This window comes from Shewanella sp. TB7-MNA-CIBAN-0143 (genome assembly GCF_040310065.1).
In the GTDB taxonomy this organism is placed as follows: domain Bacteria; phylum Pseudomonadota; class Gammaproteobacteria; order Enterobacterales; family Shewanellaceae; genus Shewanella.
This window is the reverse complement of record NZ_JBEOPL010000001.1, coordinates 115344-173014: the sequence shown is the minus strand read 5'-3', so window position 1 is coordinate 173014 and position 57671 is coordinate 115344. Positions and strand designations below refer to the sequence as shown.

Genomic DNA, 57671 nt, shown 5'->3' with positions numbered 1-57671 from the left:
CTCAACACTACCCCAAAATGAATGGTTAATATTACCTACAACGCATAAAGACGTCACATTGGCAATAGGATAAGCCTCTAAACCATGAGCATCTTGAGTTTCAAAGCCAATACCAAAATCGAGTTCGCCATTGTAAATCAACTCTTCCGTGTCAGCTTGCCAACTGTGAAGTTTAACTTTGCCGATAACATCACGCGGAAGCTTACTTAACGCAATGGCTACACTGGTAATAATGCTCGGCGATACTGCAATATGTAAAATCGGTGTTTGATGGTGATTTAAGCGGTCGTCTGCCACTCGCTCAATTTGGCTCACCATGTCACACAATTGGCATACAGGCTGGTACAAACGTTCAGCTAATGGGGTCGGTTTTAGCCCTTGTTGGCGACGAAAAAATAATTCGTCATTAAAAATAGCCCTTAATGATGTTAAACATCGACTAATTTTTGGCGCGGATACAGCAAGCTCTTTGGCTGCAAAATTAGCAAAGCCAGTTTCGTAAATGAGCTTAAACACCAACAAACTAAATACATCTAATTCGCTGACTTTTTTCAGTGCTTGAATATCCACATATCACCTAATCTGCTGTAATGAGGCGATTAAATTAACATGTATCCAAATAAAAAAAATTGATCTAGTGCTGAAAAATGCTATCAACTTCAGCTTTTGTTAATGAACGAAATTCACCCAACGCTAACTGGCTATCAAGCACGATTTCACCAATAGATTCACGATGTAGCGCCACCACCGGATTTCTAAAACGACCAAACATTCGCTTAATTTGATGGTACTTACCTTCACGCAACACCACCCGAGCTTGATGACTTGATAATACCGTGAGTTGTGCCGGTAATGTGGTGATGTCTTCAAATTCAAAATACATCCCTTTAGCGAATGCCTCTACATACCCTTGCTCTAGCGGATTAGCTAAGGTTACCAGATACTGTTTGTCGACTTTATGCTGCGGCGACATTAATGCTTCGGACCATTTAGCGTCGTTGGTTAATAATAATAACCCGGTAGAATGTAAATCTAATCTACCAGCAATATGTAACATATCAGTGTTGACGCCAGTTATTAATCCTAATGCCGTAGCGTGTTTATCATCAATGGTTGCACTTACTACCCCATCAGGTTTATTAAGCATATAGTACTGTTTTTGATATTGACGCAGCACCACACCATTACATTCAATATGAGTAAACTCATCAATTTGTAAGTCTGGTGACTTAGCAAACTGGCCATCGACAAGCACTTTATTGGTGACTAACAATAGCCGAACCGCTTTTTTGGGGATTTGTAACGTACCAGCAATAAATTGGTCCAGTCGACCTCGTTTAGACACCATAAAACTTCACCAATATAGAATGATACCAATTTGTTTAAGAATACCTTATTCTGTTAAAAGGCAAAAACATTAAGGAGTAACATGCTTTCGCAACCTGCTAGTACAGATTTGCGCCCAGATATGACCAGCGCTGAATTAAAACAGGCGATTAAGTCACTGGATCAATATTTACAAGATAACATTTTTCAAAGTGCAATTAATGACACCTTGAATAAGCGATCACATTTTTTCGATGCGCTATTATGCCAACTTTGGCAACCCTTCGAATTAGATCCCGCGCGTATCTCGCTCAATGCAGTTGGGGGTTACGGCCGGCAAACCTTACATCCTTTCTCTGATATCGACATCTGCGTTATTCACGATGGTCCATTAACGCCTACGGAAGCCGCTTCTGTAAGCCAATTTCTGACTCAACTTTGGGATCTTAATCTCGATTTAGGTCACGCTGTACGCAGTTTAACTGACACATTCCAAGCGTGTAAGGATGACGTAACCATTGCAACCAGTTTACTGGAAATTCGTCATTTATTCGGTAATAGTCAGCACCAACAGCAAGTGTTGAATGCACTGTACGGCCAGGATTTATGGCAAAGCCAAGCATTTTTTAATGCCAAACTCAGCGAACAACAAGAGCGTCATGCCAAAGCGCAAGGCACCTCATACAGTATTGAACCCAATCTTAAAACCAGCCCAGGTGGTATGCGTGATATTCAAACCCTTACCTGGGTTGCTCGCAAACATTTCGGCGTTGCCAATATGCAATCACTACGTCGCTTTGGTTTTTTAACTAATGACGAATATGCTGAATTAATGGAGTGCCAACACTTTTTATTTAGAGTGCGCTTTGCCTTACATCAAGCAGCCCAACGTTCTGAAAATCGTTTATTACTGCAATACCAAGCTGAAGTGGCTAAATTAATGGGTTTTGGTGATGGTATGCCCATCGGTGAAAGCGGCAATATTGCTATTGAAAAAATGATGCGCCAATTATTTCGCGCCATGAAGCGCATCAGCGAGTTAAACAAAATTTTAATGGCGTATTTCCAACGAGAAATTATTCCAGAGCTCAATCCACAAATAATCGCGATTAACGATAATTTTGAAATTGTTGATAAGTACATTCACGTTCGCGACGAAACCGTATTTATCGATCGCACCCAAATTATGGCGTTATTTGAGTTTATCGCGATTCATCACGACAAAATAATCGGTATTACCGCAGAAACCTTACGATCTTTACGCCAAGTAAGACGTCGTTTAATGGGTGATTTACAAGATTTTCAGCGTTGTCGAGAGCAATTTAAAGCGATATTTGTTCACCCTCAAGGCATGGGACTCGCCATCACCTTGATGCATCAACACGGTATTTTAGCCTCTTATTTACCGCAATGGCGTGAAGTTGTTGGCCAGATGCAGTTTGACTTATTCCATGCCTATACAGTCGATGAGCACACCCACAAGGTGCTTAAAAATATATATATCTACGGAAACGACATCAAAACGTTGGATAAAGATCTGGCATTAGCCGCTGATATTTATCAAAAAATGTCTAATAAGTCGACGCTGTTATTTGCTGCATTGTTTCATGATTTAGCCAAAGGCCGTGGCGGTGACCATAGTAAACTCGGTGCTGTTGATGCCAATTTATTTGCTAAGTTTCATGGCTTAAAAGTGTCACAAGAGAAACTGATTTGCTGGCTAGTAGAAAATCATTTGTTAATGTCTATTACCTCACAACGCATGGATATTTATGATCCTGATGTCGTGAATGCTTTTGCCAAAAAAGTAGGTACCTTAACCCGTTTAGACGCCCTGTACTGCCTGACCATTGCCGACATTCAGGCAACCAATGATGATCTGTGGAATGACTGGAAAGCGTCACTATTAAAAGATTTGTATTTTGTTACTCGTAAAGCACTGCGCAATGGTTTTGAAAATATTCTGCAACTGCGTACTTTGGTACGGGAACACAAACAAGAAGCACTGAATTTATTAGCCACAGATGACGATAGCAGTAACGATATCAAAAAATTATGGCGTCGTTTACCTATCGCCTTTTTCAGTAATGCCGAAGCGGATGATATCGCCAGATACACCCAAGCGATGATTAACCACGATCTTACGCCTGTAACAGACAATCAATACAACACGCTAATTTTACTCGACGATGTCGTGGTAAAAGGTTGCAGTGACGTGTTTGTTTACACCAAAGACAGACACGGATTGTTTGTAAAATTATTCAATACATTAGCGACATTACGTATTTCGGTGAAACAGGCACAAATAGCCCGAACTAAAGACGGTTATGTGGTTGAGTCATTTAAAGTACTCGATTTTGATGAAAAGCCAATTACCAGTGCACAGCGTCGTGAACAAGTCATCAACAAGTTACATCAAGTGCTGGATAAAGGTATTAATTTACCGAAAAAACGCCAGTCTAGACGGCATCAGAGTTTCGATAATCAGCCCAATATCGAATTTTTGCATTCACGAAAGTCGACCCGTAGCTTAGTCAATGTGTCAGCATTAGACACCAGTGAGTTTATGGAACAAATTGCCAGTGCATTCAGGGAATTGGATTTGAATATTCATTCGGCCACCATCAGTACGGTCGGCGAACGCGCAGACAATGTATTTTTATTATCCAATAAAGACGATCAGCAGTTAACCCCTGAACAACAGCAGCAATTGTCGGCAGCATTAATGCAAGCTATCACCACAGACGAATAACGACCTTAATCAGCCAGTGTTGTTGATACAAATGAGCCATGTGTGAATGAATCACCATGGCGCTTTTATTTCACCACTAAGCAGGCTTTGAGCAAACTGATGACTATGCGATAATCATGCCCATCAACTGCCGTAAATTAGGTCATCATGTCACAAGCCTTTAGTTATACTGCTGAATATGTACTAGACAAGTCGTACTTTGAAGAATGCTATCTGCAATCAATTCATCCCAGCACATCACCAAAACGTTTTATTAAAACCGCCATTTTTGCACTGGTTGGTTTGGCTATTTTAATGCTCGACACACTAAGCCCAACATCAATGAGCACCAAAGAAACCTACTATTTAGGTTACTTTTTTATTGGCTTAGCCGTGGTAGAGTTTTTGAGTATTCGTTTTAATAAAACCTGGTGGTTATGGCGTCAAATGATGAGTAAAGCGGCAGGTGAGCATGTCAATCTTACAATAGATGATAATGGTATCAATAGTCAGTCGCTGCATGTTAATCAACAGATTTTGTGGACCGATATTTATCGAATTACTGAAACCGATGCGGGCTTGTTAATTAAACTGCAAAAAACCACGACTTATTTGTCTAAACGCTGCTTAGATAAAAGTGCTATCGACTTTATCAATCAAAAACAATAACTTAAAAACAACTGAGTACTAGTTCAAGACAGTATTTAAATATAGTAGTTCAAGACAGTAGTTAAATACAGTAGATCAAAAAACACCACGTTTAGGCTAACGCATTCGCAATGCGTGGACGAATGTCGCTAAGTAACTCATCTTCAAACCATGGATTACGACTAAGCCAAATATTATTGCGCGGACTGGGGTGTGGGATTGGGATATAACGAGGCCCAAACCTGCGCCATTGCTGCACTGTTTCGGTTAATGTTTTTGGCTTATCGGTTAAATAATACTGTTGTGCATATTGCCCCACCAGCAAGACCAACTTGACGTTAACTAACTGCTGCAGCAATAAACCATGCCATTTAGGCGCGCATTCTGGCCGAGGAGGTAAGTCGCCAGATTTTCCTTTACCAGAACCGGCATAACTGCCCGGATAACAAAAGCCCATCGGCATAATAGCAATCTGTTTGGCATCGTAAAAAACGTCTCTCGTTACCCCTAACCACAGACGCAATCGGTCGCCACTGGCGTCATCAAATGGAATACCCGACAAATGTACTTTACGTCCAGGGGCCTGACCGATGATCAACACTTTTGCTTGCGGATCAATTTGCACTACTGGACGTACACCATCTACCAGGCTTGATACGCAAAGTTGACAACTTTTTACTTGAGTGAGCAACGAAACCATATTCAATACCTTACTTTTTGTATATAAAATCATAAAAAGCGCGTTAATCGCTATATCTAACGGAACTAAGCTGCAGTAGTATTTGTCAAAATAACAAAGTTCTCCCAAGAAGGAACAACCATGCAACATTCACGTCATTCACGTTTAGCCCTTACGACTTTAGCTGCTATGTTAATTAGCGGTACAGCGATGAGTTTTAGTGCTGCTGCACTTCCCCAAGCACCCGTTAGCGATGTAGTTTCATTAAAAGAAGCCTGCCAGCAAATTGCACTTGAAGACCAACTGCCAGAAAGTGAAGTCGGCGCATTTTTGCTTGATTGCGTTAACGACCAATTAACCGAAATGGGCTACGAACGTGTTGCGAGTCTAGATTAAGCCAATACTAAACCCAATGCGAAGCCAATACTAAACCAATACTAAGCCTAGACTACCCTCATGATGACGAGTATCAACTGACTCCCATAAAAAAACGCCATTAAGGCGTTTTTTTATGGGAGTCACCGTTGTTTGAGTAACATAAGCTTAAAACGCTTGGCAAAATATTCCAATCGATGCACCGATGGCAACAAACCAAGACAATGAACGTAATGTGCCAAAATTCAATAAATACAGCGCATGGTAAACCAGCCGTGCGACCACATGTACTATGGCTAAAAGCGCAACAATATCGGTGACATTATTGGTCAGTAATGCTGTTAATACTGCAATCCCAAATACGATTACCGATTCAAATGCATTTTGATGCCCTGCTAATGCTCGCGCCCCAAAACCGGTTAATTGAGCTTGCTGGGCTCTTGGATGGTCATTGTCATATCGGCCTAATTTAGCCATTGCCATCGCTAATGGAACTTTTGCCGCATACGGCAACAGCATGGCAATCAATAAACATATCAGTATCGTCTGCATAATCTATCCTTAGTTATTAATATTCTTATTATGTGTAGCTGTGTTTTAGTTGTATTCGTTGTATTCGTTACGATTGAACGCGTTGTGTTAACCACTAGTGTAATCAGAACAAAATAACATAATCTACCGGCCTTAATAACAACCTAATTCATATAATGCTTAAGCACTCATCTGCAAAATCGTAAATTATTGTTTCACCTTATAAATCAATCACAAGTTAACACATCAACAACATTTTAGTGACTAGTCTACACTTTAACTTGAAAGATCTTTCGCAGCACCACGGTCATTACTAATACCTCCTAACAAGAATAATGGCTGTACCCAGTCAATCTTGTCATGGGTAAACATGAATAGCAGTAAACATAATAACCACAAATGCAAGGAATACATCATGAATATGAAAGCACAAAGCAGCTTAACCGGCGCAGCATTAGCACTCGCAATGGCAAGCTTATCAGGTCAGGCTATGGCCGCTGAAACAAGCACGGCACCTTTGGCAGCAGGCGAAACAGATTTAGTCCATTGTTACGGCGTTAACACCTGCAAAGGCCATAACGATTGTAAAACAGCCGACAATGCCTGTGGCGGTCAAGCAAGTTGTAAAGGCACTGGTTTTGTTGGCATGCCTTCAAAAGCCTGTGCTGATGTAGGCGGCACGCAAAAAGATGATTGGGTTGGTAAAGTCACTAAAGCCGATTTAGTACATTGTTACGGTGTTAACGTCTGTAAAGGCCATAACGATTGTAAAGGTGCTGATAACGCTTGTGGCGGTATGGCAAGTTGTAAAGGCACTGGTTTTGTTAGCACTACAGCAAAATCTTGTGCTGATATTGGCGGTAAAACAAGCTAATTAAGCTTCGTTTGATGACGCTGTCACCTACTATTGTGACAGGGTCATCAGCTTACTATCTCAATTATTAACGCAAGTTTTGCCTAAATCAAGCTAGAAAATTTGCATTAAAATAGGATTCACCATGCCAGATACGCGCATTACAGAAGACTTTCTCGGATTTGGCTTGGGCTTACGAACCGACCATTTTGAATACATTTTGCAACACCAGCCAGATATTGACTGGTTTGAAGTGCTATCTGAAAACTACTTAGTCGCTGGTGGTAAACCCCGATATTATTTAGAAGCCATTGCCGAACAATATCCTGTAGTGATGCATGGCGTATCAATGTCGATAGGCAGTACCGATCCTTTAGACATGGATTACTTAAAAGCCCTTAAAAAGCTCAGTAACGACATTCAACCTAAATGGATATCTGATCATATTTGCTGGACCTCAATTCACGGCGTCAATAGCCATGACTTACTGCCACTGCCTTATACCGAAGAAACCGTTAATCATGTAGCGCAGCGAGTTCGGCAAGTACAAGACGTACTCGGTCGTCGAATTTTACTGGAAAACGTCTCAAGCTATTTGTCTTACCAAGACTCGACCATGGATGAATGGGATTTTTTAAGCCAAGTAGCAGAAGCCGCAGATTGCTTAATATTACTCGACATCAATAATATTTATGTCAGCGCCCGTAATCATCATTTTAATCCACTCGATTACCTTAAAAAAATCGACCCACGCCGGGTACAACAGTTTCACTTAGCTGGCCACAGCGATTTTGGTGATTATGTCATTGATACCCACGACCACGATATTCCGCCGTCAGTGTGGACCTTATACCAAGCGGCACTAGAGCGCTTTGGCGCGGTTAGCACCATGATTGAGCGCGACGCTAATATTCCCGAGTTCCCAGCGTTATACCAAGAATTACTCGAAGCGAAAAACATTGCTCAGTTAACCTTGCCCGACGACCCTGCCCTAGCACGCTCACAGTTTGGCACTCGTTCACTTGATGACGTCAGCAAATTCATCAGCGCTAATCATGCTTCATCGCAAAAAGTCAGGGCATAAACATGAGTCGTTTAGCTGAAATTCAACAACAATTTATGCAATATTTACTGTCTGATGGTTCGGATACACAGTACGGACAGATTCAGTCGGTGATGAAAGCAAACGTGTCTGAACAAGCGGGGATCAGCGCCGATGATCGCCTACAAATTTATGCAAATGCTTACCGAATTCGATTAAAAGAAACCATTGAAACCGACCACCAGCTGCTAGGTTTGTATTTGGGTGACGATTTATTCGATAAAATGGCAGCCGACTATACTCGTCAATATCCATCAAGTAATAAATCACTGCGCCAGTTTTGTGATGGTTTACCGGATTTTTTACAGCAAGATGCGTTTTTTAAACAGCATCCCATTATTGCCGATTTAGCGCGATTCGAACGCCGTTTACTCAATGCATTTGATGCAGCCGATTGTGCCCGTACAAGCTTTAGCGACTTACAGGCCATATCACCAAAATTGTGGCCCAATTGCTGTTTACGCTTTCATCCTAGCGTACAAATATTCACTTGTAACAGTAATGCAGTCGAAGCTTGGCAAGCCTTGAAAATAGATACCGCACCACCGACGCCAGACTATGAGTCGCCTAGAGCGTGGTTATTATGGCGGGGAGAGTCTCGCTTAACCGAGTTTGTGTCGTTATCGACAGAGCAACATGCGTTGTTACTTGGGTTTATTCAGGGCAACAACTTTGCCGACCAGTGCGAACAAATGCTGCAATGGCACGACGAGCAATCTGCGCCAATGATGGTACTGCAAACCATGCAAACCTGGTTTCAACGCGGCTTAATTCGAGCAGTTGTGAGTAAGTAGCTAATTTACGTTAACGCATTTCAGGACAAAGCTTGATAACTACTTTCTCGTCGTCCCGGCAGTGCTTTTGAGACGGGAAGACGATTAAATTACCCTGAGTAAGTTGACAACTTACTCAGGGTAATTTAATCTGGTGTGGGCGAAGCGCCACGACGTTAGTGGCCGTAGGCCATATTTGAAAAACGCTTTAAGGCTTCAACTCTCTTTTGGAAAATATAACTCGAAACAATCAGACTTTATTCATCATTAGTCAGTGTTAACTCTGCTGTGAAGGCAACCATACTTTAACGCTTAAGCCGCCTTCTGGGCGGTTTTGCATGCTAATTCGGCCACCGTGGGCTTCAATAATTTCACGGCATAATGGCAAGCCAATGCCAGTACCAGATTGTTTAGTTGAGTAAAACGGTAACAAGGCTTGCGACAATACCTCGCTAGACATCCCGCAACCTTGGTCATCTACTTTGATTAATAACCCGTTAATTGGATGAGTCACTTCCTCAAACGTTATCGACACAGTGTCTGCCTCCGCGCCAGACTCGTGAGCGTTTTTAAGCAGATTGATAAAGACTTGTTCTAATTGCACTGCATCGAGCTTGATTGGATTAACTGGTAAAGGTGATAACAGGTTAAATGGGTATTGCTGCGCTAATTGCTGGGTCATCTTAGCCCAATCAATTGAGGCTTTTTGTGGCAGTGGTAACTTAGCAAACTGAGCATAATGGGAAATAAATTGGCTCAGGTGTGTGGTGCGATTTTCGATGGTATCAAAAATCAATTGCAGCTTACTGTTGTCTAAGTGCTGGGTTAAAAACTTACCGGAGTTGACCATAGAAGCAATGGGCGCGACCGAGTTATTAAGCTCGTGGCTAATAATTCGAATCACCTTTTTCCACACAGCCACTTCTTGGCGGTTAAGTTCTTTGGTGAGCTGTTTAAGCAAAATTAAATGGTGCTGCTGATTGTTTTGAGTGAAGCGGCCACGAGAGATATGCCAGGTTTCAACGTCGCTACTGTCAGCATCAGTATTAGAATGACTATCAACACCATCGGCCCCGCTACCGCCCATCGAAAACAGTCCTTCTTGCTCACTGCTTAACGCCGCTTTAAGCGTGTCGGGTAACATCACCACAAGATCAGGTAACAACATGCCTTCTACTTTGACACCCTGATTAAACAAATGTCTTGCTGCGCCATTGGCGTAAATGACTCGCTGGGAATTATCGATTAATAGCATGACATTAGGTGAGTTCTGAATCACTTTATCGAGCATTAACTCGCGCTGATAAATAAACTGTCGCTCACTACGCAATTTTGCCGATGCTTGGTTATATAAGCTCACTAGCGCATCTAATTGTGGTTCGCCGTAGGGATGCAGCGACACACTAAAATCATTATCTTTAAAGTTAAGTAGACCGATTTCCAATGCTTGCAGACTTTCACTTAATCGTCTTGTTAGCCACATACTGCAAAAATAACACACCGCCAGCATCACAATAATAGCCAACCATAAGGTGTCATCACCCAATGTAAGCCACACTAAAGCGCCTGACATCGCTCCCAAAAGGCAGCTCAACATGTTACTGATCAGCAATTTAGTGCGCAGTGATAACATCATTATCTAGTCACCCTAAGGCCATATTTCTCCATACGGCGATAAAGGGCTTGTCTACTTAAGCCAAACGATTTTGCTACTCTGGCAATGACGCCATTATATTGCGCTAAAGCGTCTTCTAGCTGTTGCTTATCGGGTTCGCAAATCGACTGAGTTTCATCAATGCCCTGATCTTGTTGGCCAAGATGATGCTCAACAACAAGCACATGCTGGGTAGCCGGGCCGCCATTAGCTATCGCCATCAAGCCAAAGTCATCAATCGTTAATTGTGGTGACTTAGCTAATAGCGCCGCCCTTTTACAGGCGTTTTCTAATTCACGCACATTACCCGACCAACTGTGATTAATTAACGCCTGTTGGGTCGACTTATCAAGGCTAAAATTGACACCAATAAAGTGTTTCACTAACGGTAAAATATCGTCCTGGCGTTGATTCAATGGTGATATGGCTAGCTCAATGACATTTAAACGGTAAAACAAATCTTCACGAAAACGCCCATGAGCAATGTCGTCGGCTAAATCCGCGTTGGTAGCACTAATCACCCGCACATTCACTTTGCGGGTTTGATGACTGCCTAAACGTTCAAACTCACCGGTTTGTAACACACGCAATAGTTTCACTTGGCCAGATAATGGCAAATTACCAATTTCATCTAAAAATAATGTGCCACCATCGGCAGCTTCAAAACGGCCCATACGGGTTTTATTGGCGCCCGTAAAAGCGCCCGCTTCTGCGCCAAACAATTCGGCCTCTAATAAATCCATTGGTAAAGCACCAATGTTGACCTTAATAAACGGTTTGTCTTTTAATGGCGAGTTGGCCTGTAAAATATCGGCTATTTTGTCTTTGCCCGCACCATTTGGGCCAGTGATCATCACCGACACATCGGATCGCGCAACTTGCAATGCCAAATCAACACAGCGCTGCATGGCGCCACTACCAAAAATTAAGCCACATAAATCGGCGCCATTAATGGCCGACATGCGTTCACTGTCTATCCGGGTTAATTGGCTATTTTGCTGAGACAGTCGATAAATTGATAATAGGTTGCTAATACTATTAAGCAGCTTAGCGTCATCCCACGGTTTCCCCATGTAATCGGCCGCACCGGCTTTAACCAATTCGACAGCGGTTTCTAATTGGGTCCACGCGGTCATTAAAATAATCGGTAAATTAGGCTGTAACTGACGCAATGCGTAAAACAGTTGCTTGCCTTCTTCACCCGAGGTGGTATCACGGCTAAAGTTCATGTCTTGAATGACTAAGCTGATCTCTTTATTAGTCACAATCTCAATAGCCGCTTCTGGTGAATGACAAAAAATTGCCTGATAGCCATGCAGTTCAATCATTAACGCAAGCGCTTGGCAAATGGCGTGATTGTCATCAACAATTAAAATATTATCCATTACGATGATGTTGTTCTCATTGAGTTATATCCAAATATCTGTATTTATTAGTCACGTTTATAAGCCTAGCACGCTAGGGCAAAATTCAATACATTAGCAATGACTGTCTCGCATAGAGTCTCAAGCTGAGTACCAAGCTGAGTACCAAGCTGAGCCTCTAATGGTATGCGGTCTACACACTGCGCGTTGCCATGGCGGGTGAAATATTAGCCGCCTTAGCTGCGGGCACTATTACCGCTAGCGTAGTTACAACCAGCAAACCAATAACAGAGATAATCGGATAAATCACCGGTACCATAGGTAAGCTATACAGTGACATTAATTGCTGCCCAAGTACCAACGATAGCATGCCACCGATGACCCCACCGACAATACAAATTAGGTAATTTTCCACCATAAAGTATTCAATAATGTCACGTTTACGTGCACCCAGCGCGCGGCGAGTGCCTATTTGTTTGGTGCGGCGTTGAATATTAAACATCACCATACCGGTTAATCCCAACGCTGTAATTAATAACAATAACACCACCATAATACTTAACACTGTCGCCATTAAACGGTGGTTACTGTAAGTTAAATTTTTAATCGTGGTGAGTGTTTGGAAGTTTTCCACTACACGGTTTGGGTTTTCTGCATACAAGGCTTTACTAATGGCTTCTTCTAACGCTGGAATATGTTCAGGTAATGCCCGCACCATGTATGATTTATTACTACTACTGCCACCAAAATCGATATTCTGGATCACGCTGTATTCAAAGTTTTCGTGGTCAACCCAAGCACCTTGCAGCTTATCAACTACGCCTATAATGGTCACGGCTTGCTCACCTTGATACATGGTTTTACCTAAAGGTGACTCATCGCCCCAAAAGGCTTTGGCTAACGGTTGCGACACTAACGCCATCATGCCGCTGTCATCTAAGCTGGTATTAATTTCATCGGCGGTAAAATTTCGCCCGGCAATTAACTTCGCTCCCATCACATTGAGTAAGTGCTCATTACCCAAATAAAAGGCAAACCCAGGGGTGCTTTTAGCGGTATCGGCATCTGGGCCGTCAACATAGCGATCCATCCATCCGCTGCCGCTTAACGGCAACATATTGCTGTAACTGGCATCAATTACATTGGGCAGCGAACGCAAAATTTGTTGGTCAACTTGGTTTTGTTTCATGTTGTCGATAGCAGGATCGAAATTATACAGGTTAAAGGTCAGGATCTGATCTTCGGCATAGCCAGATTCTCGCTGCATTAGCGACAAACGTTCGTTAATAATAAAGCTCGCATTGGCGACTATCGCAACTGACAAAATAATCTGCAATAGCAATAAAACCGGCGCACTTTTACTGCGCATTAAACTGGATAAAATCGGTTTGATATGTAACATGGTGATGTCCTTTCTTAAGCTTAACTGGAGTTATTGGGCTTTTAAATACACACTGGGTTTAGTGCGGCACACCACCCAAGCAGGGTAAACCCCAGCCAATACCGCGGTAGAAATAGCAATTAATGGCGTGATAATCCACATACTGGCATCAAGTCCAGTAACACTTTGGTCCATTGAAAAATAGCTATGCAGCGCCGTTAACGACCCCCAAGCCCATAACAAACCCACTACGCCACCGATAAAACCAATCATACCCACTTCGACCATATACTGACTAAAAATCTGTCCACGACTGGCACCAATAGCACGACGAACACCCACCTCTGGCGCACGCTTTAAAAACTTGGTTAGCAACAGCCCGAGAATATTCACCAAGCAAACGCTTAAAAACAGCAAGCTTAAACCGACGAGTATTTTGTTATCTTTGGGCACCACATCGTTATCTTCAAGCCATTTCGCGATGTCGCTAATTTGCACTGATTCGCTAGGGATTTTAGCGGTATCAGTAAAGCGGCCGAGCGCTCTTTGCTGCTCAACATAACGCGTTAACCAGCCTAAAAAGCTTTGTTTCTGCTCATCGGTGTTCAGTTCAGTCCAAAATTGAATCCATACTTTTTCTGACGCTAAGCGGTCGCTGTATGTGATCATGGGTTCGAACTTCCAACCGCTGGTGTTACCCCATACATCAAATTCTTCTTGGCCTGTTAACGAAAACGGAATGAATATCTCTTCAGCATCATTAAAGGCACCATTAAGTGGATCGTAGTATTTAGGTTGCGGATTCCAGTCATCAATCACCCCAACAATTTGATAAGGTTTACGGTCTAAAAAGAGTGTTTTGCCTACGCTATTTTTACCTTCAAAAAAGCGTAAATTTAATTTTTGACTAATCACCACTTGGTAAGCTGGGCGTAAATCAACACTGGTATCCCAGTAACTGCCATAAATAAAGGGTACCGAAAAAATCCGAAAAAAGTCTCTGTCGGTTAACCGAACGCTGTTCAACACGGGTTCAATTTTAGGATTGTCAGATTGCAATGCTAAGCCAGTTCGATAAGTCGCTGCTTTGAGGCTTAATTCTTTGTTATTGCGTAAGTTCATCGCATCCATATAGGTGATGCTTGGAATAAACTCATCCCAGGTATCCAAGCCTTGGCTCCACAACTGCACTGAATTAATCACCTCACTGCGATCGCCCGCCGGATTATAAGACATAGTTTTATAGACATTGAGCGTAGTGATAGTAATGCCGATACCAATCGAAATCGCTAATACCATCAACATCGATAACATCGGCGTTTTACGGATACTTCGCCACGCTAAATCACAATAGTAAAAAAACATAGTGTTCCCCTTAGCGAGTGCCGGTAGCAGCTGGTTGGTACATCGAAAAATCACATACTTGACCATCAACAATTTGAATATTGCGCTGGGCACGACGCGCAAGCTCTGAGTCATGTGTCACCATAATAATGGTGGTGCCTTGTTGATTGATATTTTCAAGTAATTCCATCACCTGGCGCGCCATTAAGCTGTCTAAATTACCGGTTGGTTCATCGGCTAATAAAAACCGTGGTTCGCCTGCTAATGCACGCGCAATGGCGACACGTTGTTGTTGTCCGCCAGACAATTGCGTCGGTAAGTGTTTCATCCGCGCACCTAAGCCTACTTGTTCTAATGCTGATTCTACTCGGCGCTTACGCTCACTGGCATTCATACCGCGATAACGCAATGGCACTTCGACGTTTTCGGCCAGGTTAAGGTCAGGAATAAGGTTGAACCCCTGAAAGATAAAGCCAATTTTTTCATTACGGACTTTAGCGCTTTTGTTGTCACTTAAATTCGACACATTAACGCCATCAAGGCTGAACTCGCCAGAAGTGAAGCCTTCGAGCAAACCCGCAATATTCAAAAAGGTGGTTTTACCTGAACCAGACGGGCCTGTCACCGCAACAAACTCACCTTCTTTCACTTCAAGGTTAAAGTCGCGTAGCGCATGGGTTTCAACTAAGTCAGTTTTGAATACTTTACTGATATTTTTCATGGATAACATAATGGCTTCCTTGGTTAATTCGGTTGTCGCATCCCAGCGCCTAGGGCTGATAATGTCAATCTTGCAAATCTGAATACGGCTTTGTTAAATACTTTTGTTTTTAATGTTATTGGCGTCAGTGCCGTTAGTATCAGTCATGGCTAAAACAGCAGCTTAATCTTGACCATGTCGCTAATATCAATATGCAAACTAACGGTAGGACTAATATCTCTTAATCGATTCGAAACCTGGCTACTCATGTCAATTAATTGCAAACTAACCGATAACCAATCTGTATGATTATCAATGCGATAACTCACCGCTATTGCGAGAATAAATAACGCCAGTAGCGCGATAAGCTGTCTACGTTGAATAAAAGTCATAGAATGTCCTTACTCCGTTGAGTGTTTGGTTATTTGATTCGTTATTGATTTAGCTATCGACTTAATTATCAACTTAGCTATCGGATTTGAATTGTTGGATCATTTTTAAAGGTTTCGGTACCGGATATCACCCATACATCACCCTCTTCACCGCCTTCAAGCACTTCAACTTGGCTCATACTGCGTGCGCCCAATTTAACGACTTTCTTATGAGCAACAGCGTCACTCACTTGATACGCCACTTCGCCGCCCATATTGAGAAAATCACCGCGTTTCACTATCAACACATTGGGTCTGTTTTCCAGTAAGACTCGGGCAGACAAACGCTGATTTTGACGTAACGACAAAGTGTTACTGTCAGCAAAACGCACTCGGGCGGTCACTTCACGATTACGTACTTCGGGTGAAATTGACGATAATTGGCCTACCACATTAACGTTACCAAAACTCAGCTCGACATCCATCCCTAAACCCAGTTCATCGGCATAAGACTCTGGCACAGCTAACTCAGCTTCAAAGGCAGTTAAATCGACCACAGTTAATATTGGTTGGCTGGCGGCAATACGGGCTTTTTGTTCCACCAGCCAGTTACCAATAATGCCGCTAACCGGCGCGATAATACTCAAGGCGTTGGCTTGACGAGTTAACTCTCTCACGACTAAAGCCTGGCGTTGTACTTCAAGGGTGCGGTTTTTAATTTCAAAACTGAGGGTATCGCGCATAAGCTCGACTTCTTGCTGGGCATGCTTATGTAATAATTTGGCTTTGTGTAAATCATCTTTGCTTTTTTCAAAATCGATTTTGCTGATCAAACTCGACTCAATCAATTGATCGCCACGACGGCTTTCACGATCAGCCGCTTCTAAATCCACTTTCGCCATGTCTAAAATCTGGCTAACGCGCAATTGCTCACGGCGAGCATCTAACTTGGCACGCTCTAAACTGCCCTGCATGCCTTCAAGCATCGACTGCTGTTGTTGCAATTCACTTTGTAAACGCGGGCTTTCAATCTTGGCTACCACTTGCCCCAGCTCAACTTCATCACCTGGCTGACTTAATAGCGTCACCACACCTTCTTCCGTGCTATATAAAATCGGCGCATTGGCCGCGACAATTTTACCGGTAGTGGCAATATCTCGCACCAACGTGCCACGGGTTAAGGTTGCCAAACGTAAATCTGCACCATCAACCGAGCGTTGATTACTGTCATGACTTAAACTCGCCCACACCAACGCGCTCATCAATATGGCACCACAACCTATCATCAAGGGTAAGCGCAATTTACGGCCTAACTTAGGCGCAATAACAGTATCTTGGCTACTTGTGTCTTTAATCATCTCAGGTCCTTAGGTAACGCGCTGACCGCACCCACCTCTTCACATTTATGCCAAGATAAAGCACAAGCCATGCCAATAGTTATTTATTGTTTATTTTCAGAATGATAAGGATTTAAAAAGATAACCGAACACTCTAGAAGTGTCCGCGGACAGCGTTGAAAACTGTCCGATCATTGAGAAAGTGTCCGAGCGGACACTTATGGTTTTATGTATAGCGGGGGTTACCTTGTTAATAACTTTCTCGTCGTCCCGGTAGTGCTTTTGAGCCGGGATCCAGGTGTTTGTTTATGCTTTGTACTTATGGCCTACGGCCACTAACGTCGTGGCGCTTCACCCACACCAGACCAAGAGGAAATTAACGGCTATTCCCTCTTGGAACTCCCAGCCGCCACATCAAAATTATCTGAAAAGCGATAATTTCGCGACGTGGTTGAATCCAGCTTTTAACTTCGTCTGTGTGTTCTTCGGCCTTATTCGAAAATGCTAACGCTTCCGATGGGGCGTCCCTTCCCCTCGAAAGCTAACTGGCCGTCCATGGCCAGCTCACGTCATTTTCTTCAACGGCCTCAAGTTCAGAGTTGAATTTGCACATTTCTAACCTAGGCATCTAACTAATTTAGGTACAAAAATTGGTTAGAGCAACATAAAAATGGGTATCTTAGTTATTCTAAATGTGCAGATGATTAAGCGAGACGCCGCGAGCACATCCATGTGGGCTTAACCAAAACATCCCTGTTTTGGATACTCGCTGACTCATCTACACCAGTAATTTAATTCTCTTCGATATAGCCTTTTGTGTATCTAGTAGTAAGACTTAAACAAAAATTAAAACTATTTCAGCTAGTTAAGTAAAGCGAGGATGTTGATAACCGGGGGATGTTTCCTTTTCATCATGACGTAAATTAAACAGCAATATTTTCAAAAACTTATGTTTTGCAGAAATTTAAACCATGAATGACTATGAATGATCTTTTTGGCTGGCTTGTATTTTATTTAACTCTTGAGACAAAACACTTTCCATTGTGTCGTGTTGCGGTAGTTGTTTTTCAAGTATATCAACTAGTTCATTATATTTAGGTGAAGCACCAAGTTGTGGCAACAATATCGTTAAAATAACTAAGGGAATAGCCAAATAGGCAAACTGTTCTTCAGGTAAAACACCAAACAACATGGCGATTAAAAGGCCAACTAATATCGCAAATAACACTGGCTGGAACAGTTTACTTTTGTTTCGTGATTTAATGGCAGCTTTAACAACTGCCACTTCTTTTTGAGTCATATCCATTATCAAATATCCATAAAAAATAATGTTTTAGTATTTGTGCTTAACACGGTTTACAAAGCATAAATCACTTGTTGGACTTGGTCGATACCATATATACATTTTAGGTAACTTTTACTTAACATGATGCTGTAATCATTTTCTTCAACAGATCCAAGTTCAAGGTTGAATTTATACATTTGTAAGCTGAGGCTAACTCGTTTTTTAGACAAACGTTAGTTTAAGATATGGCCTGCGGCCACTAACGCTTAAGATCGCAAGGTTCCACCCTGCACGGGCCAAAAGGGGATCAACAGCAATCCCCTCTTGGATCACCCCTGCCGTTCCGGCAACATTTTCGCTATTTAACCAAACAACAGCAGCGAAAAAATTGCGACGGAAATTGAGCCAGCTTTAAACCGTATTTGAATCCTGCCTCGGCCCTTTTTGCAATAAAGAGTGAAAATGCTAACGCTTCCGATGGGGCGTCCCTTCCCCTCGTAAGCTAGCTGGCCGTCCATGACCAGCTCACGTCATTTTCTTCAACGGCCTCAAGTCCAGAGTTGAATTTGAATATTTCTAGCCGAGGCATCTAAGTCATTTATGGGCAGAAGCATTTTAGAATTTGAGTCTACTACCATTAGGGAAATGTATGGCTATGAGAGTCGTTAACGTCCTGTTAGCTATACTGTGCACTAATTGTTATAACATGATTTAATCACTGATATTAAAACCAATAGCTTTAGACAATCAGTTTTATTGTACGACCCGACTTTTCTTCCATGGGCGCTTTCATGTCTATTTAGTTTTGATGAGCTAACTTCACTATTAAACTCTATTTTTTGAAAATAGTTCTCAACTATTTCTTTAATATTATGTAATTTACTTTTGAGTTCAATATTACTATTTCCTGGTAATTCTAGAGTATTGTTTAGCCCATGAATGTAACGTATTTTTGTAAAATCACCATCATTTGCTAGAAATACCAACATTGCTTCAATTATTGAGAATAACGATGGAATACAAATATTGAAATAGCCTAATTCATAAGCTGTTATAACTTCTTTTAGCATTAAATCATATGGGGATATTAGTATTAAGCTAGGTCTATTTAACTCAGCTAAAACAATTGTATTAAACTCTCTTCCATAAAATAGTTCTAAGAGCTCAACATTCGATTTAGTTGAATTAGCTTTAAATTTAATATAACTATTTAAATTTATTCCATCTGGAAGACACCAGCCGTTTAATACAATATCACTGTCTAAACCAACGATTGCGCCCTCAATAATTCTATGGATTTTTAATAAATCATTCATATGTACAAACTCATTAATATAGCGCCCACTTAAGCGGACAGAAATAGTTGGCTAAAATAGTGTAGCGCAGCAAAACATAGCCAACTGTTTATGTTCCGTTTAAAGTGCTTGTAAAAAAACCATGCCACACATTGTTTAAACAGCAACCAACTTACAGCCTGAATATTTCAGCCCAGCAAAAGTGGTTGAGTCAAAAAAATAGTACCACCCATTATTTAAGCAGGTATCCAGACTAGGCATTGTTAAAACTCATCAAGTAGTCATTGTGCAAGAAGTAGTAATCGAGGGTACTTTTTACTAGGTAACACTTGACCAGATTGGCATAGACCTGCCAACTCACTTTTTAAGTTATAATCTCCTTCATGAATTGATACTAGGTAGAAAGATAGCCGCCATTCGTCAAACAAGTTTGGTTGTTCAATGTGTTCACAGACGTCAACTAACCTGCCATCATCAACACAGCTGAACTCCACACCTGATCCATGCTTTTTGAAGTTCCAATACATATCATCAACTTTAATTCTGCCATGCTTTGGCAGGTTGAATAACAATGAATAATTAGTACATTCCGGATGCTCATTCAATAAAGCTTTAGTCAGTTTTTTTTGTGTTGATATGAATACTTTTATATCTGCTAATAACAAATCTGTGCCACCCATCATTTGAATAATGCTTTTGAGACAAAAATCTGTCTACAGCATCGGCTCAAGATAACCAAACCCAATAAATATCAATTACTTGACCAAAATAAAGTGAAGTACCTTATTTTCTTTGTCGTTTCTTTCGCCGTAAGTCTCGAGCCATAGCCTCTGTCGTCGGGTATTTGGGTAGCACTAACCACAAAACAATATAAGCGAATACTGGAATGGCAAAAAATAGGCTCGTTAACAAAAATACTAACCTGATGCTGTTTTTTCGTAAATGATAATACTCTGCAATACCGGAGCAAACTCCAGCAATAATCGCAGATTCTCCACGTGTTAGTACTTTTATATTATCTAGACTTTCCATGTCACCTCCAATTGGCTGTTAACGTTTTAGTATTCATGCCTTGAAATGTTGGCAGAGTTTAAATCATTTGTAGTGCTAGGCCGATGTCGCATCGGTAACTTTTTTACTCATCATATGATGCTATAGGAATTTGCTTTTTTACGGTAGTTTTTTGTACAATCTTACGGCTAATTGTCTGTTCTGATTACACCTTTTGAGGTAGGGTTTATTGTATTTCATCTTTTTCTTTGCTCGGTTATTGCTTTTCCCCTGATACACCTTGCTAACTCGGAATGAGGGAAACGAGCAATATGCCTTGCTTGTAAAGGGACAAATTCAACTCTGGACTTGAGGACGTTGAAGAAAATAGCGTGAAGCTCACATGGATGTGAGCTTAGCTTTCGCGGTACAGGATGTACCATCGGAAGCGTTAGCATTTTCGAATAAGGCCGAAGAAGATTTCAAACGAAGTCAAAAGCTGGATCAATCCCCATGGCGACCTTTTCGCTGTTTGAAAATGTTGCGGGGCGGCTGGGAGTTCCAAGAGGGAACAGCCGTTGGTTTCCTCTTGGTCTGGTGTGGGCGAAGCGCCACGACGTTAGTGGCCGCAGGCCATAAAAGCAACAAGCAAACACCCGGATTCCGGCTCAAAAGCATTACCGGAATGACAAAGTATTTGGCCCGTGCAGGGTGGAACCTTGCGATGTTAATTCAAACGAAGTTTGAACAAAAAAGCTGGGTCCCGGCTCACAATCATTACCGGGATGACGGAATAAGAAATCGAATATACCGCCACGACGAAATAAGAAATCGAATATGCCGCCGCGACGAAATAAAGTCTTACTTTCTTACTTTATCCAACGCCCCGCAAACCGCATTAACGCCTTGAATTGCCCTTGGGGTTGCCCGATGCAGTAAATCGGCATCAAACTGATATATATGCTGGTTTTTTACCGCGGGTAGTTCAGGCCAGTCAGACCAATTGATACCTAAAATATTGCCTTCATCTTGGCTTTGTAAAATCACTTCAGCGCCGGTTAGTAACACATTTTCGATGCTAATTTGTGGGTACTCACTTGCTGCATCATAAAATACATTTTCACCATGACACACTTCAATAAGGTTTTGGATCCAACTGCCCTTAGCCACTGTCATCAGTGGCGTTGACCATAATTGATAGAACACTTTTACCGCTGGTTTCGTTTGGTTTTGCAACGTAATATCAGCCAACTGCTGACGATAGTCATCTGCCACTTGCTTGGCTTTAACCGAATGTCCGGTGAGTTTACCCAGCAGTTCAATATCCGTGGCAACATCAGCTAAGCTTTTAGGATCACTATTCACAACGGTAAAACCTAAATCACGTAACTGATTAATGTCTTCCATTTTATTACCGCTTTGCCACACCAGCACCAAATCGGGATTCAGTTCTATCACTCGCTCGATTTGAATACCGTAATAACCACCAATACTCGGAATATTCTTAGCTGCTGCAGGGAAGTCGGCATAATCGGTGGTGGCAACAATTGAGTCGCCGGCACCAATAGCAAACAGCATTTCAACGCCATGAGGCGATAAAGCAATAATCCGTTTAGCGTGTGGCTTATCTTGTAAATCATCTGAAGCCGTCGATTCAGCCGCGGGTAAAACGAGTGATACAGATGAGAGTCCAATCACTGTGATGAGCGTTAAAAATACACGTAGCAAAATACTGTCCTTAATCGAAATGTTTTTAATAATGGTTAGTAATAGTGGTGACTAATAGTGGTTGCTATTAGTGGTTGCTAGCACTCGTTATTTAATGATGGTGTTAACACAGATTATTGCACCAGTTTATCGGGCCAACCATGGTTATCAATGTAATTTACTAAATTTTTCGGTCGATAATTACTGTCATTCAGCCAGCGCGTTTTAACCGACTGATGCAATAATATCGGCGCTTGCTCGGGGTCAAGCTCGCGTATAAAGCGTTTTTTAACCCGATAAAAGCTGCGATATGAATCTTGAATATCCGCCATAGGATTAGGCAATAAAGCATCGGCTAAATGTAACTCGACCGTTAAGTTAACTGCTCGCGCTTGGCTTATCATCCACTGCAACGCTATATCAGACAAGGTGCTACCGTCATCATTGGGGGCAACGCTACCACCAATATTACTGTGGGCGCCAATAAACCAAACCTGCTGTATGTCTATGCTGGTACGAGGTGCCCAAATGGTTGGTTCAAAATCGCTGCGATGCTCATCTAACGCGAGTGCATGGCGAGCCACTTTGACATTTCGGCCTAACTTGGCGTCATAAAACTCATCTTTATCTTCAAACATGCCTAAAAAAGACAGCGGGATCCCCATCGCCCCTACGGTGTCCCACACGCCAACAAAAGCCACTTCACGTGAAGGATGCGAATGTTGCTGACGAAACGCCACAGAGCGATCACCATCTGGTGAAAAAGGTTGAGTTTTCATTTTATAGTGGTCAAACGCTTGCTGAATAAGCTTGGCATCTGGTCGAGTGACAATACCGCAATTATTGATGAGGCCACACAAACAACGCACTGTGTATGCACCACGGCTAAAACCAAACAGGTATATCTCGTCGCCAGGAGAGTAGTTTTGCACTATGTAGCGATAAGCATCCATAATGTTTTTATGTAAGCCGCGCCCAGTTGCCCCACCAATCATGGAGTCATAGTACGAACCAATTCCCCAATCGTAAAACACCTGTTGCGGTACACCATCATCAGCAATGGGTTTGATGGCTCTGGCGAGTTTAAGTACATTAGTGGCGTGATCTTTTTCAAGATCTTTTTCTGGCCGATTCCAGGTTCCATCGGCACAAATGACAATACGTTTATTCATATCAATCCCTGACATTCTCTGAGCGAACATTCATAACAATTATCATAGCCATAATAGACTAAATGCCTATTTTAACCATCGGCTAAATAACCAATACTCGACAGCTCACTTAATCATTCGAGTAACTGACCATGATAACAGCAGAACAAAGTGTATTAATGATTGTAGACGTACAAGGCAAGCTAGCCCAGGTTATGCAGCAATCAGCTCAACTACACCAAAAGCTTGCAGTATTAATTCAAGGTGCACAACTATTTGATATTCCGATTATTTGGTTAGAACAATTACCCAATAAATTAGGCCATACCAGCGACGAACTCGCACAAATATTATCGCAAACAACTAAACCTATCGCTAAAGAGCACTTTAGTGGCTGGCATTGTGAAGAAGCAAAGCAACAACTTAAAGCATTAAACCGCAATAATGTCATTCTTGCGGGTATCGAAACCCATGTTTGCGTTTACCAAACGTGTAAAGATTTACTGGCCAACGACTATCAAGTGCATCTTGTTGCCGATGCTGTTGCATCACGGGGTACAGACAATAAAGTACTTGGGGTGCAAATGATGCTTAATGATGGTGCCAATCTCACCAATGTTGAATCACTACTGTTTGAGCTGCAACATGTTGCCCAAGGTGACCGCTTTAAGGCTCTACTGAAATTGATAAAGTAGCCATATGATATCGGTGTGGGTATGATGTTAAAAAATATAACAATAACATCATACCGCTATGCATCAATTTGATCGGCCCATTATTATTTTATCCGCGCCTCGTTCAGGCAGCACTTTGTTGTTTGAAGTTCTATCAAAAAGCCAGTCCATATGGACCATTGGCGGCGAAAGTCATGCGCTAATTGAAACCATACCCAAGCTGAATATCGCCTATCGTCAATTTAGTTCTAATGCGTTAACGGAACAAGATATCGATGACGAATTACACCAGCAATTACTGCTACGTTTTAGCGATGCGCTGCAAGATAATCAGGGTAATAAACCCGATAGTATTGATACGACTAATATCCGCTTTTTAGAAAAAACCCCAAAAAACAGTTTGCGGGTCGACTTTTTTAATGCGCTGTTTCCCGACGCTTTATTTATCTATTTAGTGAGGGAGCCTAAAGAAAACATCAGCAGTATTATGCAAGCGTGGCGGTCGAATAAGTTTGTCACTTACCCAAATCTACCGGGATGGGATAAGCGTAATTGGTCGCTACTGTTACCAGAAAAATGGCAGCAACTTAATCGCCAGCCATTACAGGCTATTGCCGCGTTTCAATGGCAATCCGCTAATGAAGCGATTATGGATTCATTGCAAAAGATTGACAGTAATCGCTGGTGCATGGTGTCTTATGATCAATTAATTGCAGATCCTGCGAAAACCGTTAAGCAGCTATGCCAATTTACCGGTACGGATTTTGACCCTGCTTTAGCGCAATTATGCAGTAAGCCATTAGCGCATTCTCGCTACACCATCTCGACACCTAAAGCCAATAAGTGGCTCGAAAATTATCATGACATCGCCAAAATTTGGCCGAGTACGGCTGCAACACTGAACAAAATCAATCGTCATTTACGCCAGCGCGGTCATCCCATCTATGACACTCAATGGCAGCAACACGACATTGCAGAGCCTGTAGCACTGACACCCGAACCAACTGAAAAACTCGCTACGCCAAGCGAGCAAAATGTATCTCGTAACAGTCCCTGCCCTTGTGGGTCTGGCAAACGATTTAAGCAATGCCATGGCCAGTTGCGTTAGCCAATTGCATTAGTCATTTGTAAATAGTCAGTAGAACGGGTAAAAATACCTTGTAAAGAAAATCATAACGTTAAGCGCCGCATACAGAGAGCCCAATTATGAAGTTACCCCATGAGTTTTATCAGTTACCTTTTCGCTTTGATGTTGGTCAATTAACCAAAGAGATCGGACAATTTACCGAAGAAGATTGGGTAACTCATCATGAAGGTTTTCAGGGCAATTCGGCTATTCCGTTAATATCGGTCAATGGCGAGTTTAATAATGATTTTAAAGGGCCAATGCAGCCCACTGCGGCGTTAGCAAAAAGCCCTTACATAAAACAAATACTCGCTTCGTTTGGTGAGGTGCTCAGCCGCTCAAGATTAATGCGCTTAGCGCCAGGTGCACAAGTGCCACTGCATTCAGACATTAATTACCATTGGTATAAACGGGTACGAGTGCATATTCCCATTACCACCACTGAACAAGTACAGTTTTTTTGCCATGACAAACAAGTGCACATGGGTGCCGGAGAGTGTTGGATTTTCGACTCTTGGAAGCTCCACAAAGTGGAGAATAACAGCGACCAATACCGAGTTCATTTAGTGGTTGATTTAGCAGGTTCTAGTCAATTTTGGCGCACGGTGTTTCAACACTCGCGTTCAATCGCAGATGATCAATCAACAACATTAAACAGTCAATTCGTCGGTTTTAACCCAGACTCACCTACAACCTTCATCACCGAGCAATTTAATGCCCCAGTGATCATGCCTGTTGCTGAGGTTGAATACTTAACTAATGAGCTGTTAACTGAGGTTAAGCACAACCCTGTAAATCAGATTGCCGAAGTGAATGCATTTTCAGTAGTCATCGCAGAGTTTGTGGCCGATTGGCGGATGTTATGGCTGCAATATGAGTGCACTAAAGCAGGTTGGCCGCATTATCATGAGCTACGTGAACAAACCATGATCAAAGCACTACAGTGCGCTAAATCACTGCAACTGACTCATTCTGGTTCGGCGGTAAAGGCGTTCGAACAATTGGTTATCGTGGCGTGTATGAATGTTGAACTTAGTGAGCAATTAGCAACACGCAAACAGGCTATTACTTCGCCAAAAAACTCACCAGAAAGTGCAAATTTAGCATCCGTAAAATCTGCATCAGCAACATCAACATCAACAATAATACCAAAAACAGCAGCTGCAAATAACGCCCGCACTATTGCTGCACCGCCATCTCGCAATAGTCCTTGCCCCTGCGGCAGTGGCGAGCGCTATAAAGCCTGTCACGGTAAAGTGAATTAGTGAGACGAATACCTGCATAGGTTTATCTGAGAATATATATAGAAATGGCGCCCTGAGGCGCCATTTCTATAAAGTCAGCCAAACTAGGTTGTTTTGGCTTATAGCAAATTCTTATTCCAAGTTCTGCTTAACTAAAGAATTGCAGTGCTGCTTTTTTCGCAATGGCATCCAACTCGGCTATTTGCTCAGGTATAAAAGCTTGATATTTGTCTGCCTGACCAATTGCCTTAGGATTCATAGGCTGCCTAACTTGACTAGCGCTAGGCGTTAATACGGCTCGGTCAGACTCATAAAAGGTAAAACATTGCGCTTGAGTCGTTAACTCACAGTAATCTAATATTCGTTGAATTTGTGACTCTGGCTCACGCACTAATTGCTCAAAACAAACATGTAAAATCTCATTAGGGTACAACCTATCCCAATGTTGCATGATGTCTAAATAGTGTTGCCAATAACTTGAAATACCCGCAAACGAATACGAATAGTCATGACCAAAACTGAAAAACTGCTTAAATACACTCAAGCCATTGTCGACGGTATTACGTACCACATTGATGATTTTTGCTTGAGGAAATAAGGTTTTAATTAGCCCTATGTGTAAAAAGTTATTTGGGTTTTTATCGATTACATAGGTTGGTGCATCGCTAAAGTAATGATTCACTTCAGCTAAATACCGTTGGCGGAATTGATCGATATGACTGGCAGAAAGCTGACTTAGTCTTGCATTATAGCCACCCGACATGTCCATTTGCAGCGCAAAGCGTTCCATAAACGGTAACTCATCGGTAGCACCAACGTCACTGTGACAAGCCAAAATCTGCTCTACTAATGTGGTACCAGAACGAGGCATACCAACAATAAAAATTGGTGTTTGACTCGCGGTCGGCAAGCTATCAATATGTGGCGATGGTGTATGCCCAAGTAGTGACAACACAATATTGGCAAACTGGGCTTGTTTAAACGGTCTGTGCTGCGCCATTATTTGATTGGCTAATAACATCGACTCACAGGCTTTATCGATTTGCTGTGTTTGCTCGTAAGCTTTACACAAAGCAAAATATACCAACGCCTGATTTTGTTTGCTTAACGACTCATCGGTTGCAAAACCTTGCAATAAGGTTACATCAGCCGTGCTGAATCGATACTGCTTTAAATCTGCCAAACTCCAATAGCCTACACCCACTTGCTTTGGGCTTAATTGAATATATTGCTGATAAAAATCTGCCGCTCGTAACGTGTCGCCTTTGGCTTTATATATATGACCTAAATTAAGCTGCACAGCGGGGTCAGAAAAATCATTTGCTACACACCATTCAAAACATTGTTCAGCTAAGGCCATATCACCGACTTTAGTGGCGACTAATCCGAGTTTGTATTGATTTCCCCCTAGGTTACTTTGGGTATTAATTAATTGTAATAAATACGTTTTCGCCAAGAAAAAGTCTTGTTTCACTTCAGCAATAGCCAATAAGCCAGTCAACACTGAAACCGCATGGGGATCAATAGTTGCTGCACTGACAAAATAGTTTTCGGCCTCGTTATATTGTTGTTGCTGTAAATGAATCTGACCTAATAAGCTCAATGCCCCAAGGTGTTTATCATCACGCTTAACCACTTTACGTGCGTACATTCTGGCCGATGAATAGTTTTTAGACTGAAACAGCGCTTCAGCTTGACTTAAATATTGTTCAATAATACTCAAACTAGGGTCCTTATTATTGTTTTGCTCACCCAAAGAATGGCTTAAATGCCTCTAAAATCAGAGTAACATAGAAAATAGTAAATTTTGACCACGCTATTGGCTCATATTGAACGAAATAATCAACTTCAGCGTACAATTATTTATATTCGCTACGAGTTCATGCGACACAAGTGAGATCTGATGAAAAATAATGAAGCTAAAGTGCCAACCAGTCGATTGTCCCGATTATCAAAAATGGGCGGACTGGCTTCTCGCCTTGCGGGTAATGTGCTGTTAGAAGGGGCAAAGCAGCTTAGCCAGGGTAAATCGCCGTCAATGCAACAACTGATGATGACCCCTAAAAATATTGGTCATGTGGCAGATAAGCTGTCGCAACTGCGCGGCGCTGCCATGAAAGTAGGGCAAATGTTGTCAATGGATGCCGGTGACTTAGTGCCTCCTGAATTGGCTGAAATATTGGCGAAGCTGCGTTCTGACGCTAAAGCCATGCCGCACAAACAATTAACTCAATTATTAGTTCAGCACTGGGGCCATGACTGGCTAGCACCTTTTGCCCAATTTGAACTGCGCCCGTTTGCCGCCGCATCTATCGGCCAAGTACATCTAGCCTATTTGGATACTGGCGAAAAGCTGGCGATAAAGATTCAATATCCAGGGATCCGCGACAGCATCGACAGCGACATAGATAACGTTGCCAGCCTATTAAAAGTCTCGCGGTTAATCCCCGCTAACGTAAAACTCGATACTTTATTGGCCGAAGCTAAAGCGCAGTTGCATAACGAAGCAGACTATCACTTTGAAGCACAGCAAATCGCACTTTATCAGCAACAGTTAGGCGACAGCCCTCACTTCATCGTGCCTAAGGTGTATCCGAAATTGAGCAACGACAGCATTTTATGCATGCAATTTGTTGAAGGCGTCGCGATTGAATCGGTCGAACAGTATCCGCAAGATGTGCGTGACAAGGTTGCCAGTGCCTTGATGGAGCTGTGTTTTAAAGAGCTGTTTTGTTTTCAACTGGTGCAAAGCGATCCTAATTTTGCCAATTTCCAGTATCAAGCCGACAGCCAGAAAATTGTATTACTCGACTTTGGCGCCACTCGCACCATTAGCGACACATTATCGCAAGGTTATATGCAATTGATGCAAGGTGCGATTGCCGATGATAAACAACAAATGATACAAGCGGCACAACAAATCGGCTTTTTTCAAGACGCCATCGACCCACAACAAAAACAACTGATTATTGATATTTTTTACCAAGCTTGTGAGCCATTACGTACTCAAGGAACGTATGATTTTGGTGCAAGTAATTTGGCTAAAAGGATCACTCAGGCAGGTAAAGCCATGAGCACTCAACAAAATGAATGGCACACACCACCGACCGATGCTATTTTCATACATCGCAAGTTAGCAGGCATGTATTTATTAGCCGCTAAACTTAACGCCAATATTAATGTACACGCCCTGTTTAATCAGGTAGTTAATAGTAAAAACGAATAAGTTAACAAATAAGTAAAATAGATATATAAAATTGGTGTTTATTCACCCCAACAAGGAGAGTCACAATGTTCAGCCACATCATGCTTGGTGCTAATGATATCGACAAATCAAAAACCTTTTACGACGCCACACTTGGCGCACTAGGCATTAAACCTGGGATGATTGATCCTAAAGGCCGTTGTTTTTATGTTACTAGCGCAGGTGTATTTGCCCTCACTAAACCGCTTAATGGTGAACCCGCTTGTAATGGTAATGGCAGCACCATAGGTTTTCATGCCGATAGCGCAGAGCAAGCCAATGCTTGGCATGCTGCTGGTGTTGCGAGTGGTGGCGAAGCTTGCGAAGATGCTCCTGGTGTTCGCGACAGTCCAAATGGTCCATTATATCTAGCTTACTTACGCGACCCTTCTGGTAACAAAGTCTGTGTATTGCACAGACCAAAGGCATAATCGTCGTTATTTATAGTAACGTCTCTTATCAATAACTATGTCCAAATATAGATGAAACCAGTACGGTTTCATCTATTATTGATAGCTTAAGAATTGATAGCTTAAGAATTGATAGTTTTGAATTAATAGCTTAAGGCTATTGCCCATCGATTCGTTCAACACTATCCGCTTAACTCAACCAATGTCATCAGGCATGACTTCCCTCTATGTTATCCATTACTCACAAATTCAGTGATACACTTTAACGCCTATTCTTTTCGGCTGAACTTTGACTGAACGTTAATTGAGTACCATTATGTTTTCACGAATATTGATATTACTAGTTGGTTTTATTTGCTGTGTACCGCTTGCGATGAGCGCTGAGTCATCAGGCCAACTGACTATTACACCGCTCAGTAGCAATGCTTTGGTTACGGCTAACCAAGCTCAAGCGACACAAATCCAACTATTTGAATACCAGTCATATTTCAAAACTGAAGACTTTGGTTTGGTCGATGCTAATGGCTTAGTGGTTGTTGAAGGCAAAGAGGCTTATTTAATCGATACTCCATGGAGCGAGAAAGACACTATTGCGTTAGTCGAGTGGATAAAGCAGCAAGAGTTTGTACTCAAAGCCAGTATTTCGACTCATTCTCATGCCGACCGCACGGCTGGGATAGGTTATTTAAACAGTATTGGGGTTAGCACTCATGTGTCTGCAATGACTCAGAAAATATTGACCACACAACATCAAACTCTCGCAAATCAGCCGTTTGATGGTGACTCGTTTACCCTAGCTAATGGTTTACTCGAAGCTCGCTATTTAGGCGCTGGCCATACGCTAGATAACATTGTGGTATGGCTCCCTAAGGCGCAATTACTGTTTGGCGGCTGCCTGGTAAAAAGCGCTCACAGTAAGAGTATGGGCTACATTGCAGAGGCATCGTTAACCGATTGGCCAGTAACGATTAGTAAGGTTAAAGCGACATATCCTGACGCTGAGGTTATTGTGCCAGGGCATGGCGCCATTGGTAATGCTCAGTTGCTTGATCATACTCAAGGGTTGGTTAACGATTTCCTTGCCAAACTACGTTTAGATTAACATTCCAAAACAACCGAGCTCAGTAAATAATGCATCTGCTAGTTTGAAAGGGTAAAATAGCCGCCCTTTAGTGTAGTGAGTGTGTTTTTGATGTCTGTTAACGACCCGTGCTTTATTCCTTTTAATGATGCGATAGCTTTCAATAACACGCTTGCCGAACAAGGGTTACCTGAATCTTTTACCTTCCCGTTTTATTATCAACCTCATCCATTGACGATACTGGCAGCACAGCAGTTGCAGCAGGTGTTACTTGAGACGAATCCCTGGGGACATAATTTTGGCTTAGACAGCGAACATGACCTTGGCATGGTCATTGGTAAGATGTTTGGTGTGTTGGTGGTTAAAGACACGCACGGGCAACTTGGTTTTTTAGCCGCATTTTCAGGTAAGTTAGCCGACCAAAATATCTTGCCGCCGTTTGTGCCGCCGGTGTTTGATATGCTGACCCAAGACAGTTTTTTCAGTCATGAAAATAAACAGATTAACCAAATTAATCTGTCGATTAGTCAGCAAGAAGCCAATCCAGTACTGGCAACATTAACCGCGACGTTAACTGCGCAACAACACCAAGCGGAAAGTGAACTTGAGCAGCAACGTAACGCAATAGTTGAAGGTCGTAAAATGCGTAAGCTGCAACGTGAGCAAGCAGATGATGCATTAGCGCAAGCAAGCATTAACGACGGTAGCCATAAAACATTGTCTATCGAGTTAAGCCGTCAAAGTGTGCAACAAAAGCATCAGCTGAACGCGTTAAAGCAACAGTGGCAGACTCAAATTGAAGTCACTAAACTGGCCTTAGATGCACTTGCGCAGCAAATCAAACAGCTTAAACGTCAGCGCAAACAACTTTCAAATGGATTACAAAACAAACTTTTTGCTCAATATCAGTTTTTGAATGTCTTGGGTGAAGCGCGAGATTTAAACGATATATTCAATGACGCACCTAACCATTTGCCACCTGCAGGTGCGGGTGAATGTGCTGCACCTAAGTTATTACAATACGCGTTTACACATCAATTGACCCCGATTGCCATGGCAGAGTTTTGGTGGGGTTCATCGCCTAAATCTGAGATAAAACAGCACAAAAACTTCTACCCCGCTTGTCACGGAAAATGCCGACCTATTTTGACACACATGCTAAAAGGCATACAAGTTGATAACGATCCACTGTTGATTAATCCGGGTAAAGATCAGCACATTGATATTATTTATCAAGATGATGCGATGGTGATTATTAATAAACCTGCGGAACTATTATCGGTACCTGGCAAAAATATCACCGACTCGGTGTTTAGCCGTATGCAGCAGCTGTTCCCCAATGCGACGGGGCCGCTGATAGTCCATCGCCTAGACATGTCGACCTCAGGCTTAATGGTGATTGCTCTCACCAAAGAAGCCAACAAAGCCCTACAACAACAGTTTATTCAACGCAGCGTGACCAAACGTTATATCGCGTTAATTGAGGGGGTGCCTAGCCAAGATGAGGGTGATATTAGTTTGCCATTGCGGGTAGATTTAGACGACCGTCCTAAGCAGCTAGTGTGTTATGAACATGGCAAGCATGCCGAGACGCATTGGCAGGTATTTAAGCGTCAACAACATCAAACCTTAGTTCACTTGTATCCTAAAACGGGTCGAACCCATCAGTTACGCATGCATTGTGCTCATCATGACGGATTGCACATGCCAATAGTAGGTGATGATTTATACGGTGTTGCGACCAACAGATTGCATTTACACGCCCAATATTTAGGCTTAAATCATCCAGTGACCGCCGAAGATATGGTGTTTGAAATCAAAGCCGATTTTGAATAGAGCAGTCGTATAATATAATCGCTTTTTGCTGAAAGTAGAAACGATAAAACCGATATTGAATTAACAATATCGGTTTATTTGATTAGTCTCAGTTCTATTGATTAGAAGTTACTAGGTTGCTCTTCTAAATGCATTTGCTCGACTAAACCTTTACCAGTACGTTGTTGGTAGGTAGATTCCGCTTGTTGCATTCTACTACGGCCGCTCGTCACCATGTTTTGGCCTTGTTCAATTGAACTCTCGCCTTCAGCAACGTTGGTATTGCCGTCTTCAATCAGCTCTTTACCATCTGCATACTTATCATCAGCATCTTCCCAAGCATCGGCTACATCATCCAACCTATCGACTAACACTACTGCACGGGCACCATTTTGAGCGCCGTTTAATGTATTCGCCATCGACTGAAATAGTTGACGTTGTTGCTGCGCAGCTTGTTTGGCTTGTGCTATTAACGCTTCACCTTCACGAATTTGGTTTTTACCTTTACCGATTAACTCACGCCCATCGATTAATAAACTGTTACCTTTTCTGAGGTCTTTTTGTCCTTGTTCCCACTGCTGAGACAAGTCGAGGTGTTGCTCACCTTCGGCTTTCACTTTAGACGCGAAATTATTCTGCGGTGCAGCACATCCAGATAGGCTAATAACACTGACAACAAACAAACTACACAGTACTGATTTCATGTAAACGTCTCTATATATGTGGTTAGGAAAGCGGCGCAATTAGATAGTTTAGTCAGTAAAATAGCAAGTACTGCGGCACATTAAATCGCGTTAATGAATCTAGTGTACTCGGGGGACAACAGCGCCGATTGATAAACTCAATAGTAAAAAACTCATCGACTTTTTATCTGTTTACTCAATTGATTTATTGCACCGTATCACCTCTGGCTATCAGTATGTTTTTGTCACTGCTAATGGGTAAAAATGCTATTCATATCACTGGCTATTTACGCTGATAATTTTATTTGACGAGCATTCGCCATCACAATAGCGCCCCCGAAGAGTAAGCTTATTTGATCAGCTTTATAGCAGTTTATTCTTGAAAGAGATAAGCGAGTCAGTTTGATAGCAGCGTGCTTATATGGAGCAGAAAATACATGGCGGATTACCAACATCGACTTAATTCACGAGGATTACGCAAGGAGAAAAAGTACAACAATGGCTCTAAAAAAGCGAACCTGGTGCTTTATTTAGTTAAAATAATACAGTGGTTAACTAATGGGTTAGCTTATCAATAAGCTAACCCATATAGATAAATAATGTTACAACTCAAACAACACATCAGTGCGGATAATGTATTTAACCCCAGAGAAAATAGGCTCTGAGCTGTGAATACAATGCAGCGGATGCATGCCATGTGGGAAACACAACACACTCCCCGCAGGCGTTCGCACATCAACTTGGCGCATATTATCACCGTGTTTTGCTGGTAAGCTTGGGTTGTCGGCATTGACTAAAAAGCGCGTTGCACCGCCTTCAAAGTCTTCTGTCAGTAAAATTAAAAATGTCAGCAGACTGTAGCGATCACCAAAGGCATCTCGCACTAACTGACCATCTACAACTTGGCTTCCAGGCCACGAACCATCTGAATGTGGCTTAAAGAAATCGCCTTCGTTATAGCGATAAAAACGAAAACGATTATTTAATCCTAAAGCAGCTTTACCACCAAAAATGCCCAAGTTATCATCCATAAGATGCTTAACTCTACTCCAAATCACTTGCTCTGTGGTGTTATCAACTACCCAGGTTAAGCTGTCGTTATGGCGTACATTGCGTGGTAATGACACCGCGGCGTCGGGTAAAAAGCCCATCGACTCACTGACCGAAATTAACCGTTTGCACTCATCTGGCGTCAATACATTCATTAATTGGAACGCACCTGGTACTTCGGCTAACATTTTTTTACTCACGTTAGCCCGCTCAGCATCCGTCAGCTCTGCTTCATTAAGCTCAGCCACATTAGCTTGATGATTAGCCCATGTTGGCAAAGCCGGATGTTCAGCACCGGGTTCTAGTGCCACCACAAAATAATCTGAATTTACACTTGTTGTGTTCATTTGTTTATACCTTTAACCATAAAATGGGCTAGCAATGCTTTACTAAAAAATGTGCTAATGACTGTTTACTAATGATGTTCTACAAATAAAAGCTTACTAATGACGGCTTACTCATCAATATGGGTTAAACCCAAAAATTAATAACTCATCACTCGCACTTGGGCAAATTGGCGATGCCCTGCAGCAGTACCATGAAAACCAAAACCACTATGCTTTGCTCCTACCCATGGAGCATTGCCCGCACCAGCACCTTGATTAACCCCAACCATGCCAGCTTCAAGTTGTTCAGCAACGGCTTTGGCACCTTGACCACCAAACACGACTGCAGCTAAACCATAGTGACTGTTATTAGCACGACGAATGGCTTCATCAATATCACTAAAACGGCTGATAGCCACCACAGGGCCAAAGGTTTCTTCACGTTCTAGGAGCATGTCAGGGGTAATACCTGAGACCACAGTAGGTTGAATAAACGGTAATGGATACTCATCACTACCGAGTAAAAAGCTCGCTCCTTTGGCTTTGGCATCTTGCAACTGTTCAAGCACTTTTTGGTGTTGGGTTGGATTCACTATGGGGCCAATATTCACATTAGCGTCGTCCCATTTACCGACACGGTAACGACTGGCTAAAGCCAACACCTTTTGTTCAAACTCATCAGCAATACGCTCATCCACGTAAACGCGCTCTGTTGAAGTGCACATCTGTCCGGCATTTTCAAACGAACTAGCGACTGCAAATCTAACCGCGGAATCGATATTAGCGCTAGCCATCACAATCAAGGGGTCATTACCGCCAAGCTCCATCACTAACCTTTTTAAGCCAGACGCAGCATTGGCCATAATGTGTTTACCTGCGGCCATCGACCCAGTAAACGCCACCATATTAATGTCTGCTGCCACTAATGCTTGGCCAAGGGCTTTATCACCTTGAACCACTTGCAACACATGTTCTGGCAGCACCTTATTAAGGGTATTAATGAATAACTCGGCCACCAGCGGAGTTTGTTCAGACGGCTTTAATATCACACTGTTACCCGCAATTAAGGCAGGCATTAGTAAGTTGTTAGCCATGGCTATCGGATAGTTCCACGGCGAAATCACTGCCACTACACCTAATGGTCGATATTGTAATTCGGTGCGATTATCAACTTGTTCAGTGGTTAGTGCATCGCTTATTTCACCGGCAAAATAAGGTGCATTTTGCACTGTACCGCCAACTTCATAGGTGGCACGGCGATAATCTTTACCCATTTCTTGGCCAATTAATGTTGCCAGTTCATCTTGCACTGCCACAAGCTGCTGATATGCCTTAACCACATATTGTTGGCGTTCAATTAATGACAAACGAGCCCACGCCTTTTGTGCAACTTGAGCGTTGGCGACAACTTGTGGTAACTGAGATATCGCTAAGGTTTCAACACTGCCAACCGCAGTGGCTTCAATATGCTCTCCGCCATCGACTTTGCGATAACTAGCGGGATCGTAAGAGGTTAATACTGCCATGGAGAAACATTCCTTAATGGTACTAGTCTAATTAATGTCTATTTTGCTACAATGGAATACAAAAGCAACCAGTATACTTTTAGTAACCTAGAATAACTTAAGTTAAATTTATGAAAACTAAAATTGAAACAATGACTAACGGTCAAAAAAAAGTTATTAATGCTTGTGCTGAACCCTGCTCGGTCGAGCGTGGAATGCGGGTATTAGGCGGTAAATGGAAAGCATCGATATTATGGCACTTGCAAGATGGTCCAGTGCGATTTAATGATTTATCGCGCATGTTAGGCGGGGCGAGTAAAAAAATGGTCGATCAGCGCCTTAAAGAATTAGAAGCCCAAGGACTGGTGACTCGACATGTGATTAGTGACCGTCCTATTGCTGTGTCTTATAGCATTACCGAACTTGGCCGAACTGCATTGGACATTTTAGAACGTTTAAAAGATTGGGCTGATGAATATATTGTTTAACAAAGTACGATGGCCTGTTTATCATCACAGATTATTAATTATCTGACAACACAACGGGTTAATGATCACAAAATAATAACACTATGTTAGACTTGTTATAAAAACGGATATGAAGTGCATGGAAGCCTTAAATTAAGGTGTTGTTATTTATGTTCCGCTACTTATCTGTGGTGATTTTCATCATTACATTTTTCAGTTCGCCAGTTTCAAATGCTAGACCTGCAGTCACTTTTTACACAGAAAGCTATCCTCCATTTCAGTCGCTAAATTCTCAAGGAGAATTGGTAGGCTTTTCGATCGATATTTTACATGCTACCCAGCAATATCTTGATTTTGATATCAATATTAAAATCATGCCTTGGAGCCGCGCTTATTATAATGCGCAGAAGTACCCGAATACGTTCATTTTTTCAATTGCCAATACCAACAAACGCTTAGCCTATTTCAAATGGATAGGCGACTTTTATACTGTGCAAGATATGATCTATAGAAAAAGTAATCGTCCCGACATTCAGCTTAAAACCATAGATGATATTAATCGTTACTCTATGGCATTATCGCGAAACGATGCCTCACTAGATCGGCTTAAACTCGATGGAATACATCCCAATGTATACCTAGTAAGAAGCCAACTAGCGGCGTTAAGAATGCTTAATTTTGACCGCGTAGATTTGATTTACAATAACGAAGTGGGTTTTCGCGAAGACGTTAAAAAAATGGGCTTTAAACTAAGCGATTTTACCGCTGTATTGCCTGTGGTAAACATGCCCATTGGTATTGCCACCCATAAAGATACAGATGAAGCATTAGCCAAAAGCATGCGCCAAGCATTAAACACCCTAAAACAAAATGGCCAACTTGAAAGTATAACTGATCGCTGGTTTGGTGAAGATTTAAGTGCTCAATCAATCATAGAAACGGCTGACATAAAGGCCTTAACTCAAGCTGTACAAAAATAGATTGTTAGTCATGACATCTCTGCTGTGATTTATCTCAGTTATTCCTAACTTACGCATTAGACGTTTGAACATCTTCAAGCCACTGGGCAATTTCTTCATCTTCTAAATCTGCCCAAGGTATAACCTGCCAAGTTTCATCTAGCAAAAACTCTTGTCGTAACATCGCCAACTCTTGATCAGTATCATCTTCCCATTCACTAGGCGGCCACTGACCACTTGAATATTCCAATAACATACCTGGTTCAGAATAGATCACCCCGTCAGGTACAACCGCTGAAAACTCAAAGCCCATGTCATCAGTTACTGTCACCAACCTAATTATTGGGGCGAATTGTTGCAGTTTTTGAATCATATCAGTACGAGTCAACAACAACTCCTTTATGTATATACTTTGATTAATGATTTAGTTGATTGAAATATAATCGACATACGAAATAGATGAATTTGATAATTAATTTAAATTTTACTATAAAAACAGTCAAGTACAGCTTTTATAAAATGGCTCGTCTATTGACTGGTAGGAGGCTCATATGAGTTATATTTACTTGACCTCGCTATATGAAAGTGTAGCAAAAGCTTTACCATCAATTGGTGTATCATCGTCCTCAAATGAAATGTTTGTAATTTTATTATCCACGAGTCCAACAGCTACATAGCTAAGTTTTTTGTATTCATCAGGTGCCCCGGATATTTTGTAAATATATCTGCTGCACGCGCTATTTGATGGTGCATAAACTCCATGGATTGTAATGTTTTCATGGAGGTAGTAAAGCAACGCTGTATAATTAGCGATTTTGTCAGGTATTTCATTTTCTGGAATATCAACTGCACGTATTTGGGTGTAAATGTATTTAACATTAAACCTATTTATAGGGTTAATGGAGTTTTTCAAATCAGATATAAGGTTAATGTAAACTTCTGAATTTTTTAGATTGCAAGTTTCCGCCTGCGCGACTGCCGGCAGCATTAGAAATATCGTTAGCAGAACAGATGCTTTCATGGAACCTTCCTGGTAAATATAACGTTATAGTTTTTATGCGTTGTGTGGTTTTGCAAGGAATAAATCGCTTGTTGGACTTAGCCTATGCCATATCCATATTAATCGGTAACTTTTTACTAAATGCAAGATGCTATAGGAATTTGATTTTTTAGGTAGTTGTTTTTTGTACAGCCTTGTAGCTAATCACCTGTGCTGATTGCGCCTTTTAAGAGAGGTTTTTCGATACTTTAGCTTTTATATTACCCATTTATGAGTTTTGCCACATAATGGGTCATAAATAAGTTACTTGCCTTGCTTGTAATGGGTTTGATTCAACTCTGAACTTGAGGACGTTGAAGAAAATGACGTGAGCTGGCCAAGGATGGCCATCTAGCTTTCGAGGGAAAGGGACGCCCCATCGGAGGCGTTAGCATTTTTGAATAAGGTCGAAGACGATTAAATACGCGATTTAAAGCTAAATCAATTTCCGTCGCGACCTTTTCGCTCTTTGAAAATGTTGCCGGAACGGCAGGGGTGATCCAAGAGGGGATTGCTGTTGATCCCCTTTTGGCCCGTGCAGGGTGGAACCTTGCGAGCTTAATTCAAACGAAGTTTGAAAGATCTGGTGTGGGCGAAGCGCCACGACATTAGTGGCCGCAGGCCATAAGTTCAAGAAAAAAATGTTAATAATCAAAGCCTAACTGGGCTTTAATACCTTCGTTAAACGCATGTTTAATCGGCTGTACTTCGCTGACCGTATCGGCCAACTCAATGATATCACGGTGACAAGCGCGGCCAGTAATAATCACATGCTGCATCGCTGGGCGATTTCTCAAAGCGGTTAATACTCGCTCAAGTTCGATATAGTGGTAACTGACCATGTAAGTCAGCTCATCAAGCAGCACCATATTTATCGATTCGTCTTTAAGCAGTTTTTCTGCCTCAAGCCAGGCTTCCATTGCGGCTTGGGTGTCTTTTTCTTTGTCTTGAGTTTCCCAGGTAAAGCCGGTACCCATTACATGGAATGGCACTCCAGCACCTTCGAGTAAATTACGTTCACCACAAGCCCAAGTGCCTTTAATAAATTGCACCACTGCGGCTTTATGACCATGGCCCACAGCGCGGGTAATCGAACCAAAACCAGATGTCGATTTGCCTTTTCCGTTACCGGTTAGTACCAGCAAAATACCTTTTTCGTCTTGCGCTGCGGCAATTTTGGCATCAACGCCCACTTTGACTTTCTGCTGGCGGGCTTTATGACGTTCAGCTTTGCTTGCATCAATAGTGTTAGCTTGTTCATTTTCGTGGTTATCAGTTGTCATGAGATTATTCCTTTCAATGTATTCATGTCCAAATGCGCTTCTAATACGTCGGCAAGACGATTTAGTTGCTGCTCGCGAATTTGGTTAATATCGATAGTATGGCGACTGTCTAAGCCAGCCCATTGCAAAATAAGTTGGCATGCAGCGGGATGGTCAAATAATCCATGCACATAGGTCGCTAAAATTTGTTGATCATTACTCACCATGCCATCAAGCTTGGCCATCGCCATTGGCTGCTGGGCGAATTGTTCAATCGATAGCGGCTGGATAACGTCGCTTTGAGTGAGTGAAGACTCACCACAATGGATCTCGTAACCACTAAACTCTGCCTGCTGGTCTTGTAAGCGTAAGTGACCCCTTACTTGAGTTAAGGTTTTGCTGGCAGTTAATACGGTCGTAATCGGTAATAAGCCCAATCCGTCACTGCAACCAGCATTATCTTCAATACCGAAAGGATCATCAATAAGCTCACCGAGCATTTGGTAACCGCCGCAAATCCCGACGACTTTACCGCCATAACGTAAATGTTTTGTTAAGGCGATGTCCCAACCTTGCTCACGCACAAAAGCTAAATCTGCACGAACATTCTTACTGCCAGGTAATATGACTAAATCTGCAGCGGGCCAATGGGATGATTGAGCCATGCTCTGCATACTCACATAATGAAAATCAATATGCGGGTGTAAACGCAGCGGATCAAAGTCGGTATGATTACTGATCCTTGGGTACACTAACACCAATACAGACATACGCTGGTTGGCAGATAATGCTGTCGGTAATGAGCTTTGAGGGGTATCAATTAACGCATCTTCAGCGTCTAGATGTAGATCGTGCAAATATGGTAATACGCCTAATACAGGTTTGTTGGTATAGGCTTCAAGCCAATCAATTCCTGGCTGCAACAAGCTGATATCACCGCGAAAACGATTTATCACAAAGCCTTTTACTCGCGCTTGCTCAGACGGGCTTAATAATGCCAACGTACCAACTAAATGGGCGAACACACCGCCTTTATCAATATCAGCAATAATGATCACTGGGCAATCTGCCTCTTCGGCAAAGCCCATATTGGCAATATCACCTTCACGTAAATTGATTTCTGCCGGACTGCCCGCCCCTTCAATCACCACTAACGAGTATTGTTGCTGCAAGCGCCTGTAAGATTGCATCACTGCCGCTAACGCTAAGGTTTTATAACCATAACTCTCGGGTCCGAAAAAGGCCTTGGCTTCTAATGTAGTTAACGCTTTACCGTGAATAATGACTTGGGCGCCAGTGTCTGAACTTGGCTTTAACAACACCGGATTAAAATCTGTATGGGGCGCTAAACCACAAGCAATAGCTTGCAATGCTTGGGCTCGGCCAATTTCACCACCATCAATAGTCACGGCACTGTTTAGCGCCATATTTTGTGGTTTAAAAGGCGCGACATTAATGTTTTGACGGGAAAATAAACGACATAAACCTGCTACAAGCGTACTTTTACCTGCATCAGAGGTGGTACCTTGCACCATTAATGCGCCACGTAATGTTGGAGCTTTTGGAGATTGATCGTCAACCAATGACATTATGCTTTTAAGGCCAACGGTAGGCCTGCGACCACCAAAGTGACTTGATCAGATATTGCGGCTATTTCTTGGTTGAGCCAGCCCGCTTCATCAACAAAACGACGATTTAACTCACCCATGGGAACTATGCCCGAGCCCACTTCATTACTGACTAACACCACATCGCTTTGCAAAGCAGACAAACTGTCGATGAGTAATGACTTTTGCGTGGCCCACGAGGCGCCGTCATTTAACAATAAGTGATTGGTTAATAATAACGTCAGGCAATCGAGCAATATGACTTGTTGTGGTTTATCTATCGCCAACAATGTTTGGCCAACGTCATAAGCTTGCTCGTGCAATGTCCAGCTATGGACGCTGGACATACGGTCTTGTTGGTGTTGATTAATGCGCGCAGACATTTCATGGTCTAACGCTGTGGCTGTGGCTAAGTAAACACATGAATAACCAATAGCAGCGTATTCCGCCACACATTGCTCTGCATATCGACTTTTACCGCTACGCGCACCGCCTAACACCAAATGAATCATTAGCTTAATCCAACCGCTAAAATAACTAAGTAACAACACACTTCGCTGATTTGCTGCGCAGCGCCTAGTGTGTCACCGGTGTAGCCACCAATTTGTTTACGGAAAAAGCCGCCTAACAAAATGCGTACTAGCCACAAGGTAATAAATAGCACAAACGCCGCCAAACCGTTAAGCCATAACAACACAAAAATACCGCTGGCGATTAAAATAAATAAATCATTTAATTGCTGGTCTTGGGCAATCGGCTTTGATTTGCTGGTGTCGTCATCACGGACGTATTGCTCACTAAAAATCAAGCTTGATGCCACAACGCGGCTGAGTGTATGGCCTGCTACAAGCGCACTGACCGCCGCCATTGGGCTATATAAAGCCAGTTCGACTAACAATTGCCATTTTAGCAATAACACTAATCCCAGCGACAAGGCACCATAACTGCCCAAACGCGAATCTTTCATGATGCGCAGCTTGTCTTCTACCGTCCAACCACCACCAAAACCATCTGCGGTATCGGCTAAGCCGTCTTCATGGAAGGCGCCGGTCACTAATACACCCGCGACCATGGCTAATAAAATGGCAATGCTTGCCGGTAAAATCAGCTGTGCAAGCCAAAATACCAACGCACAAATTAAGCCAATGAGTAAGCCCACTAAACCAAAATAACGGCTAGCTTTGTTGAGCTTATCGCTATCAATCACCACCCACGATGGAACGGGGATCCGAGTAAAAAAACTCATCGCCACAAAAAATAAATTTAACTGCCGCAACCATTTTATCTCGCCAGACATGTTGTTCCCTTAAACCACATTATTAACGCCAGCATCATCGAAACTGGCCATTTGATTGTAAAAATTCACCGCAGCTTGAATTAACGGTAACGCTAACGCAGCGCCAGTGCCTTCTCCAAGTCTTAATCCCAGCGACAACAATGGTGTTGCTTGTAGCTGTTGTAACAGAAGCTTATGTCCTTGCTCTTGCGACTCATGAGCAAAAACTAAATAGTCTCTTGATTGTGGAGATAATTTTACCGCAACTAATGCTGCAGCAGTAGCGATAAAACCATCAATCAGCACTAATATTTTTTGTTCCGCAGCAGCCAGTATCGCCCCGGTCATTTGCACTATTTCAAAACCGCCAACGTGAGCCAAAATAGCTTCAGGAGAAACTAACTCATGTTGATGTAAATCAAGTGCTTGGTTAATGAGTTTTGTTTTAATAACCAAGGTAGCATCATCAATTCCCGTGCCTCTACCAACACATTGCTCAACATCAATATTGAGCATAGCTGACATTACCGCAGTCGCAGCAGAAGTATTGCCGATACCCATTTCACCTAAAGCAATTAAATTACAACCGGCATCAACATGGCGAGCAATCAACTGTCGAGCAAATTCAAACCCTTGGGCGACTTTTTCAAGTGGCATAGCCGCAGCTAAATGCATAGCCTTAGTGCCTGCGCCTAAGCGTTGGTCGATAACATTGGCTTGGCCTGTAAGCGGTTGTAATATTCCGCAATCGATAATTTCAAGCTCAAACCCGACTTGGCGACAAAACACATTAATTGCCGCGCCGCCTTGGACAAAATTATGTACCATTTGAGTGGTCACTTCGCTTGGCGCAATCGACACGCCGTAAGCGGCAATGCCATGGTCGGCAGCAAACACTAACATCGTTGGTTTAGTGATTTGCAGCGGTGTGCTTAACGACTGTTTATCGCCGCTGTACTGCACCCGAGCAATCTGTAGCGCCAAGGTTTCTAGCTGCCCTAACGCCCCTAATGGTTTGGTTTTTTGATTAATCTTATGTTGAATATTGGCATCAACATCTGACTTAACGGCTTCTATAACAAACATGGCGACTCCAACAATTCGGGCAGATAAAATTCAATATGATGTATTGCAGCACTCATCCAGTGCTCATCCAGTGCTTATCAAAGAGCTTATCTATGTGCTTATCTAATTCTTAGCTATGTGCTTATAATTATCTCTATACTTATAAAAAGAGCTCAGCGTTTAACGGCGTTGACGCAAAATAAACAAGAAAAACACGCTGCCCAATGCAGCAGTAATAATGCCGACTGGCAATTCTTGGTTAAATAAAATGCATCGTGCTATCACGTCAATCCACACCATAAACAAGCCACCTAACATCGCGGTTAAGATCATCGGCTGACGTCCGGAAAATAATAGCCTAACGGTATGCGGGATCATCAAACCAACAAATCCAATGCCACCACAAGTTGCCACCAACATTGCCGTAATAAGCGAACACAGTAACAGCATACTTAAGCGCAATTTAGCGACATTTATTCCTAACGTATGAGCCGTTTCATCACCCGCTTGCAGCGCCATAATTTGCCGTCTAAATGCCAACATAATCAGTAAACTAACCCCTACCGTCACACTGGGTAATAGTAAATTAGACCAACTGGCTTTAGCAAAACTGCCTAAACTCCAAAACAGTACTGACGCCGCAGCTTGAGGGGTTGAAAAATACAACAGCAAGCTAGTCAATGCACCAAACAGAAACGACGTTGCTACACCAGACAGCAACATACGTTCAACTTGACTACTTCGACCAGGTCCCGACAAAATAAACACTACCAACACCGATAAACTGGCGCCGATGAATGCTCCTATCGGTATGCTTAATGTCGACCAAGACCACCAAGGTTGCGCGGTAAAGCTTGGCGCTATAGTCAATACACCAGAAAACATTTCGGCAAACAAACCGGTTTGACTGAATAACGACACCACCAGCACTGCACCAAATGACGCTCCGGAGCTAATGCCAAACAAATACGGGTCGGCTAACGGATTGCGGGTCACTGTTTGTAAAACACTGCCGGCTATAGATAACCCTGCGCCAGCCACAAAGGCCAACAAAATTCGCGGTAAGCGTAATTCAAGCACAATACGTTGGGTTATCGTAACCGCATGTTCACTGCCTTCAATCGCACTCGGCATGTTGCCGCCTAATAAGGTATTAAATATCATTAATACGTCATTAAGATGAATGTTAGCCGCCCCAAAACTGGCGGCAAATACCGGGGTAAGCAGGGTAGCCAATACCAACAGACTGAAACAAACGTAATACCGACGTTGCGATGCATCAATCATGATCGGGGCATCCTTTATGGCTGGGTTGGTAACCATAAAAATAACTGATCAGCGGCTTACCGTGTTGTGGGTGAAGATTAATGTCGCAGCACACACCAAACACGTCACTAATTTGTCGCTCGGTTAGCACTTCTGTTGGGGTACCTTTAGCAATTAATCGTCCTTGGTCGAGTAGCAGTAATTTATCGCACATTGCACTGGCTAAATTCAGATCGTGTATAGAAGCAATAACACTGATGCCTAAAGATGCAACAAGTTCAAGAATTTGAATTTGATAACGAATATCTAAGTGATTGGTCGGTTCATCTAAAATAAGAATATGCGGCTGTTGCACAATGGCGCGGGCAATTAGGGCACGTTGTTTTTCACCGCCAGATAACAGTTCATATTGTTGCTGAGCTTTTTGCTGTAATCCAACTTTGGTTAAGGCACTCACCACACGTTCACGGTCTTGGGCTGTGTTTGAGTCAAACAAGCCTTTATGCGGAGTAAGCCCCATCGACACTAATTGCTCGGTGGTCATGTCAAAATAATGCGGGGTATCTTGTTGCACCACAGCAATATTCTGCGCTAACAACTTAGAGGAATACTCACTGATGGGTTTAGAAAATATCTCAATATCGCCGCTGGTCGGCACAATATAGCGATATAAGCAGCGTAACAGGCTCGACTTGCCTGCGCCATTGGGACCAATTAGTCCTAGCATCTGGCCTTTAGGCAAACTGAAATGAATGTCCGCAAGAATCGTTTTATTATCGACTTGCCAAAAAAGATGATTTACATCTAATACAGATTCAGACATGAAAGTTAGCCCGCCATGTCCAATTAATTAACACAAACATCTATTTAATAACTCCCCTAAGTCACCCGCTTAGGCATGGATATTGAGGCGATTCAAAGCTGGTATCTGACTTATGTCCCCATATTCGATGGGTACATCTACAGTTGCGGGTACAGTTTGGGCTTATCCCAATTCCCAATACCTTGAAAGGCACTATGGTTTCGACGCAGATTATTACGACAATTATGACGCAAATAACTATTCAAATAACGGCGCTGATAACTATGCAAATTGTGACACTAATGACTACGCACGTTATGGCGCAGATTATTATGCAAATTATTACGCAAATTATGGCGCAAAAATAATGACACTATGGTTATAACGCTCAGCCAATGAAGTGTTACGGCCAATGTAATGTAAAGCTCACTTCAGCGGTATTGCTATTCATTGCTGTCGCTTGAAAAGCGTCAACCTTATCAACATCATCAGGCCAATAGACATCGAGCACCATAATAGCAGCATAGGGGATCGCTAGGTTAGCGAATAATCCGCTAGATTGGCCAACCTTAAGCACATAGCCCATTAAGCAACGCATCACCCCACCGTGAGTAACCACTAACGCATGGGGACAATCGACAGCTTGAGCAGTTTGCGGCAAGCTTTGCCCTTGTTGTTCGTCGATAGACAGTAAACAAGAGTGCTGCTGATGACGTGAGCGCCACAGTTCATTAACCACGCTCATGAGCCCGGCTTCTACTCGCGCAGCAAAATCGCTTACCGACTCGGCTTTATCAGGCGTGCTATCAGCCAACCATGGGTTATGCCAGTAAGCATCAAATTTACCTGGGTTTTGCTGATAAATTGCATCAAACGATTGCCCATCCCAGACACCAAAATCAATTTCTTGCAGTGCTGGTATCGTCGTTAACGGTAATGTTAATCGCTGCGTTAAAGGCTGGCTGAATTGCTGACACCGTTGCAATGGCGAACTAAACACATGGCTAATTGGATATTGCAGTTCAGCAAACGCTTGCTGCATTTGGGCCATTCCAGTGTCGGTGAGCTTTACATCGGTTTGGCCGCGAAATATTGCCCCACCTTCGCATTCTCCATGGCGCATTAATATTATCTTGGCTTGTTTCATTTAATTCAGCCTTGCTCTAGTGATAAAAATTCGCGTACTATGGACGTCTATACGTTTATATGTCTAAAATACTATCTTAAAAGATAATCATTTAGAAGATAATCATTGTACGCAGTAATTGTCCAAGGCAATTGCCTGCAACGGTTAAAGCAACCGTTGTGTATAACTGTTATTTACAACACTTGTGCACAGCAATGATGTTATCGCCCTACTATTGTAAAAATAAGGGTATGCTTATCTCAATCAAGGTATCAAGCAACATAGTGATAAAAAGGTAACTGTTATGGCGAAATCGACTTCTTACAGTCAAACACTTAAACAACTTAATGCATTGTTAGCGCAGCGTATTGTGATTTTAGATGGCGCCATGGGCACCATGATCCAAGACTATAAGTTGGAAGAAGAAGATTATCGTGGCGAGCGTTTTAAAGATTGGCATTGCGATGTTAAAGGCAACAACGACTTATTAGTACTCAGCCAACCGCAAATCATTAAAGATATTCATACTCAGTACCTGCTAAACGGTGCCGACATTATTGAAACTAACACCTTTAACGCCACCACCATTGCCATGGCCGACTACGACATGCAGTCGCTGGCCGCTGAAATTAACCTTGCTGGCGCCCGAGTCGCCCGCCAAGCTGCCGACGAAGTGGCAGCGCAAACAGGTTCACCACGTTATGTGGCCGGTGTATTAGGCCCAACCAACCGTACTTGCTCTATCAGTCCAGACGTTAACGACCCAGGGTTTCGTAATGTCAGTTTCGACCAATTAGTCGACGCTTATGTAGAATCCACCAGCGCCTTAATTGAAGGTGGCGCCGATATCATTATGGTTGAAACCATTTTTGATACTTTAAACGCCAAAGCCGCCCTATTTGCGATTGAAAAAGTATTCGATCAACTTGGCGATCGCCTACCCGTTATGATCTCTGGCACTATTACCGACGCCTCTGGTCGTACATTAACCGGCCAAACCACCGAAGCGTTTTATAACTCTTTGCGCCATATCAAACCGTTATCGATTGGCCTTAACTGCGCCCTAGGACCAAAAGAGCTGCGCCCGTACGTTGAAGAATTGTCACGTATTGCCGAATGTTATGTCTCTGCCCACCCAAATGCTGGCTTACCCAACGAATTTGGTGGCTACGATGAAACCCCAGAAGAAATGGCCGAAGTCATTAATCAATGGGCGCAAGAAGGCATGCTCAACATTGTCGGCGGTTGTTGTGGCAGCACACCCGCACACATTAGTGCTATTCGTGAAGCGGTGCTCAGACACGAACCAAGACAGATACCAGATATACCTGTGGCGTGTCGTTTATCGGGCCTAGAGCCACTCACCATCGACAAAAACTCGTTATTTGTTAACGTCGGTGAGCGCGCTAACGTGACCGGTTCGGCTAAGTTTTTACGCTTAATTAAAGAAGAAAAGTTTGAAGAAGCCTTAGATGTCGTGCGCGAGCAGGTTGAAAATGGCGCGCAAATTATCGACGTCAACATGGACGAAGGTATGCTTGATGGCGTGGCGTCAATGGCGAAGTTTTTAAACTTAATCGCCTCTGAGCCCGACATCTCCCGCGTGCCCATCATGATTGACTCATCAAAGTGGGAAGTGATTGAAGCTGGGCTTAAATGCGTTCAAGGCAAGTCGATTGTTAACTCTATTTCGATGAAAGAAGGCGAAGCCAAATTTATTGAACAAGCCACCTTAGTAAAACGCTATGGTGCGGCAGCCATTATAATGGCCTTTGACGAAGACGGCCAAGCCGATACACGTGAGCGTAAAACCCAAATCTGTACCCGTGCTTATCGCATTTTGGTTGATGTTGTTGGCTTTCCACCAGAAGACATTATTTTTGACCCTAACATTTTCGCCATTGCCACCGGTATTGATGAACACGACAACTATGCAGTCGACTTTATCGAATCGATAAAAGACATCAAAGCCACCTTGCCACACGCAATGATCTCAGGCGGCGTGTCTAACGTGTCATTCTCGTTCCGCGGTAACAACCCAGTACGCGAAGCCATTCACGCGGTGTTTTTATACCATGCCATTCAAGCCGGCATGGACATGGGTATTGTTAACGCTGGTCAGTTAGCCATATACGATGATATTGAACCAGAGCTCAAAAAACGGGTTGAAAACGTAGTTCAAAACTTACCATGTCCGGTGGCCGACTCAAACAACACCGAGCAGCTACTCGACATCGCTGAAAGCTTTAGAGGCGATGGCTCACAAGTGGCCAAAAAGGAAGATTTAGCCTGGCGCAGTTGGCCGGTATCCAAACGTTTGTCACACGCATTGGTTAAAGGCATTACCGAATTTATTGATGAAGACACCGAAGCTGCTCGTCAAGAAGCCGTGCGCCCGCTCGATGTTATTGAAGGACCGCTGATGGATGGCATGAACGTGGTCGGCGACTTATTTGGTGCTGGCAAAATGTTCTTACCGCAAGTGGTCAAATCGGCACGAGTAATGAAAAAAGCCGTCGCTTACCTAAACCCATATATTGAGCTTGAAAAGGTTGCTGGCCAGTCAAACGGCCGAATTTTAATGGTCACCGTAAAAGGTGATGTGCATGACATCGGTAAAAATATTGTTGGAGTAGTACTTGCCTGTAACGGCTACGAAGTGGTCGATCTTGGGGTCATGGTATCGGTCGATAAAATTCTCGATGCAGTAAAAGAGCATAATATCGACATCATCGGCATGTCAGGTTTAATCACGCCAAGCTTGGATGAAATGGTTCACAACGTGAAAACCTTCCACCGTGAAGGCTTAACCATCCCTGCTATTATCGGTGGTGCAACCTGCTCTAAAATTCATACTGCAGTAAAAATAGCACCGCATTACCCACACGGCGCAATTTACATTGCCGATGCATCTCGCGCTGTACCTATGGTGTCTAAGCTGATTAATAACGCCACTCGCCAAGCAACCATCGACGAAGCCTACGCAGAATACGACATGATGCGTGAAAAACGTTTGTCGCAAACCAAGCGTAAAACCATCGTGTCGATTGAAGCCGCGCGTGACAATCGCTGTAAACACGACTGGGAAAACTACACCCCATTTACGCCTAATGTATTAGGTCGCCAGGTGTTTGATGACTATCCATTAGAAGACCTAGTCGAACGTATCGATTGGACACCGTTCTTTAGAAGCTGGGAACTGCACGGTCATTACCCTGAAATTTTAAAAGACAAAGTCGTTGGTGAAGAAGCGGTTAAATTATTTGCCGACGGCCAAGCCATGCTGAAACAAATTATTGCTGAAAAGTGGCTTACCGCCAAAGCCGTGATCGGTTTATTCCCAGCCAATACCGTCAACCATGACGACATTGAACTGTATACCGATGAAAGCCGCACCACATTGGAAATGACCACCCATCATTTACGTATGCAGCTTGAACGCGTGGGTAACGATAACTTCTGTTTATCAGACTTTGTTGCACCAAAAGATTCAGGCGTTGCTGATTACATGGGCGGTTTTGCGGTAACGACTGGACACGGGATTGATGAACATGTTGCCCGTTTTGAAGCCAATCACGATGACTACAACGCGATTATGCTCAAATGCTTAGCCGACCGTTTAGCCGAAGCTTTTGCCGAGCGCATGCACGAACGTGTTCGTAAAGAGTTTTGGGGTTATGCCGCAGATGAAGTGCTCGACAACGAAGCGCTAATTCGCGAACGTTATAAAGGCATTCGCCCAGCGCCAGGTTATCCAGCATGCCCAGACCACACTGAAAAAGGTTTGTTATGGGATTTACTCAAACCCGATGAAACGATTGATTTGAACATCACCGAAAGCTTTGCCATGTACCCAACGGCAGCGGTATCTGGCTGGTACTTTGCCCATCCAAAATCTCGCTATTTTGGCGTGACCAATATTGGTAAAGATCAGGTAGAAGATTATGCCCAGCGCAAAGGCATGACGTTGGCAGAAGCAGAGAAATGGTTGTCACCGATATTGGACTATGATCCCGAATAGATTTATTTCGAATAGAATGAGATCAAGAGTAGAAAGAGATCCTGAATAGAGAGAGACCCAGAGTAGATAGTGCTTCTGAATAAAGAGTGCTTCTGAATAAAAAGTGAACCTGAAAAAAGGGTAACCTTGAGTCATCACGGTTACTTTTTTTTATGTCCAAACTTCGTTTGGATTTTGGTCAAAAGGCTCCATACTGCACGGGTCTGCGACCACCAACCTCGCAGTATTTCTGCCCACACCAGACCAAGAGAAAGCCAAAGGTGCCTCACTCATGGATCACTGAACCAGATTGTTGCCCGAGGACTTTGGCTTGTTTGGATACTATTAAAGCTGCGGTTTATTGATAAGTGCTGCCATTGTGTTTTAGCCAGCCGCTTTGGTGTTGTCCGCGAGGATCGTGATGAGTCCAATGGATGACCCCACCTTTGTTATTAAATTCGTAAACACCGTAAAACGCGACGGTATCGCCGACATTTAAGTTATCTATGCGAGGGGCTAAATCAATATTATGGGCGACTAATAATGTGTTGCCACTGGCTATTTTTAGAATAAATCGTTGGTGGCGGCTGCCTTTCAGATCGTCAGCAAGTATTTTTATTACATACCCTGAACCACCAATTTGAACATTACTCTGCTTATTCTCAATGGCATTTTGTAACTCACTATCACTGCCAACGATATAACCAGCATAAACGTTTTGTACAATTTGAGTGGTTTGAACCTTTCTGTCTAAAAAGACAAATATCGCAAGGCCGAGTAAGCAGATAACTAAGATTTTTTTCATGTTTATCAAATCCTTTTAAACAACAGAAAAATAAAGCTAAGCAAAAACGCGATATATAATCGCGTTTTTAATGAGTAATCTAATGTCCAAAATCTATTTAATCGATTCAAGCCATTGGTTGAATGATGATGCAGACAAGGCACCTGATTGCTGAGCCATAACCTTACCTTGCTTAAATACCATCAGAGTTGGGATCGAACGAATATTAAATTGGGCAGCAAGGGCTTGTTGCTCTTCGGTGTTGAGCTTGCCGAAACGGAATTTGGGCTCCCACTTTTTAGCTGCTTGAGTAAATACCGGCGCAAAGTTTTTACACGGACCGCACCAGCTAGCCCAAAAGTCGACGACCAGCGGTAATTCTGATTTATTAGCATGGTGGCTAAAATTGACGGCTGTTAGCTCTATCGGTTCACCAACGAATAGGCTTTGTTTACACTTTCCGCAAGTTGGTTGTTGTTCAAGACGTTCTTCAGGTACGCGATTTAAGGTATCGCAATGGGGGCAAGCTATTATCATGATTAGACCTCATCAACTTCATTATCGAGACTCTTTAATCATAAACCTTGTTGGTGTGTTAAACGAATAATCGATGGTATTTTTTATCATATTATGGCCTGCGGGCACCAACGTCGTGGCGCTTCACCCACACCAGAGCAAAGGGGTAAAGCACTTGTACCCCTTTGCAAACCCTCAGCGTTCCGGCAACTTTTTCGCTTTTTAACCAAACAATAGCAGCGAAAAATTGCGACGGAAATTAATCCAGCTTTGAACCTCGTTTGTAATCGGCCTCGGCCTTACTCGAAAATGCTAACGCTTTCGATGGTACATCCTGTACCGCGAAAGCTAGCAGGCCATCCATGGCCAGCTCACGCTATTTTCTTCAACGGCCTCAAGTTCATTGTTGAATTCAAGCTTTTGCAAGCGTTACTAACTCGTTTGTGGACAGAAGCTTGTTAGTGCCCAAGCACTAACACTCACTCTTCGCATTATGATAAGTATGGTGAATTTAGGTTAACGCCATAGTATTTTGTTATAAAGCTCGTACGGGAAAGCCTTCTAAAATCTCATCTAGGTCTTCGATAATAGATTGGAGATAGGTTTGATCAAATCCTGTAGAGAACTTAAGTTTGTTTCCAACACCAACACTGTCCATGCAATTACCCTCTAATTCAATTCCACCTCTTCCATTCCCGGTTAGCTTGATTTCAAGCTGCCCCTCAAGACTGTCGAATGTAGCTGTACCTTTTAGGCAAGCATAGAGCTTTTGTACTTCTTTAGAGAACTTAACAAAATCATAGGTTTGAAAACTGGCAGGGAATTTACCACTGAAGCTTCCAAATGAAACACTAACAGAGCAAATAAGCCAGTTATCATCAAAAGACTCACTGCTTGGAGAATGTTGATACTGTTCTACAGTGATCTCAACTTGCTCATTTGGAGAACAACCGATGGATAAACTCATACGTTCCTTGTGCTTTATAACGTTTTAGTATTTATGCGTTGCGGTGTTTGCAAGGCATAAATCGCTGGTTGGACTTAGTCGATGCCACATCCATATTAATCAACGTATGATGCTATAGGAATTTACTTTTTTACGGTAGTGGTATTTTGTACAACCTTTCGGCTAATTGCCTGTTCTGATTACACCTTTCAAGATGGGGTTTATTGTATTTCATCTTTTTCTTTGCTCGGTTATTGCCTTGCGCCTGATATACCTTACTGACACGGAATGAGGCATAAATGATTTCCATACTTTGCTTGCAGTTGGCCTGATTCAACTCTGAATTGAGGACGTTGAAGAAAATAGCGTGAGCCTGACAGGACGTCAGGCTAGCTTTCGCGGTACAGGATGTACCATCGGAAGCGTTAGCATTTTCGAATAAGGCCGAGGCTGACTAAAAATAAAGTTAAAAGCTGGATCTACCCCATGGCGACCTTTTCGCTGTTTGAAAATGTTGCGGGGCGGCGGGGTGATCCAAGAGGGAACAGCCGTTGGTTTCCCTTTGCTCTGGTGTGGGTGAAGCGCCACGACGTTAGTGGCCGCTGGCCATAAAATCTAAAGAATAAAAAAAGAGCTGGATTCCGGCTCACAAGCATTACCGGAACGACAGTGGATTTGGTCCGTGCAGAGTGAAACTTGCGACTTTGATCTGGTGTGTATGATCCGCCCACTGGATATAGGGAAAATAAGTTAAAGATGTATCTACATTTGAGTTAAAAAACGGGATTGGTGCGCAGTAACCAATCCCGTTTTTCAATTTATAGTGCTTAGTGCTTATCAGCTAAGCGCAGGTGTGCGTGTAGGGATCAGGCGCTTGCTGCCTGTCGCTTCAAATGCACCCGCAAACTTGAGCAGGTTGTTGTCGTCATAAGCACGGCCTGCGAAAGTTAACCCTACTGGCATGCCAATATCGGCCATTGTCCCCATCGGCACAGTAACTGTTGGTACACCTAAGTGGCGAATAGCAAGATTGCCATTAGCAACCCAAACACCGTTGCTCCACGCAATGTCAGCTGAAGCAGGATTAATGTGCGCATCTGCTGGACCTACATCTGCCATGGTTGGGAACAGCACTGCATCAAGTTTGAGCTCGTCCATCCAGTCTTCCAGATCCAGCTTGCGCGTCTTCTCTAAGCCGCGCAGACCATCCGGTATGCTATCGATTTGGTTATACGACTTGAGACCTCTTTTGGCCATATTGACGTACTCATCCATGCCAGCTGCGAGGTCACCCTCACGGTTCGGCAAGGTGCCTAAGTCATGCGGGAAAATCAAATGCCCATTAACGTCAGCTAATTTATTCAGTTTAGGGTCGTTGTTAGCACGTAAGAATTCATCTAAAGCCCACCCCGATAGAGCCCATAGCTCATCCTCGAGAAACTCAGGCGTGACGATGCCGCGATTGAACACAGTCGGTGCACCAGGTCGGTCACCTTCGCAGTTGGAAACCAGCGGGAAGTCCACTTCTATGACCTCGGCTCCGGCAAATTCCAGCGCTTTGCGTGCGGCTTGCCAAAGGTCGATCACCGACGCACGAGTATTGATGCGCTGACCAGTCGGGCCGCCAATGCCTGGGTTTTCGCTAGTGCCAGCCAATTCGTCTTTATTAATGTACATGCGCGGCACCCCAAAACGCTTGCCTTTAAGCGTGTCGGCTTGAGCAGCAAGATCCAGATAAGATGCTGGACGCACGGTTGATGCTTTTGGGATCTCGATCCAAGGTTGCAGACGCCATAGGTCACCACGGGTGATAGGGTCGTCTGCCACGATAACATCAAGTACTTCGAGCATGTCTGCCATAGTGCGAGTGTAAGGCACTACAACATCCATCGTCGGTGTCAACGGCCAGTTGCCGCGCACAGAGATGACACCACGTGATGGAGTATATGCACACAGGCCGTTGTTTGATGCAGGACCACGACCGCTCGACCATGTCTCCTCAGCTAGGCCGAAAGCAGAATAACTTGCGGCGGTACCAGTACCTGCGCCATTGGAAGAACCAGAGGCAAAGGGAGCGGTAAGATAATTAGCGTTGTATGGACTTTCGGCGCGACCGTAATGACCGCGCTGCATACCACCATTGGCCATAGGTGGCATGTTGGTTTTACCTAAGCAAATGGCACCCGCTTCGCGCAGGCGCTCAACAGCAAATGCATCATATTGAGCAATTAAGTCCTTAAACGCTGGACTACCAGAAGCCGCAGTGAGCCCTTTAACTAAGTAGCTGTCCTTGGTAGTGTAAGGAATACCATCTAGTGGACTCAGCGTTTCACCGCGCGCTCGGCGCGCATCAGAAGCTTCAGCTTCCTTAATCGCATCTTGATTGTGAACCACCAGCGCATTCAGTTTAGTCTGTGTCGCTGGGCCGTCATAAACCTCAACCCGTGCTAGATAAGACTTCACTAGTTCAACCGCTGTGGTGCGACCGGATTCGAGGGCTGCACGCAGCTCGGCAATAGAAACCTCAGTGACTTCGAACATGTTACGACCTCTTCTTAAAAGCCAAAAGTATTGACAGTCAATTTTATTAAAACAATAGTGACATTAATGGTCATTGTGTTCTCGTTGGTTTTTACTTACAGACCAGAGGGGATCTGTTGGGTGATGCAATGGATGTTACCACCACCTAATAAAATCTCACGGGCAGGCACACCGACAATGTCATACTCAGGGAAAATTTCTTGCAATTTTTGAGCTGCAATATCGTCAGTTGCTGGGTCGAGTAGTGGGAACACAATGCGATTGTTGGTAATCAAAAAGTTCGCATAAGAACCCGCTAAGCGTTCACCCGCGGTGCGTGGAACACCTGTACCCTCCACTACGCCTTGCGCTTCTTCTTCAGTGCAATACAAAGGACCAGGCTGTGGTATTAGATGAACTGTTAACTTACGCCCTTGTGCATCAACGGTATTTTGCAAAATATCCAAAGCGGCTTTTGAACGAGGATACTGTGGATCGGTTTGATCATCAGTCCAGTGTAAAACCACTTCGCCTGGGCGAGCAAAACAGCATATATTATCAATGTGTCCGTCGGTCTCATCCATGAATACGCCGTCTGGCAACCAGATAAACTGCTGCACATTTAAATATTCAGCCAGTAATGCTTCTATCTGTTCACGAGTCAAATTTGGGTTGCGGTTGCTGTTAAGTAAACATTCAGCCGTGGTCATGCAGGTGCCTTCACCATCGACATGAATTGAACCACCTTCAAGAATAAGCGGAGCCTGATAACGCTCAAAACCATGCTGCGTAAGCATTTGTTGCGCGACTTGCTCGTCCTTATCCCATGGTGAATACAAACCACCGTTATCACCGCCCCAGGCATTAAAGCCCCAGTCAACACCTCGGCATTCGCCCTTGGCATTGACCACTACAGTAGGACCTGTATCACGAGCCCAGCAATCGTTGCTATCTATTTCGACCAACGTAACGTGAGAAGGCATAACCGTTTTGGCCTCTGCCAAAAACGCCTTAGGTACCCCCATGTAAACTGGGGTAACAGCACCAATGGCATCGGCCACTTTAGCAAAGGTTGCCTGAGCATAAGCCCCTGCAGAGCGCCAGTTGTCAGGACGATATGGCCAAATCATCCACACAGCTTGCTGCGCCGCCCATTCGGCGGGCATGCTAAAACCATCTTGAGATGGTTTAGTGGTTAACTGCGTGGCATCCACATTCACGTTTGTCATGAATTTTATCTCCAGTAATGCTTAAAAACGATAAGGGTGAGCGTCCTAACAT

The 57671-nt window shown here is 43.1% G+C and carries 52 protein-coding genes and 1 riboswitch (1 of these 53 only partly in view); of the genes, 16 read left to right on the top strand and 36 right to left on the bottom strand.

Features of this window, described 5'->3' with window-relative positions; all coding sequences use genetic code 11:
- Both AAEY97_RS00735 and AAEY97_RS00730 read right to left on the bottom strand, forming a co-directional pair.
- A protein-coding gene (locus tag AAEY97_RS00735; protein WP_101085831.1) for a LysR family transcriptional regulator crosses the window boundary here: on the bottom strand, nucleotides 1-570 show its 5' portion. The gene continues 387 nt to the left of window position 1, outside the view; 570 of the gene's 957 nt are visible here — the first part of the coding sequence; it begins with the start codon at nucleotides 568-570; its stop codon lies beyond the left edge, outside the window.
- 64 nt (nucleotides 571-634) lie between these two features.
- A complete protein-coding gene (locus AAEY97_RS00730) occupies nucleotides 635-1348 on the bottom strand; it encodes a 16S rRNA pseudouridine(516) synthase (RefSeq protein ID WP_192115778.1) in 714 nt (237 codons plus the stop codon).
- A gap of 81 nt (nucleotides 1349-1429) precedes the next feature.
- Between AAEY97_RS00730 and glnD the strand changes: the two genes are divergently transcribed.
- Together glnD and AAEY97_RS00720 are read left to right on the top strand one after the other, a co-directional pair.
- Nucleotides 1430-4078, top strand: a complete 2649-nt coding sequence (gene glnD, locus AAEY97_RS00725) for a [protein-PII] uridylyltransferase (protein ID WP_350995816.1) — start codon at nucleotides 1430-1432, stop codon at nucleotides 4076-4078.
- A 147-nt stretch (nucleotides 4079-4225) separates the two neighbouring features.
- Nucleotides 4226-4726, top strand: a complete 501-nt coding sequence (locus AAEY97_RS00720) for a YcxB family protein (RefSeq protein WP_350995813.1) — start codon at nucleotides 4226-4228, stop codon at nucleotides 4724-4726.
- 91 nt (nucleotides 4727-4817) lie between these two features.
- On the opposite strand, the gene AAEY97_RS00715 is transcribed toward AAEY97_RS00720, so the two are convergent.
- Entirely contained in the window at nucleotides 4818-5411 is a 594-nt protein-coding gene (locus tag AAEY97_RS00715; protein WP_392341505.1) for a uracil-DNA glycosylase family protein, read from the bottom strand.
- 114 nt (nucleotides 5412-5525) lie between these two features.
- On the opposite strand from AAEY97_RS00715, the gene AAEY97_RS00710 reads away from it, so the two are divergent.
- Nucleotides 5526-5780: a hypothetical protein gene (locus AAEY97_RS00710; RefSeq protein WP_350995811.1), complete on the top strand. Its 255-nt coding sequence runs from the start codon at nucleotides 5526-5528 to the stop codon at nucleotides 5778-5780.
- 147 nt (nucleotides 5781-5927) lie between these two features.
- On the opposite strand, the gene AAEY97_RS00705 is transcribed toward AAEY97_RS00710, so the two are convergent.
- Nucleotides 5928-6311: an MAPEG family protein gene (locus AAEY97_RS00705; RefSeq protein WP_350995808.1), complete on the bottom strand. Its 384-nt coding sequence runs from the start codon at nucleotides 6309-6311 to the stop codon at nucleotides 5928-5930.
- A 394-nt stretch (nucleotides 6312-6705) separates the two neighbouring features.
- Between AAEY97_RS00705 and bufA2 the strand changes: the two genes are divergently transcribed.
- From bufA2 to AAEY97_RS00690, 3 genes are all read left to right on the top strand, one after another.
- Nucleotides 6706-7164, top strand: a complete 459-nt coding sequence (bufA2, locus tag AAEY97_RS00700) for a BufA2 family periplasmic bufferin-type metallophore (protein WP_101085837.1) — start codon at nucleotides 6706-6708, stop codon at nucleotides 7162-7164.
- A gap of 124 nt (nucleotides 7165-7288) precedes the next feature.
- Nucleotides 7289-8227, top strand: a complete 939-nt coding sequence (gene bufB, locus AAEY97_RS00695; protein WP_101085838.1) for an MNIO family bufferin maturase — start codon at nucleotides 7289-7291, stop codon at nucleotides 8225-8227.
- 2 nt (nucleotides 8228-8229) lie between these two features.
- On the top strand, nucleotides 8230-9039 hold the full coding sequence (locus tag AAEY97_RS00690) for an HvfC/BufC family peptide modification chaperone (protein ID WP_350995805.1): 810 nt from the start codon (nucleotides 8230-8232) through the stop codon (nucleotides 9037-9039).
- 256 nt (nucleotides 9040-9295) lie between these two features.
- Here AAEY97_RS00690 and AAEY97_RS00685 read toward each other — a convergent pair whose 3' ends face one another.
- From AAEY97_RS00685 to AAEY97_RS00625, 13 genes are all read right to left on the bottom strand, one after another.
- On the bottom strand, nucleotides 9296-10651 hold the full coding sequence (locus AAEY97_RS00685) for a sensor histidine kinase (protein WP_335690488.1): 1356 nt from the start codon (nucleotides 10649-10651) through the stop codon (nucleotides 9296-9298).
- 2 nt (nucleotides 10652-10653) lie between these two features.
- Nucleotides 10654-12057 carry a sigma-54-dependent transcriptional regulator gene (locus AAEY97_RS00680; protein WP_335689932.1) on the bottom strand — a complete coding sequence of 468 codons (1404 nt, stop codon included), beginning with the start codon at nucleotides 12055-12057 and terminating at the stop codon, nucleotides 10654-10656.
- A 172-nt stretch (nucleotides 12058-12229) separates the two neighbouring features.
- A complete protein-coding gene (locus tag AAEY97_RS00675) occupies nucleotides 12230-13438 on the bottom strand; it encodes an ABC transporter permease (protein ID WP_123777219.1) in 1209 nt (402 codons plus the stop codon).
- 30 nt (nucleotides 13439-13468) lie between these two features.
- Nucleotides 13469-14782: an ABC transporter permease gene (locus AAEY97_RS00670; RefSeq protein ID WP_162022485.1), complete on the bottom strand. Its 1314-nt coding sequence runs from the start codon at nucleotides 14780-14782 to the stop codon at nucleotides 13469-13471.
- A gap of 10 nt (nucleotides 14783-14792) precedes the next feature.
- Nucleotides 14793-15491 carry an ABC transporter ATP-binding protein gene (locus AAEY97_RS00665; protein ID WP_123883845.1) on the bottom strand — a complete coding sequence of 233 codons (699 nt, stop codon included), beginning with the start codon at nucleotides 15489-15491 and terminating at the stop codon, nucleotides 14793-14795.
- Nucleotides 15492-15631: 140 nt separating this feature from the next.
- Nucleotides 15632-15853 (bottom strand): hypothetical protein, encoded by a 222-nt coding sequence (locus tag AAEY97_RS00660; RefSeq protein ID WP_101085844.1) that lies wholly within the window; start codon nucleotides 15851-15853, stop codon nucleotides 15632-15634.
- Nucleotides 15854-15930: 77 nt separating this feature from the next.
- Entirely contained in the window at nucleotides 15931-17190 is a 1260-nt protein-coding gene (locus AAEY97_RS00655) for an efflux RND transporter periplasmic adaptor subunit (RefSeq protein ID WP_123883843.1), read from the bottom strand.
- Between the two features lie 958 nt (nucleotides 17191-18148).
- The gene (locus AAEY97_RS00650; RefSeq protein ID WP_335689926.1) at nucleotides 18149-18475 is read right to left on the bottom strand and encodes a hypothetical protein; all 327 of its coding nucleotides are present in this window, start codon (nucleotides 18473-18475) and stop codon (nucleotides 18149-18151) included.
- A 671-nt stretch (nucleotides 18476-19146) separates the two neighbouring features.
- On the bottom strand, nucleotides 19147-19770 hold the full coding sequence (locus tag AAEY97_RS00645) for a hypothetical protein (protein ID WP_350995800.1): 624 nt from the start codon (nucleotides 19768-19770) through the stop codon (nucleotides 19147-19149).
- A 260-nt stretch (nucleotides 19771-20030) separates the two neighbouring features.
- Nucleotides 20031-20432, bottom strand: coding sequence for a DUF6896 domain-containing protein (locus AAEY97_RS00640; RefSeq protein ID WP_350995797.1), 402 nt, complete (start codon nucleotides 20430-20432; stop codon nucleotides 20031-20033).
- 100 nt (nucleotides 20433-20532) lie between these two features.
- Nucleotides 20533-20781 carry a PspC domain-containing protein gene (locus tag AAEY97_RS00635; protein WP_350995794.1) on the bottom strand — a complete coding sequence of 83 codons (249 nt, stop codon included), beginning with the start codon at nucleotides 20779-20781 and terminating at the stop codon, nucleotides 20533-20535.
- An 819-nt stretch (nucleotides 20782-21600) separates the two neighbouring features.
- Entirely contained in the window at nucleotides 21601-22470 is an 870-nt protein-coding gene (locus tag AAEY97_RS00630) for a cobalamin-binding protein (RefSeq protein WP_502959422.1), read from the bottom strand.
- Between the two features lie 110 nt (nucleotides 22471-22580).
- Nucleotides 22581-23618, bottom strand: coding sequence for a T6SS phospholipase effector Tle1-like catalytic domain-containing protein (locus AAEY97_RS00625; protein ID WP_335689920.1), 1038 nt, complete (start codon nucleotides 23616-23618; stop codon nucleotides 22581-22583).
- A gap of 131 nt (nucleotides 23619-23749) precedes the next feature.
- Between AAEY97_RS00625 and AAEY97_RS00620 the strand changes: the two genes are divergently transcribed.
- From AAEY97_RS00620 to AAEY97_RS00610, 3 genes are all read left to right on the top strand, one after another.
- Nucleotides 23750-24292: a hydrolase gene (locus AAEY97_RS00620; RefSeq protein ID WP_059746537.1), complete on the top strand. Its 543-nt coding sequence runs from the start codon at nucleotides 23750-23752 to the stop codon at nucleotides 24290-24292.
- Between the two features lie 58 nt (nucleotides 24293-24350).
- On the top strand, nucleotides 24351-25379 hold the full coding sequence (locus AAEY97_RS00615) for a sulfotransferase family protein (RefSeq protein ID WP_162022482.1): 1029 nt from the start codon (nucleotides 24351-24353) through the stop codon (nucleotides 25377-25379).
- A gap of 98 nt (nucleotides 25380-25477) precedes the next feature.
- On the top strand, nucleotides 25478-26662 hold the full coding sequence (locus AAEY97_RS00610) for an aspartyl/asparaginyl beta-hydroxylase domain-containing protein (RefSeq protein WP_350995789.1): 1185 nt from the start codon (nucleotides 25478-25480) through the stop codon (nucleotides 26660-26662).
- Between the two features lie 127 nt (nucleotides 26663-26789).
- Here AAEY97_RS00610 and AAEY97_RS00605 read toward each other — a convergent pair whose 3' ends face one another.
- Complete coding sequence (locus AAEY97_RS00605; RefSeq protein ID WP_350995786.1) at nucleotides 26790-28364, bottom strand: tetratricopeptide repeat-containing sulfotransferase family protein; 1575 nt, start codon at nucleotides 28362-28364, stop codon at nucleotides 26790-26792.
- 180 nt (nucleotides 28365-28544) lie between these two features.
- Here AAEY97_RS00605 and AAEY97_RS00600 point away from each other — a divergent pair, with 180 nt between their 5' ends.
- The 4 genes from AAEY97_RS00600 to AAEY97_RS00585 all read left to right on the top strand — a co-directional run bounded on the left by AAEY97_RS00600 (nucleotide 28545) and on the right by AAEY97_RS00585 (nucleotide 33212).
- Nucleotides 28545-29867 carry an ABC1 kinase family protein gene (locus AAEY97_RS00600; protein WP_192115754.1) on the top strand — a complete coding sequence of 441 codons (1323 nt, stop codon included), beginning with the start codon at nucleotides 28545-28547 and terminating at the stop codon, nucleotides 29865-29867.
- Nucleotides 29868-29932: 65 nt separating this feature from the next.
- Entirely contained in the window at nucleotides 29933-30316 is a 384-nt protein-coding gene (locus AAEY97_RS00595) for a VOC family protein (protein WP_101085857.1), read from the top strand.
- 295 nt (nucleotides 30317-30611) lie between these two features.
- Complete coding sequence (gene bla, locus AAEY97_RS00590; RefSeq protein WP_192115753.1) at nucleotides 30612-31397, top strand: subclass B1 metallo-beta-lactamase; 786 nt, start codon at nucleotides 30612-30614, stop codon at nucleotides 31395-31397.
- Nucleotides 31398-31487: 90 nt separating this feature from the next.
- On the top strand, nucleotides 31488-33212 hold the full coding sequence (locus tag AAEY97_RS00585; protein ID WP_192115752.1) for an RluA family pseudouridine synthase: 1725 nt from the start codon (nucleotides 31488-31490) through the stop codon (nucleotides 33210-33212).
- A 101-nt stretch (nucleotides 33213-33313) separates the two neighbouring features.
- On the opposite strand, the gene AAEY97_RS00580 is transcribed toward AAEY97_RS00585, so the two are convergent.
- The 3 genes from AAEY97_RS00580 to AAEY97_RS00570 form a co-directional block, all read right to left on the bottom strand.
- On the bottom strand, nucleotides 33314-33895 hold the full coding sequence (locus AAEY97_RS00580; protein WP_192115751.1) for a hypothetical protein: 582 nt from the start codon (nucleotides 33893-33895) through the stop codon (nucleotides 33314-33316).
- Nucleotides 33896-34476: 581 nt separating this feature from the next.
- On the bottom strand, nucleotides 34477-35271 hold the full coding sequence (locus tag AAEY97_RS00575; RefSeq protein WP_192115750.1) for a 2OG-Fe(II) oxygenase family protein: 795 nt from the start codon (nucleotides 35269-35271) through the stop codon (nucleotides 34477-34479).
- 137 nt (nucleotides 35272-35408) lie between these two features.
- Nucleotides 35409-36776: an aldehyde dehydrogenase family protein gene (locus AAEY97_RS00570; RefSeq protein ID WP_192115749.1), complete on the bottom strand. Its 1368-nt coding sequence runs from the start codon at nucleotides 36774-36776 to the stop codon at nucleotides 35409-35411.
- A gap of 110 nt (nucleotides 36777-36886) precedes the next feature.
- Here AAEY97_RS00570 and AAEY97_RS00565 point away from each other — a divergent pair, with 110 nt between their 5' ends.
- Together AAEY97_RS00565 and AAEY97_RS00560 are read left to right on the top strand one after the other, a co-directional pair.
- Nucleotides 36887-37243 (top strand): winged helix-turn-helix transcriptional regulator, encoded by a 357-nt coding sequence (locus AAEY97_RS00565; protein WP_101085863.1) that lies wholly within the window; start codon nucleotides 36887-36889, stop codon nucleotides 37241-37243.
- A 149-nt stretch (nucleotides 37244-37392) separates the two neighbouring features.
- Entirely contained in the window at nucleotides 37393-38202 is an 810-nt protein-coding gene (locus AAEY97_RS00560; protein WP_192115747.1) for a substrate-binding periplasmic protein, read from the top strand.
- Between the two features lie 49 nt (nucleotides 38203-38251).
- Here the strand turns inward: AAEY97_RS00560 and AAEY97_RS00555 are convergent, their stop codons facing one another.
- The 10 genes from AAEY97_RS00555 to AAEY97_RS00510 form a co-directional block, all read right to left on the bottom strand.
- Nucleotides 38252-38569: a hypothetical protein gene (locus AAEY97_RS00555; RefSeq protein WP_350995778.1), complete on the bottom strand. Its 318-nt coding sequence runs from the start codon at nucleotides 38567-38569 to the stop codon at nucleotides 38252-38254.
- A gap of 174 nt (nucleotides 38570-38743) precedes the next feature.
- Entirely contained in the window at nucleotides 38744-39202 is a 459-nt protein-coding gene (locus tag AAEY97_RS00550; RefSeq protein WP_182745239.1) for a hypothetical protein, read from the bottom strand.
- A gap of 662 nt (nucleotides 39203-39864) precedes the next feature.
- The gene (cobO, locus tag AAEY97_RS00545; protein ID WP_101085867.1) at nucleotides 39865-40503 is read right to left on the bottom strand and encodes a cob(I)yrinic acid a,c-diamide adenosyltransferase; all 639 of its coding nucleotides are present in this window, start codon (nucleotides 40501-40503) and stop codon (nucleotides 39865-39867) included.
- The gene (locus AAEY97_RS00540) at nucleotides 40500-42071 is read right to left on the bottom strand and encodes a cobyric acid synthase (protein WP_350995776.1); all 1572 of its coding nucleotides are present in this window, start codon (nucleotides 42069-42071) and stop codon (nucleotides 40500-40502) included. The genes cobO and AAEY97_RS00540 overlap by 4 nt, the downstream gene beginning before the upstream one ends.
- Nucleotides 42071-42601 carry a bifunctional adenosylcobinamide kinase/adenosylcobinamide-phosphate guanylyltransferase gene (cobU, locus tag AAEY97_RS00535; RefSeq protein ID WP_162022471.1) on the bottom strand — a complete coding sequence of 177 codons (531 nt, stop codon included), beginning with the start codon at nucleotides 42599-42601 and terminating at the stop codon, nucleotides 42071-42073. Before cobU ends, AAEY97_RS00540 begins: the two co-directional genes overlap by 1 nt.
- Nucleotides 42601-43386 (bottom strand): adenosylcobinamide-GDP ribazoletransferase, encoded by a 786-nt coding sequence (locus AAEY97_RS00530; protein ID WP_101085870.1) that lies wholly within the window; start codon nucleotides 43384-43386, stop codon nucleotides 42601-42603. Before AAEY97_RS00530 ends, cobU begins: the two co-directional genes overlap by 1 nt.
- A 9-nt stretch (nucleotides 43387-43395) precedes the next feature.
- The gene (gene cobT, locus AAEY97_RS00525) at nucleotides 43396-44451 is read right to left on the bottom strand and encodes a nicotinate-nucleotide--dimethylbenzimidazole phosphoribosyltransferase (RefSeq protein WP_350995771.1); all 1056 of its coding nucleotides are present in this window, start codon (nucleotides 44449-44451) and stop codon (nucleotides 43396-43398) included.
- Between the two features lie 159 nt (nucleotides 44452-44610).
- Nucleotides 44611-45717: a FecCD family ABC transporter permease gene (locus tag AAEY97_RS00520; RefSeq protein WP_350995768.1), complete on the bottom strand. Its 1107-nt coding sequence runs from the start codon at nucleotides 45715-45717 to the stop codon at nucleotides 44611-44613.
- Entirely contained in the window at nucleotides 45710-46519 is an 810-nt protein-coding gene (locus AAEY97_RS00515; protein WP_182745232.1) for an ABC transporter ATP-binding protein, read from the bottom strand. Before AAEY97_RS00515 ends, AAEY97_RS00520 begins: the two co-directional genes overlap by 8 nt.
- Before the next feature lie 79 nt (nucleotides 46520-46598).
- Nucleotides 46599-46719, bottom strand: a riboswitch (cobalamin riboswitch).
- Nucleotides 46720-46901: 182 nt separating this feature from the next.
- Entirely contained in the window at nucleotides 46902-47645 is a 744-nt protein-coding gene (locus tag AAEY97_RS00510) for a histidine phosphatase family protein (RefSeq protein ID WP_350995764.1), read from the bottom strand.
- Between the two features lie 283 nt (nucleotides 47646-47928).
- Here AAEY97_RS00510 and metH point away from each other — a divergent pair, with 283 nt between their 5' ends.
- Nucleotides 47929-51645, top strand: coding sequence for a methionine synthase (gene metH / locus AAEY97_RS00505; protein ID WP_350995761.1), 3717 nt, complete (start codon nucleotides 47929-47931; stop codon nucleotides 51643-51645).
- A gap of 337 nt (nucleotides 51646-51982) precedes the next feature.
- On the opposite strand, the gene AAEY97_RS00500 is transcribed toward metH, so the two are convergent.
- The 5 genes from AAEY97_RS00500 to aguA form a co-directional block, all read right to left on the bottom strand.
- Entirely contained in the window at nucleotides 51983-52429 is a 447-nt protein-coding gene (locus tag AAEY97_RS00500) for a DUF3465 domain-containing protein (protein WP_350995758.1), read from the bottom strand.
- Nucleotides 52430-52522: 93 nt separating this feature from the next.
- On the bottom strand, nucleotides 52523-52945 hold the full coding sequence (gene trxC / locus AAEY97_RS00495; protein ID WP_350995755.1) for a thioredoxin TrxC: 423 nt from the start codon (nucleotides 52943-52945) through the stop codon (nucleotides 52523-52525).
- A 514-nt stretch (nucleotides 52946-53459) separates the two neighbouring features.
- A complete protein-coding gene (locus AAEY97_RS00490; RefSeq protein WP_350977837.1) occupies nucleotides 53460-53891 on the bottom strand; it encodes a WapI family immunity protein in 432 nt (143 codons plus the stop codon).
- Nucleotides 53892-54707: 816 nt separating this feature from the next.
- Nucleotides 54708-56411 (bottom strand): amidase, encoded by a 1704-nt coding sequence (locus AAEY97_RS00485; protein ID WP_350995752.1) that lies wholly within the window; start codon nucleotides 56409-56411, stop codon nucleotides 54708-54710.
- A 95-nt stretch (nucleotides 56412-56506) separates the two neighbouring features.
- Entirely contained in the window at nucleotides 56507-57619 is a 1113-nt protein-coding gene (gene aguA, locus AAEY97_RS00480; RefSeq protein ID WP_350995749.1) for an agmatine deiminase, read from the bottom strand.
- Nucleotides 57620-57671: the final 52 nt, after the last annotated feature.

Bases quoted from the DNA above. Each gene is read 5' to 3' on its own strand.
- bufB (WP_101085838.1), top strand. From the start codon at position 7,289: ATGCCAGATACGCGCATTACAGAAGACTTTCTCGGATTTGGCTTGGGC.
- AAEY97_RS00585 (WP_192115752.1), top strand. From the start codon at position 31,488: ATGTCTGTTAACGACCCGTGCTTTATTCCTTTTAATGATGCGATAGCT.
- AAEY97_RS00665 (WP_123883845.1), bottom strand. From the start codon at position 15,491: ATGTTATCCATGAAAAATATCAGTAAAGTATTCAAAACTGACTTAGTT.
- AAEY97_RS00670 (WP_162022485.1), bottom strand. From the start codon at position 14,782: ATGTTTTTTTACTATTGTGATTTAGCGTGGCGAAGTATCCGTAAAACG.
- AAEY97_RS00650 (WP_335689926.1), bottom strand. From the start codon at position 18,475: ATGGATATGACTCAAAAAGAAGTGGCAGTTGTTAAAGCTGCCATTAAA.
- AAEY97_RS00485 (WP_350995752.1), bottom strand. From the start codon at position 56,411: ATGTTCGAAGTCACTGAGGTTTCTATTGCCGAGCTGCGTGCAGCCCTC.
- AAEY97_RS00710 (WP_350995811.1), top strand. From the start codon at position 5,526: ATGCAACATTCACGTCATTCACGTTTAGCCCTTACGACTTTAGCTGCT.
- AAEY97_RS00720 (WP_350995813.1), top strand. From the start codon at position 4,226: ATGTCACAAGCCTTTAGTTATACTGCTGAATATGTACTAGACAAGTCG.
- AAEY97_RS00575 (WP_192115750.1), bottom strand. From the start codon at position 35,271: ATGAACACAACAAGTGTAAATTCAGATTATTTTGTGGTGGCACTAGAA.
- AAEY97_RS00730 (WP_192115778.1), bottom strand. From the start codon at position 1,348: ATGGTGTCTAAACGAGGTCGACTGGACCAATTTATTGCTGGTACGTTA.
- AAEY97_RS00625 (WP_335689920.1), bottom strand. From the start codon at position 23,618: ATGAATAAACGTATTGTCATTTGTGCCGATGGAACCTGGAATCGGCCA.
- AAEY97_RS00675 (WP_123777219.1), bottom strand. From the start codon at position 13,438: ATGTTACATATCAAACCGATTTTATCCAGTTTAATGCGCAGTAAAAGT.
- glnD (WP_350995816.1), top strand. From the start codon at position 1,430: ATGCTTTCGCAACCTGCTAGTACAGATTTGCGCCCAGATATGACCAGC.
- AAEY97_RS00690 (WP_350995805.1), top strand. From the start codon at position 8,230: ATGAGTCGTTTAGCTGAAATTCAACAACAATTTATGCAATATTTACTG.
- AAEY97_RS00620 (WP_059746537.1), top strand. From the start codon at position 23,750: ATGATAACAGCAGAACAAAGTGTATTAATGATTGTAGACGTACAAGGC.
- AAEY97_RS00615 (WP_162022482.1), top strand. From the start codon at position 24,351: ATGCATCAATTTGATCGGCCCATTATTATTTTATCCGCGCCTCGTTCA.
- bla (WP_192115753.1), top strand. From the start codon at position 30,612: ATGTTTTCACGAATATTGATATTACTAGTTGGTTTTATTTGCTGTGTA.
- cobO (WP_101085867.1), bottom strand. From the start codon at position 40,503: ATGACAACTGATAACCACGAAAATGAACAAGCTAACACTATTGATGCA.
- AAEY97_RS00705 (WP_350995808.1), bottom strand. From the start codon at position 6,311: ATGCAGACGATACTGATATGTTTATTGATTGCCATGCTGTTGCCGTAT.
- AAEY97_RS00515 (WP_182745232.1), bottom strand. From the start codon at position 46,519: ATGTCTGAATCTGTATTAGATGTAAATCATCTTTTTTGGCAAGTCGAT.
- AAEY97_RS00660 (WP_101085844.1), bottom strand. From the start codon at position 15,853: ATGACTTTTATTCAACGTAGACAGCTTATCGCGCTACTGGCGTTATTT.
- AAEY97_RS00510 (WP_350995764.1), bottom strand. From the start codon at position 47,645: ATGAAACAAGCCAAGATAATATTAATGCGCCATGGAGAATGCGAAGGT.
- aguA (WP_350995749.1), bottom strand. From the start codon at position 57,619: ATGACAAACGTGAATGTGGATGCCACGCAGTTAACCACTAAACCATCT.
- AAEY97_RS00550 (WP_182745239.1), bottom strand. From the start codon at position 39,202: ATGAAAGCATCTGTTCTGCTAACGATATTTCTAATGCTGCCGGCAGTC.
- AAEY97_RS00540 (WP_350995776.1), bottom strand. From the start codon at position 42,071: ATGTCATTGGTTGACGATCAATCTCCAAAAGCTCCAACATTACGTGGC.
- AAEY97_RS00595 (WP_101085857.1), top strand. From the start codon at position 29,933: ATGTTCAGCCACATCATGCTTGGTGCTAATGATATCGACAAATCAAAA.
- AAEY97_RS00530 (WP_101085870.1), bottom strand. From the start codon at position 43,386: ATGTCTGGCGAGATAAAATGGTTGCGGCAGTTAAATTTATTTTTTGTG.
- AAEY97_RS00610 (WP_350995789.1), top strand. From the start codon at position 25,478: ATGAAGTTACCCCATGAGTTTTATCAGTTACCTTTTCGCTTTGATGTT.
- AAEY97_RS00685 (WP_335690488.1), bottom strand. From the start codon at position 10,651: ATGTTATCACTGCGCACTAAATTGCTGATCAGTAACATGTTGAGCTGC.
- AAEY97_RS00635 (WP_350995794.1), bottom strand. From the start codon at position 20,781: ATGGAAAGTCTAGATAATATAAAAGTACTAACACGTGGAGAATCTGCG.
- AAEY97_RS00645 (WP_350995800.1), bottom strand. From the start codon at position 19,770: ATGAATGATTTATTAAAAATCCATAGAATTATTGAGGGCGCAATCGTT.
- AAEY97_RS00560 (WP_192115747.1), top strand. From the start codon at position 37,393: ATGTTCCGCTACTTATCTGTGGTGATTTTCATCATTACATTTTTCAGT.
- cobT (WP_350995771.1), bottom strand. From the start codon at position 44,451: ATGTTTGTTATAGAAGCCGTTAAGTCAGATGTTGATGCCAATATTCAA.
- cobU (WP_162022471.1), bottom strand. From the start codon at position 42,601: ATGATTCATTTGGTGTTAGGCGGTGCGCGTAGCGGTAAAAGTCGATAT.
- bufA2 (WP_101085837.1), top strand. From the start codon at position 6,706: ATGAATATGAAAGCACAAAGCAGCTTAACCGGCGCAGCATTAGCACTC.
- AAEY97_RS00580 (WP_192115751.1), bottom strand. From the start codon at position 33,895: ATGAAATCAGTACTGTGTAGTTTGTTTGTTGTCAGTGTTATTAGCCTA.
- AAEY97_RS00680 (WP_335689932.1), bottom strand. From the start codon at position 12,057: ATGGATAATATTTTAATTGTTGATGACAATCACGCCATTTGCCAAGCG.
- AAEY97_RS00600 (WP_192115754.1), top strand. From the start codon at position 28,545: ATGAAAAATAATGAAGCTAAAGTGCCAACCAGTCGATTGTCCCGATTA.
- AAEY97_RS00640 (WP_350995797.1), bottom strand. From the start codon at position 20,432: ATGATGGGTGGCACAGATTTGTTATTAGCAGATATAAAAGTATTCATA.
- AAEY97_RS00655 (WP_123883843.1), bottom strand. From the start codon at position 17,190: ATGATTAAAGACACAAGTAGCCAAGATACTGTTATTGCGCCTAAGTTA.
- AAEY97_RS00520 (WP_350995768.1), bottom strand. From the start codon at position 45,717: ATGATTGATGCATCGCAACGTCGGTATTACGTTTGTTTCAGTCTGTTG.
- AAEY97_RS00565 (WP_101085863.1), top strand. From the start codon at position 36,887: ATGAAAACTAAAATTGAAACAATGACTAACGGTCAAAAAAAAGTTATT.
- AAEY97_RS00500 (WP_350995758.1), bottom strand. From the start codon at position 52,429: ATGAAAAAAATCTTAGTTATCTGCTTACTCGGCCTTGCGATATTTGTC.
- metH (WP_350995761.1), top strand. From the start codon at position 47,929: ATGGCGAAATCGACTTCTTACAGTCAAACACTTAAACAACTTAATGCA.
- AAEY97_RS00570 (WP_192115749.1), bottom strand. From the start codon at position 36,776: ATGGCAGTATTAACCTCTTACGATCCCGCTAGTTATCGCAAAGTCGAT.
- trxC (WP_350995755.1), bottom strand. From the start codon at position 52,945: ATGATAATAGCTTGCCCCCATTGCGATACCTTAAATCGCGTACCTGAA.
- AAEY97_RS00490 (WP_350977837.1), bottom strand. From the start codon at position 53,891: ATGAGTTTATCCATCGGTTGTTCTCCAAATGAGCAAGTTGAGATCACT.